The sequence below is a fragment of the Haloferax sp. ATCC BAA-644 genome, from assembly GCF_000336975.1.
In the GTDB taxonomy this organism is placed as follows: Archaea; Halobacteriota; Halobacteria; order Halobacteriales; family Haloferacaceae; genus Haloferax; species Haloferax volcanii.
Genome location: NZ_AOLF01000038.1, coordinates 110,001 through 164,510 on the forward strand (window position 1 = coordinate 110,001; position 54,510 = coordinate 164,510).

The window sequence follows — 54,510 nt, forward strand, 5'->3', positions numbered from 1 at the left end:
AAACCGTGAGTAACGGCCCGCGGCCGTTCGTCGAGAAGGCGGCCGAGGTCGGCATCGAGGGCTTCGTCGTTCCCGACCTGCCGGCCGAGGAGGCCGACCCGCTCCGCGAGGCCTGCGACGAGTTCGGCCTCGACCTCGTCTTCATCGTCGCGCCGACGACCCGCGGCGACCGCCTCGACCGCATCATGGAACGGGTCTCGGGCTACGTCTACGTGCAGGCGCGCCTCGGCACGACGGGCGCGCAGTCGAGCGTCTCCGACCAGACCGGCTCGTCGCTCGAACGACTCACCGACTACGACGTGCCCAAGGCGGTCGGCTTCGGCATCAGTAGCGGCGACCACGCCGAGCGCATCGTCGCCAGCGGCGCGGACGGCATCATCGTCGGCAGCGCGCTCGTGGACATCGTTGCCGAAGGACACGACAACGGCGACGACGCCGAAACGGTCGCGGACCGACTCGAAACGCTCGCCCGCGAACTCAAAGACGGTGCGGTAGCGGGCGCGTCGCAACGCCCACCGCATCCGGAACGCACATAACTGCTCTGCCACCCTTTCTCATACATGAACACAGATATCGGACTCTCCGCACGACTCGACCGCATCTCCACAGACGGGCGATACCTCATCGTCCCGATGGACCACGGCATCACCCTCGGCCCGGTCACGGGCCTCGTCGATATCGAATCCACCATCGACGGCATCACGCGCGGCGGCGCCGACGCCGTCCTCACGCACAAGGGGACCGCGCCGCGCGTCCACCCGAACAAAAACGGCAAAGGCTACATCGTCCACGTAAACGGCTCGACGGACATCGGCCCGGACGAAAACGACAAGCGACTCACCGGCACCGTCGAAGACGCCCTCCGCGTCGGTGCCGACGCCGTCTCCTTCCATATCAACGTCGGCTCGGACTACGAACCCGACCAGATGACGCAGCTCGCTGACCTCTGTTCTCGCGCCGCCGACTTCGGCGTGCCCGTTCTCGCGATGTCCTACGCCCGCGGCCCCGGCATCGACGAACAGGACCCCGAGGCGCTCGCCCACGCCGTCCGCCTCGCCGAGGAGGTCGGTGCCGACGTGGTGAAGACGGCATACAGCGGCGACGCGGAGTCCTTCGGTCGCGTCGTCGAGGCCACGCGCCTGCCGGTCGTCATCGCCGGCGGCAGTCGCGGCACCGACCGCGAGACGGTTGAGATGGTCCGCGGCACGATGGACGCCGGCGCGGCCGGCGTCTCCATGGGTCGCTCCATCTTCCAGCACGAGAACCCCGAGGCCATCACCCGCGCCGTCAGCGCCGTCATACACGACGACGCAGACGTGGACACCGCGCTCGAACGCGCCGGGCTCGGCATCGAGGCGTAACGCGGCTCGCGATTCCGGCGTTCCGACGGGGTTCTGTTTTCCCGACATCGCTGGCCTACAACTAGATACCCGTCGAGCGCGAACGTTACCCATGCGCATCACCGTGTGGGGGTTCGCGGTCGAGGTAGACGACCGCCGTATCGACTGTGCTGCCGACTCGCTCCGAAATCAACTCGTCGAGTACGAACGCGGGGAGCGCCGCGAGTTCGACGTGGACGTGCGATTTCCCGACTCCTTTACCGGCGACGTGATGCGCGTTATGGCGTCGATTCCGTACGGCGAGACCCGAACGTACGGCGAGGTTGCGGCCGAACTCGACAGCCACGCGGTCGCCGTCGGACAGGCCTGCGGACGGAACCCGGTCCCGCTCGTCGTCCCGTGCCACCGCGTCGTCGGCGCGGACTCCCTCGGCGGCTTCTCCGCGGCCGGCGGCGTCGACCTGAAGCGCGCGCTTCTCGACCGCGAGCGCGGCGCGGTCCAGACGGGACTGGGCCGATTTGACTAATTTCATATCGCCGTAATCGGTTTATCGACTGTCGGACCGGCCGGGCGCTGTCGTGGTCGGTGGGGTGCGAGCGCCGTGCGCGCACCCGAGAATCGGTTTCTCCGGTTCTGACGCTCCGTTCTCGGAACCGCGTTCGTGACGCGGTTCAGTTGTCTGGCCGATCGTTGTCGGATTCCGCGGATAGAGCGAGAGAACGACGTTCGACCGACCGCAACCCCCGTCTTCCAGCCTCGAACCCCGGAGTTCTACACCCGAGACGGAATTCCACGCGGTCGATTTCAGCGACCTCCTCGGTACGGGTGTGTCGGTGCTGACGAATCGCCTCCGTCGTCGCTCTCGTGTGTCGGCGGTTGATTCGGTGTGGCCGCTGTGTTCTATTTTCGTGGATTGACGAACTCGATGACAGAAACACCGATGACGACGCACTCACGAGCCACGTTCGAGACGACTACCCCGTCGGTCGCAGGCGCATCTCCGAGTCGCGGCCCAACCGACGGCGACTCGATGAGAGTTTTGGGTGACTGAGCGAGGTGAGTCTCTCGTTCGACTCGCCTCGGTGGTTGGAAGCGTCGTCCAACCGCCGATTTTCTCCCGAACCTCCAATAAATCGTATCGTGCGATATGAAATTTGGACGGGGCGCTCAAGCGTTCCGTCGTCGTCCGTTCGCTATCCGCTCGCCGTCCGTTGGTTCATTCGCCACGTTCAAGCCCGCCCACCGAGTGAAGTCGATAATGACACGAAGCGTCTGGCTCAAAGCCGACGACGCGGTCGGCGACTGGGAGACGCGGAAGCGACGCATCACGGCCGGACTGGAAGCCGGCGTCGACTGGGTCCTCGTCGACGAGGCCGACGTCGAGAAGGTGCGCGAACTCGGTGACGTCAACGTCGCCGCGTTCCGGACCGACGCGGACGTCCATGTGATGGAAGCAGAGGAAGACGACGCCGAGCCCCCGGCGCTCGCCGACGCCTACATCGTCGGCAAGGACGGCGAGGGCGACGCGACCGTCGAACTCCCCTCGGACTTCTCCGGGTCCGCCGACCTGACGACGCTCCGCCGCGGCGACGACCTCGCAAACGGCTCGTACGTCCGCATCCTGAGCAACGACTACGAGGCGTTCGCCGAGGAGGCCGCCCGCGACGGCGATTACACCATCGTCATCGGCGAGGACTGGACCATCATCCCGCTGGAGAACCTCATCGCCCGCATCGGCGAGGAGACCGACCTCATCGCGGGCGTCACGACCGCCGAGGAGGCCAAGACCGCCTTCGAGACGCTCGAACTCGGCTCCGACGGCGTCCTCCTCGACAGCGACGACCCCGACGAGATTCGAAAGACCGTCGAGGTCCGCGAGGAGGCCGAACGCGAGTCGCTCGACCTCGTCTGGGCCGAGGTCACGGAGGTCGAACGCACGGGCATGGCCGACCGCGTCTGCGTCGATACGGGCACGATTATGGACCACGACGAGGGGATGCTCGTCGGTTCGATGGCCCGCGGCCTGTTCTTCGTCCACGCCGAGACGGCGAAGTCTCCGTACGTCGCGTCTCGGCCGTTCAGAGTCAACGCGGGCGCGGTCCACGCCTACGCGCGGACCCCCGACGGCGGCACGGTCTACCTCTCCGAACTCGAAAGCGGCGACGAGGTACAGCTCATCGACACGAACGGCAACACCCGCGAGGCCATCGTCGGGCGCGTAAAAATCGAAAAGCGGCCGATGTTCCGCATCTCCGCGGACTACGAGGGCGACCGCGTCACGACGCTCCTCCAGAACGCCGAGACAATCAAGGTCCACACCCGCGAGGGCCGGACCGCGGTCACCGACCTCGAACCCGGCGACGAGATGCTCATCTACTACGAAGACACGGCGCGCCACTTCGGTGAGGCTGTCGAAGAGAGCATCATCGAGAAGTAACGGACGGAAACCGTTTTTTCGAACTCGAACGCAGCGTCGGGCGCAGCGGCGGGCGTTCGTCGACGCTCTCTATCCTTCGACCGTGTACCATTCGAGCTCCGTCGCACACCACGGACAGAAGTCGAGGTTCCGGTCGAGTTCGCCGCCGCAGACCGGGCAGGTCGGCTCGCCGTTCGCGTTGCGGCCGCGCGGGCGGCTTCCGACGCGGTAGGCGTCGAGCGCGCTCAGAAACAGCAGTCCGAGGACGGGGAACAGCACCTCTCTGGGAAGCGAGTCCACCGTCACGGTCGCCGGGTCGGTGAACGTCGAGAGCAACACGAGTCCCGCGCCGACGACGAAGGTGAACCACGCGATTGCGCGTCGCCACTCGCGGAGGTAGACGTGGCCCGCCCCGGCGATTCCGAGCGAGGCACCAACCACGCCGACGAGGGCGGCGACGAACGCACGACGACGAGCATCGGGCATCGTTCGTTGGCGTCGTCGTCCGCGCTCTTAAACGTCTGGATTGTCGGACAGTCAGCAACTCACTACCGAATCCCCCGGTGGCGTCTGAAATTCTCGAATTCGAGTTGTCTGACCTCAGTCGGTCGTCGTCGCGTCTTCCGAGAGTTCGGAGCGCTCCGACGCCGCGGCCGCCTCGGTCCCGTCGAGCGGCTCGTGTTCGACGGCGAACTCGCGGTTCGCGCCGTCGGCCGACGCCTCGACCGACGACACCCGGTACAGACGGATGCGGCGCTCCTGTTTCGTCACGACCGGGAAGTCGTAGTGTTCGGCGTCGTGACCGGGGCGCTCGTCGCGGCCGGCGACGAACTCGCGGTGGGCGTCGAGTCGGCGTTCGACCTCCGCGCGCGAGCGTTCCGGGAGGTCGTCGAGTCGGCGTTCGAATCCCGAGACGAGGTCGGCGTCGAGGTCGTAGCCGACGGAGTCCCGGCCGGCGAGCATGGCCGCGAGCGTCGTGGTCCCGGTGCCGACGAAGGGGTCGAAGACGGTGTCGCCGTAGACCGAGTACATCCGAATCAGGCGCAGCGGCAGTTCGACGGGGAACGCCGCCGAGCGCTCTCTGGCCCCCGAATCGAGGCGCTGGTCGGTCCCGCCGAACTCCCAGAGGTCGGAGAACCAGCGGTTGCGCTCCTCCCAGAAGAAGGCGCTCTCGTAGCGCCGGTCGTCGCCCGGCGGGAACGACCGCGGGTCGCCCTTCCGAACCACCAGCACGTACTCGTGTTCGAGGGTGACGTAGGCGTTCGTCGGGAGCGTCCCCGACCCCATGAACTTCGTCAGGCGGTTCGTCGGCTTCCGCCAGACGGCGTCCGGCAGCGGCGTCAGTCCGCGCTCGCTGAGCGCCGTGAGCACGCGGGCGTGGTTGGGGTACTGGCGAAACGACCCGTCGAGGCTCCGGGTCGCGTCACCGACGTTCACGCAGGCGACCCCGCCGGGCGCGAGCACGCGGGCCACCTCGTCCCAGACGGCGTCGAGTTGCTCGTGCATCGCCTCGAAGGCGGCGTCGCCGTCGCCCGCGTCGAGCGCCGCGTCTACGGCGTCGTCGCGCGCCGAAAAGAGGTCGTCCCACATCTCTATCATGGGGTAGGGCGGCGACGTGACGACGAGGTTCACGCTCTCGTCGGCGAGTCCGGTGTCGGCGGCGTCGCCCACCGTGAGGGCGTGCGTCGTGCGCATCGTACGGACGTATTTCCCCCGAAACAAAACCCTTCGCCTCGGCGCGGGGACGGTCGCCGCGGTGCCGTCGGCTCGTGCGGTTCGATTCTGCCGTGACCTGTCGCGCCGAGCGCCGCCGCTGGCGGGCGAATAAGCGAAAATCGAGACGCTTCGTCCGGGTCGAACCGCGGTTCGGCGCGGGGATCCGACTCGGTCCTCAGACGAGGCCGAGGTTTTCCTCGGCTTCGAGGAGTTCGTGGTAGCGGTTGCGGATGGTGACCTCGGAGATGTCGGCCACGTCGCTGACGGCGGCCTGCGTCGTCTTCTCGTTGGTGAGGAGGGCGGCGGCGTAGACGGCGGCGGCGGCGAGGCCGACCGGCGACTTACCCGAGTGGACGCCCTTCTCCTTGGCGTTCTTCAAGAGTTGGCGCGCGCGCATCTTCGACTCGTCGGAGAGGCCGAGCTCGCTGGCGAACCGCGGGACGTACTGCTCGGGGTCGGCGGGCTTGACTTCGAGCGAGAGTTCGCGGGCGATGTAGCGGTAGGTGCGGGCGACCTCGCTCTTCTCGACGCGCGAGACCTCCGCGATTTCGTCGAGCGAGCGCGGGACGCCGGCCATGCGGGCGGCGGCGTAGGTACACGACGTGGCGACGCCCTCGATGGAACGACCCGGCAGCAGGTCGTCGTCGAGCGCGCGGCGGTAGATGACCGAGGCGGTTTCGCGGACGTTCTCGGGGAGGCCGAGCGCCGAGGCCATGCGGTCGATTTCGCCGAGCGCCTGCTTGAGGTTTCGCTCCTTGGAGTCGCGGGTGCGGAACCGCTCGTTCCACTTGCGGAGCCGCTGCATCTTCTGGCGCTGGCGCGCGCCGAGGGAGTTGCCGTACGCGTCGCGGTCGCGCCAGTCGATGTTGGTCGACAGCCCCTTGTCGTGCATCGTGTTGGTCGTCGGCGCGCCGACGCGGGATTTCTCGTCTTTCTCGCGGGCGTCGAACGCGCGCCACTCGGGGCCGCGGTCGACGGAGTCCGCGGTCACGACGAGGCCGCAGTCGTTACAGACGGTCTCGCCGTGTTCGTCGTCGGTGACGACGTGACCGCCGCACTCGGGGCACTGCAGCGTGTCGCCCTTCGTCTCTTCCTGTTCGGTCTCGGCCTCCTGTCGGCCGTTCTGCGTGTTTCGTTCCTGCTCCTGTGCGCCGGGGTTTCGGGTCCAGATTCGTTCACTCATGGATACGACGGCGGGTGCTCCGGGAATGGGTGGTTAGAGGCGGCTAGAACCCGGATGCTGTCCGTAACACCAGCAACCGCAGACGACCGCATAAATGGTTTGGTATCGCTTTCGGCAAGCGGCGGCGTTCACCCGTGCGAGGCCATCACACGAGTGATTGAGGTTCGTGAGGGATTCGGGACCTCGCCGGCGACTCATCGGTGACGCCCCGTCGGCGTCCCGGCGGCCGACGACGCGACACATACTTTTCACGAAGGGGCGTTGCTACGACTACACATGGCTGCGACCCCCCGCGTCGTCTCGCTCGCGCCGAGCGCGACGGCCATCCTCACCGCCGCCGGTCTCGACGCCCACGTCGTCGGGGCGACCGTTCACTCGTCGACCGACAAGCCGGTCGTCGGCGGCTGGCTGAACCCCGATTTCGACCGGGTCGACGACCTCGACGCCGACGCCATCTGCACCTGCGACGACCTCCAGTCGGACGTCGCGGCGGCGGCCCGCGAGCGCGGCTACGACGTGGTTCACGTCGCGCCCGCGACGCTCGACGAGGTGCTCGACTCGTTTCCCGTCGTCTGCGACGCCGCGGGCGACGCCGGCGCGGGGGCGGCGCTCGCCGACGACTGCCGCGACCACCTCGCCCGCGTTGCCGACGCGGTCGCCGGCCGCGACCGCTCGGTCGTCTACTGCGAGGAGTGGGCCGACCCGCCGATGGCCGCGGGCAACTGGGTTCCCGACCTCGTCCGCGCCGCCGGCGGGTCCGCCCCGCTCGTCGCGCCCGGCGAGCGGTCCGCCGAAGTCGACCCCGAGACCGTCGCGGCCGCCGACCCCGACCACGTTGTTCTCCACCCCTGCGGGAAGGGCGAACGCGGCGACCCCGACGCGTTCGAGGCCCGCGGGTGGAATCTCGACGCCGCGGTCCACGCCGTCGACGACTCGCTTCTCAATCAGCCGAGCCCCGCCGTCGTCTCGGGCGTCGACCGCCTCGCGCGGCTGTTGCATCCCGACGCCGACCTCCCCGAGCCGCGGGCGGCCCCGTCCGAGACTGCGACCACGACGGCGACCCCGACCGAATCCGACGAAGGGAAATAACCGGGCGACGCGCTATCGACATGGACATCGCGGTCGGAAGCGGCAACCCGGTGAAGCGGCGCGCGGTCGAACGAACCTGCCCCGACGCCTCCGTGGCGGCGGTCGCCGTCGACTCGGGCGTCTCCGAACAGCCGACGGGCCACGACGAGACCATCGCGGGCGCGGTCACCCGCGCGGAACGAGCCCTCGACGCGGGCGACTACGACTTCGGCGTCGGCATCGAGGGCGGCGTGGCGGCCTTCTCGGCCGGCGACGGCACAGACGAGACCGACCTGTACCTCGTGATGTGGGCGGCCGTGACCGACGGCGAGCGCGTCGGTCGCGCGGCGGGGCCGAGCCTCGCGCTCCCCGCCAGCATCGCGGACCGCATCGACGCGGGCGCGGAGCTCGGCCCGGTGATGGACGACGTGCTCGGCACCGACGATATCGCGAAAAACGAGGGCGCGGCGGGCGTGTTCACCGGCGGCCGACTCACCCGCACCGACGCGCTCGAATCGGCCGTGACGGGCGCGTTCGCACCGTTCCGGTGTGAACTGTACTGAGTCGGACTGAGCCGACTGCGCACGTCACTCCGAGTCGGCGAGTTCGTGTTCGCGGTCGCGCACCTCGGCGCTCTCTTCGACCGCGGTCGTCAGCGAGACGTTGAGCGACAGCATCGAGCCGACGCCGCCGACGATGGTGACGGCGTTTTTCACCGCGTGGTCGAGGACCGCCGCGGCGAGCGCGGCCGCGGGCGTGACCGGCGCGAGCGCGGCCATGAACACCGTGAAGGCGATTTCGTAGAGGCCGACGCCGCCGGGCGAGAGCGGAAGCACCTTCGCGAGGTTGCCGACGCTCACGGCGAAAAACGAGACGCCGACGAGCACGACGGGGTCGATGTCGACGCCGAGCGCGAGCAGGACGACGACCGCGGTCACCACGTCGACGGTCCAGATGGCGAGGCTCGTCAGGCCGACGCGGCCGAAGGCGGCGCGGTTGCCGGCGACCGCCTGCAAGTCGGAGACGAACTGCTCGATGACGCCCGCGACGAGGTCGACGTAGGAGTCCGACGAGAACCGGCCGACGAACGCCCGGACGACGTTCCGGTCCGCGCGGGCCGACAGCGCGATGCCGAGGACGCCGAGGATGGCGACGACGCCGACGCCGGTGGCGACGTAGGCGACGGTGCGCACGTCGTCGGCCGACACGTCGACCGAGCCGCCGCTCACGCCGGTCGCGAGCACGGTGGCGATGTCGTCGAGGCCGCCGGTCGCCGCGAGTCCGACGAGGACGACGCCCGCGAGCCCCGCGATGGTGAGCAGGTCGAAGACGCGCTCGACCGCCAGCGACGCGAAGCCCGAGGGATACGGGATGTTCCGCCGCGCCTTCACGACGTAGGCGCGGACGGCGTCGCCCGCGCGAGCGGGGAACACGAGGTTCCCGGTCTGACTGATGAATATCGCCCCCGTGAGGAAGCCCGCCTTCTCGCGGTAGCCGAGTTCGCCGAGGATGTCGCGGTAGCGAATCCCCCGGAGCGGCCACGAGACGACGTAGATAATCGCGGCGGCTGCGACGAGCGCGGGGTCGGCATCGCCGAGCACCGAGATGACCTCCGAGGGGTCGATGTAGAGCGTCATCAGCGCGAGCGCGAAGACGGTCAAAAGCAGGCCGGCGACGATGGTCACCCGGCGGGTGATGCGCGGCCGGACCGTGAGCTGCCACCACGTCCGGAGAATCTGGCTTCCCATCCCGAGGACGTCGCGGACGAGGTCGACTTTCGTGTCGCCTTTCGGCTCCCAATCGACGGGGAACTCAGCGACTCGGAAGCCCGCGCGCTGGGCGCGAACGAGCATCTCCGTGTCCCAAAACCAGTGGTCGTCTTCCACGTCGTCGCGGAGCGCCTCGAACGTCTCGCGGCTGAAGGCCTTGAAGCCGCACTGGTGGTCCCGGAGGTCGGAGCGGAGGAACAGGCGGACGAGACCGTTGTAGACGCGGCTCGGCACGCCGCGTTTCGGCGGGCGGTCGGCGACGCGGTCGGGCATCCAGCGCGACCCGGTCGCGGCGTCGTACTCGCCGGAGCGGACGCGCTCGACCAGCTCTTCGAGGTGGCGCATGTCCGTAGCGAGGTCCGTGTCGAAGTAGACGAGCGTGCCGCCGCGGGCGGCCTCGAAGGCGCGTTCGAGCGCGCCGCCGCGGCCGAGCCGAGCGTCGCTGTGGTAGTGGCGAATCCGGTCGTCCTCGGCGGCCAGCCGGTCGGCTATCGCCGGCGTCTCGTCGTCGCAGCCGTCTTCGGCCACGATGACCTCGAAGGCGTCGGCGGGGAGGAACGATTCGAGCGTCTCGACGGTGACGCGGACTGTGTTCTCGATGGTCCGCGCCTCGTTGTAGGCGGGGAGGACAACGCTCACTTCGACGCCGGCCGCGGTCGCGGCGGCCGGGCGTCGTTCTGTCGGGCGACCCATTGTCGTCGTATGGCCGCTATCCGCGTATGAATTTTCTGTCTTGGAACAGGTACGGTCCGCTTAGACGGATAGTTCGGAGCGCTCGGGCGTTCGACGGCGTGCCGGTCTCCCCGAATGTCTCCCCGTTGATGTGTCCGCGTCGCGTGGCTGTTAGGCGACTGTACCTGCGACGGCGCGGTGGGGCCTCCCCGAGGGCTCGTTTTTGGGGAAAATCGCAAGACGGCGACGTGTTAAGCTCCCGTACCAAACCCCTGATAGGCGTCTCGTCTCTCTGTGTAGGTATGAGCACGACCGCCTCCGCCGCCGCGGTCGAGGGCGAAGCCCCCGACACCAAACCCAGCCTCTCGGAGAAACAGCGCCGCATCCTCGACTACCTCCGCTCGAACGCCGGCGCGAAGACGTACTTCAAATCCCGCCTCATCGCCGACGACCTCGACCTCTCCGCGAAGGAGGTCGGCGCGAACATGCGTCCCATCCTCGACGGCGACTTCGACGTGAGCGTCGAGAAGTGGGGCTACTCCTCCGGCACGACATGGAAGGTGACCGTCTGAGCCCCCGCTGACGCTTCACTCTGACCCCGCCGCACGCCGTCTCCGGCGTGCACCCCGGCGCGACCTCTCTCGCGCCACCCCACCCGGAACGCCGTCGTCTCCCACCCCACGTCGTTCCACCCCCGTTTTTTCGGGTTTCCTCGCGTCCCAGCGCCGCCGCTGAATGTTCCGGTTCCGAATCGACGGAGCAGCGCCGTCACCGACTCCCGACCCGGTCAGGGGTCGAAGCGGATGAGTTCGGCCGCGTCGTCAGCGAACGCCGCGGCGTCGGAGCCGAAGGAGTCGGCGTAGCGAATCAGCAGCGTGATAACCGTCTCAGGGTTGCGGACCGCGTAGCCGTCCGCACGCGAGAGGAGGCCCACGGCGTCGAGTTCCTTCGCGTAGGTGCTCACCGTCGCCCGCGAGACGCCCAGTCGGGCGGCGAGTTCGCTTCCCGTCGCCGCGGGGTCGCGAAGCAGGTGGACGAGCATCCCGCGCGGCGTGTCGCGGCGCAGGTAGCCGAGGGCGACCTGCTCGAACTCCGAGAACCGGTCCGCGGGGAAAAACCGCTTGTAGTCGCCGTCGCGGCTGACTTCGAGGGTGTCGTCGTCGACGAGGTTCCGGAGGTGGTACTGCGTCTCACCGGTTCCTAACTGGAGGTCGTCGCGGACCTTCGAGAAGTGCGCGCCGGGCGTCGACGCGACGTAGCCGACGATGGCGTCCCGCGCGTCGCTCGACCCCGACGAGTCGTCGTCGCCGTCGTCGCCGCCCCCGAGGCCCACGAGCGGCGTGGCGGCCCCGAGCGCGGCGAACCGACGGAGGGTCGCGCGCTTATCTTCGTCTACCCGGCGGTTCGACATCTACCACCACATACGAGACGGCGCGAAGAAAAGGGCTTCGGCGTGTACACCCGTCCGAATCCGGGACGGTCCGGCGACGCGACTATTCGAGGTCCTTCTCGAAGGACATCTCGCTTTCGTCGTCGTCGCCCTCGTCGGCGGCCGGTTGGCCGTTGCCCGCGGAGTTCGCGTCCGCCGAGCCGTCGGTCGCGGCCGCGTCCCCTGCGCCCTCGCTTTCCGCGACGACCTCGTCGGACGACTTGATTGGCTGCTCGTCCTTGTCGGCCTCGGCGATGACCTCGTCGGGCGACTTGATGTCGTTGACCTCCGCGCCGGCCTTGATCGCCTCGGCCTCCTGTTCGAGCTGTTCGACGTTCATCTCCGCGGCCTGGTCTATCTGGCCGAGAATCTCCTCGATGTCGTCGAGGCCGATGAGCTCGCGGGTCTCCTCGTCGAACTGCTTGCTGGAGAGGCCCTCCATGTCCTGTACGTCGGAGCCGGTGAGCTGTTTGCCGTAGCGGCCGACGAGCGAGGTGAGCTCCTGCGGGAGGACGAACGTCGTCGACTCGCCCTGTCCGATGCGTTCGAGCGTCTCCATGCCTTTGTCGATGATGGCGCGCTCGCCCATCGACTCGGCGGACTTCGCGCGGAGCACCGTCGAGATGGCGTCACCCTGCGCTTCGAGAATCTGCGACTGCTTTTCACCCTGCGCGCGGATGATGTTCGACTGCTTTTCACCCTCGGCCTGCTCGACGGCGGAGCGACGCTCACCCTGCGCTTCGAGAATCATGGCGCGGCGGCGGCGCTCGGCGGAGGTCTGTTGCTCCATCGCCTGCTGCACGTCGGCGCTGGGGTTGACCTCGCGGACCTCGACGGACTCCACGCGGACGCCCCACTCGTCGGTCGGCTCGTCGAGCTCCTTGCGGATGCGGGCGTTGATTTCCTGGCGCTTGTTGAGCGTGTCGTCGAGTTCCATGTCACCGAGGACCGCCCGGAGCGTCGTCTGGGCGAGGTTGGAGACGGCGCGCTTGTAGTCGTCGACTTCGAGGAACGCCTTCTTCGCGTCCATCACCTTGATGTAGACGACCGCGTCGGCCGTGACCGGCGAGTTGTCGCGCGTGATGGCTTCCTGCCGGGGCACGTCGAGCGTCTGGGTCCGCATGTCGAACGCGTAGGTCCGAGAGACGAACGGCGGGATGAAGTTGATACCCGGTTCGAGGAGCCGTCGGAACTCCCCGAACACCGTGAGCGCCTTCTTCTCGTAGGCGTCCACGATTTCGACCATCTGGTACACCGTCACGATGGCGAGGACGAGCACGAGGAGGCCGACGACGACGCCTCCGATACCCAGCCCCGCTTGGAGGGCAAGTAGGTCCATACGCCCGCCTTGGGTTGGCAGAATGATAAGTATTCGTGTGAGACGGGCGTCACGTCGGACGGTTTCGGGGATGACGGGCGTCAGATGGCGGTTCGGGTCGGTGGCGGTTCGGGCCGACCGCGGCGTCGTGGCCGGCGGTCAGACGCCTTCCGTGCCCTCGCGTTCGAGTTCTTCTTCGTCTCGCTCCGCGGACTCCTCGTGCCGCCGCGCCCGTTCGCGGGCGAGTTCGCGGTCGATTTCGTCCTCACCGGGACCGACGCCCTCGACGGTCACGACGTTGCCGCCGCCGGGGTCAACGACGATGACCTCGGTTCCCTCCTCCAGTTCGCCGTGGACCGACCGGGCGGCGTAGTAGGGGTTGAAGCCGCCCTCGTCGAGTTTGACCTCGCCGCTGGTCGGCGTGACGCGCTCCGTGACGCGCCCCGTCTTGCCCGTCAAGGCGTCCGAGTCGCTCGTCTTCCCTTCTCCCTTCCCGCCGTAGATATCGAGCTCTCGGTAGCCGTAGAGCGCGAGCGCGCCGAAGACGAAGACGAGCAGGCCGAGAACGATTGGGCCTGCGAGCGGCGGGATAAAGAGGCCGACCAGTCCCGCCGCGAGGAGGGCGACGCCGAGGACGACGAAGTGCGCACCGGGGGCGATGGCCTCCGCGAGCGACAGGCCGAGCCCCGCGAGCACGAGCAACAGCGGGAGCGTCTCGGGACTGACGAGACCGGTCTGTAACGGGAGCGGCGGGTATGCCATACCGGGTCTAGGGCCGTCGCCCGATTAAGGATTGAGGGTCGAACGCGGCGCGCGTTCGACGCGCCGGATTCGGCCGCGCTCAGTCGTCGCCGTTCGGGTCGGTCGAGACGGCGTCGTCGTGGACGAACGCCACGGTGTCCTCGTTGGTCGGCTGGACGAGGACGGTCCCCGTGGTCGCGTTCGTCGGCACGGTGAAGACGGTCCAGACGTGCGCGTCATCGCCGGGGGCGAACAGCCCGCCGTTGTCGAAGCCGGTCGCGTTCGACAGCGGTTGGTGCCCGTATCTGACGCCGTCCGATTCGAACACGAGCGCCGACTGCGACAGGGTTCCGGGCGAGTCGCCGGTGGCCGTCGCGTTGAAGCCGACGACGACGAACCGCTCTCCCTCCGGCGGGGCGTACGTCTGATTGCCGACCTGAAGCGTGTCGGTCGTTCGGGCGTTCCACCGGGCGACCACGTCGGCCGAGTCGGCGCTCGCACTCGACAGGGCGGAGACGGAGACGCCGTGGTCGCCCCCGGAACCGCCGCCGCTCGACCCGCCGAGCCCGTCCAGCATCGGCCCGAGCACGGCGACGGAGCCGAGCGCGAGGACGAGCAAGAGGACGGCGACGACGACGACGCGAACGCTCGGCGGCGACCCGGATTTCAGGTCGTCGACCGACGACGGGAGCCTGTCGCGGAGCGAGCCCGCCGAGGAATCGCCGTCACCGCTGTTGCCGTTGTTGCCGTTGTTGCCGCCGTTGCCGCCGTCGCTACCGTTATCGCCGTCACCACCACCGGCGTCGCCACGGCCGTCGATGAGTCCGGCGAGTCGCTCGCGGACGGCGGCTATCGGGAGCGACGCTAACGCGTCTTTCACGGGTTCGGGCAGGTCGAACGGCAGGCCGAACTCGACCTCGGCGGTCTCGAACACGTCGCCGTCGGTGTACTGCTTGACGGTCTGTTCGAGGCCCTCGTCGGCGACGGTCTCGCCGAGTTCGTCGCGGTCGAACAGCGTCACGTCGTGGTTCGTGGCGAACCCGCGGACCGCGTCAGCGAACTCGCCTTGCGTGGCGACGACGACGGTGTCGACGCCGCGCTTTTTCGCGTGCGCGACGAAGCCCTTGATGTGCTCGGTTTCGACGGTCGTCTCGACGGTCGGGAGCACGAGCATGAGTCCCTTCGTGCCGTCGCCGCGCTGGCCCTGCACGAGGTATCTCCCCTCGCCGCGGGGCTGGGCGTTCGTCTGCCAGTTCCGCTGCGTCCAGAGGTCCGAGAGAAAGCGGACGAACTTCGTCGGTTCGAGTTCGACGAGTCTCGTCACTGTTCGCGTCCCTCCGGGCCGTCGGGGGCGGGTTGTCGGTCGTGTCCGCGTCGTCGGTCGTGTGTCATCTTGTCGTCTGGGTGTTCGTCGGCGTCGCAGCCGCCGTAGCCGCCGTGCGGCCAGTTCGGTGCGCAGCACGCGACGGCCGGGAGGGATATCGTCGCCACCGCGGGTGATTCCGTCGCGGGTGCGGGCGGCGCGACCACCGGCGTCGGAACCCGGCGTGCCGCGGAGCGCACCGGCGCGGCGACCAACACGGAGGTGTGCGGACTGCGCGACGCACCTCGGCTGGGCCGGGGAGTTGGCGGTGGTTCCCCTCGGGGTCACATAAATCAACAGTCCCGATTATCAAAACGGAAAGTCGGACGGTCGAAGCCGGCTCTCACAGTGGGTCGCGGTCTGCGTCCGGCGGGTCGCTCAGAACGCGCCCGGGTACACGGTGACGACGATGAGTCCGACCGCGAGAAGGACGCCGAGCAGGACGAACACGATGTTCTCCGCCCGCGGCGACCCGGGTTCGATGGGGAGCTGTTCGAACTCGGGCTCGTCGTCGATGATGCCGTCGGGGCCGACATCGTCGACGCCGAAGCGCCACTCGCCGTCGCCATCGCCGTCACCGTCGCGGTCGTCGTCGGCCTCGGGAGAGGGTACGCGGGACATCGATTCGTGCGTAGGCGTCGCGGCGGGAAAGGGCTACCGCACTCCTACCGGCTGTCGCGGTCGTGGTTGATGACGTCGCCCTCGTAGACGATGCCGCGCTCGGCGTGGAGCGTGACGGTCGCGCCCTGCGCGATGGTCTTCGGCAGCGGCGCGCCCGAGACCATCGGGATGTCGAGTTCGCGCGCGACGAGCGCCGGGTAGCCGGTCATGCCCGCGCGGGCGTCGACGATGCCGGCGAGCTTGTCGGCGTCGCCGTTGAACTCGCCGTCGAACTCGGACGACAGCGCGAGAACCGCGCCCTCGGGGATATCCGTGAGGTCGCCGTCCTCGGTGCGGTAGAGGGGGCCGGCGACGCGACCGCCGACGATTTTCCGGCCCGTGGCGACGGGCTCGGCGGCGACGTGGACCTTGAGCATGTTCGTCGTGTTCGTCCCTTCGAGCTCCGTCATCATGCCGGAGAGGACGACGATGGTGTCGCCGGACTCCGCGACGCCGGCGTCGAGCGCGGCGGTGACGGCGTCGTCCATGACGCCCTCGACGCTCGGGCTGTAATCGGCGTACTGCGCCGAGACGCCCCACGAGACGGCGAGTTGGCGGCGCGTCCGGTCGTTCGGCGTGACGGCGACGACGGGGACGCCGGGGCGGAACTTCGCGGTCTTCCGGGCGGTGTAGCCGGACTCGGAGACGGCGACGACGGCCGCGGCGTTCACGTCGCGGGCGAGGTAGCGCGCCGAGCGGGCCAGCGCCTCCGTGCGGGAGCCCTCGTCGGCGGTCGGGACGCGCTGTTCTTGGCTCTCGTCGTACTCGGGGCTTTCCTCGACTTCCTCGACGATGCGGGACATCGTCTCGACGACGCGGACGGGGTGGTCACCGACGGCGGTCTCGCCGGAGAGCATCACGGCGTCGGTGCCGTCGAGGACGGCGTTGGCCACGTCGGACGCCTCCGCACGAGTCGGGCGGCGCGAGCGGACCATCGAGTCGAGCATCTCGGTCGCGGTGATGACCGGCACGCCCGCGGCCTGCGCTTTGCGGATGGTGCGCTTCTGGATGATGGGCACCTCTTCGAGGGGACATTCGACGCCGAGGTCGCCGCGGGCGACCATCACGCCGTGGGCCGCCTGGATGATCTCGTCGAGGTTTTCGACCGCGCCGGCGCGCTCGATTTTGGCGATGATGGGAATCTCCGCGCCGAGGGTTTCGAGGGTGTCGCTGATGGTGTAGACGTCCTCCGCGTCGCGGATGAACGAGGCGGCGACGTAGTCGACTTCCTTCTCGGCGGCGAGCTTCAGGTTCTCGTAGTCGGAGTCGGTGATGAGGTCGATGTCGAGGTCGACGCCGGGGACGTTCACGCCCTTGCGCGAGCTGAGCTCCCCGCCGGAGACGATGGTCGCGTGGACCGAATCGTCCTCGACGTACTCGACGGTGGCCTCGATGCGGCCGTCGTCGAGGAGGATGGTGTCGCCGGACTCAGCGGCGGTGATGGAGTACGACAGGCCGACGGCCTCGGGCGTGGCCTCGTCGCCCTCGTAGAAGCGGACCTCGCTTCCGGTTTCGAGGTAGATGTCCTCGTCGATGTCGGCGGTTCGGACTTCGGGGCCTTGCAGGTCGAGCATGGCCGCGAGCGGTTCGTCGGTCGCGTCGTCGACGGCGCGGATGCTGTCGATGACGTCGGACCGGTGTTCGACGTTGCCGTGGCTCGCGTTCATCCGGGCGACGCTCATGCCGGCGTCGGCGAGCCCGCGAATCGTCTCTCGGTCGAACGACGCGGGACCGAGGGTGCAGACGATTTTTGCGTTTCTCATGGCGTCGCCTACGAGTGACTGATAAAAAAGCCCGATGATGAACTCGGTGCCGAGTAACGGGTTCGCATACGTACTCTCTATAGTTCGCCCGTCGAACTGACCGCTCGGGCGTCCTCACGGAACTATAATGGTCGTTTGGTAAATTCCTCCGTCGTATCTGACGTATCCCGGGTCGCGGAACTCGTTTCTGTCCGTTCCCTTCCGGAGCGTCACGGGCTCGCCCCCGAGCGCCTGCCGGAACGCAGACTGTTGGTCCGGGGCGAGGTTCTGGTACGAGACGGCCCCCTCGCCCTGCGGGAGGTCGTCGACTCGGGTGACGCTCAGCCTTGCCGCCCCGCTTCCGCCGCCGAGACAGCCCGTCGAGAGGACGAGCGCCGCGGCGAGCAACACGCTGACTCGCATGGACGGCGCTCCAGCGTCGCCGCTCAAATCGGCTCCGGTCTCGGGGCGAGATTCGAGCGCCGAACGCCGGCTCAGTCGGAGACGGTCGTCCGGTAGATGTCGCCGTCGTACCGGACGTAGCCGGGCTCGACGAACTCGTTTTGCGCCGATTCGTTCGGTAGCGCCACCGGCTCGCCGGTCGAGACGGCCTCCGCGAACGTCTCGCGCTGGTCGGGGTCGAGGTTGCCGAAGGCCACCGCGCCCTGTCCCTGCGGGAGTTCGTCCACGCGCTCGACGGTCAGGGTGCCCGCGCCGCCGCCCGTGACCGCGGCGACGACGCCCGCGAACACCGCGAGCGCGACGACGATTCCGACCGCTTCCCGTCTTCCGATTCGCATGGCCGACGCTCGGGGGTCGGCGCAGTTAGGCGCTGTGGTCCGCGTCTGACACGAGGACGGTATCGGCAGCGACACGGCGCGTCGAAAAAATCGGGTCGCGGTCGGTCGCGTATCGGGTCGGAGCGGCCGTCTACTGCACCTTCGTGCCGGGGACGGCGTCGCCGTGGGTCGTCAGGATGTCGGCCTCGTCGCCCGCGGCCAACAGCATCCCGTTGGACTCGACGCCGAACAGTTCGGCCTTTTCGAGGTTAGCGACGATGATGACCTTCGAGCCGGAAAGCGAGTCGAGGTCGTGAAGCTGCTTGATGCCGGCGACGATTTGGCGCTCTTCGACGCCGATGTCGACGGTGAGCTTGGCGAGTTTGTCCGCGCCGTCGATGCCCTCGGCGGCGACGATTTCGCCCACGCGGATGTCGAGTTCTTGGAACTCCTCGAAGCTGATGCGGTCGTCCGCGATGGGTTCGAAGTCGATGTCGGCGTCGGCGTCGGCGTCAGCGTCCATATCCTCCTCGGCGTCCCCGTCGGACTCGTCGCTTTCGGATTCCGTCTCGGCCACGCGCGCTTCGAGCTTCTCGTTGAGCTCCTCGACGCGCTCGTCTTCGATTTTCTCGAACAGCGCTTCGGGCTCACCGAAGGACGCCGGCGGGGCCTCGAAGGCGTCGTCGACGCCGGTGTCGGCCACCGAGCCGTCTTCACCGAGCTGCTCCCAGAGCGCCTGCATCTTGCCCGGCGCGACGGGGAAGAACAGCACGGCGATGGCCTTCGCGATTTGGACGCAGTCGCGGATGACCTGCGCCGCGGCCTCGGGGTCCTCGTCGGTGAGCTTCCACGGCTCGTTGCGCTGGATGTACTCGTTGCCGAACTGCGCGAGGCGGACGGCGGCGTTGCCGGACTCCCGGACCGAGTAGTCGTTGATGCCGGCTTCGAACTCGTCGATGGCCTCCTCGATTCGGCTCTCGACTTCTTCGGACACCGCAGCCTCGGGCGTCCCCTCGAAGTTGCGGTACGCGAAGAGCATCGACCGGTAGAGGAAGTTGCCGACCGTGCCGACGAGTTCGCTGTTCACGCGGTCTTTGAACTTCGACCACGAGAAGTCCACGTCCTGCTGGAAGCCGCCGTTGGTGGCGAGGTAGTACCGCAGCAGGTCGGGGTGGAAGCCCTCGTCGAGGTACTCGTCGGCCCAGACGGCGCGGTTGCGCGAGGTGGAAAAGCCCTTGCCGTTGAGCGTGATGAAGCCGGAGGCCATGACCGCGCGCGGTTCGACGTAGCCCGCGCCGCGGAGCATCGCCGGCCAGAACACGGTGTGGTGCTGGATGATGTCGCGGCCGATGATGTGGACGATGTCTCCCGCGTCCTTCCACGCGGCCTCCCAGTCGAAGGTGTCGGCGCCGACGCGCTCCGTGTACTGCTTGGTCGAGGAGACGTACTCGACGGGGGCGTCGACCCAGACGTACAGCACGAGGTCGTCGGCCTCGTCACGCCCAGACTCCGTCTGGTCTGCCTCCGAATCCTCGGCGGATTCGGAGACGCCGGGGTAGTCGATTCCCCAGTCCATGTCGCGGGTGATACACCAGTCCTGCAGTTCGCCCTCTATCCACTCGCGGGGCTGGTTCCGGGCGTTCGAGGTGCCTTCGAGGCGGTCGATGAACTCCTGAAGGTAGTCTTGGAGTTCGGAGACGGCGAAGAACTTGTGCTCGCGCTCGCGGTACTCCGCGGGGTTGCCGGTGAGCGTCGAGGTCGGGTCTTCGATTTCGCCGGGTTCGAGGTGGCGGCCGCAGCCCTCGTCGCACTCGTCGCCGCGGGCGTGCGCGCCGCAGTACGGGCACGCGCCCTCGACGAAGCGGTCGGGGAGCCACTGGTCCGCGTCGGGGTCGTAGGCGACCGGAATCTCCTTTTCGTAGACGTAGCCCTCGGCTTCGAGGGTGCGGACGATTTCCTGGGTCAGTTCGGTGTTCGTCTCGTCGTGGGTGTGGCCGTAGTTGTCGAACTCGATGTTGAAGCGGGGGAACGTCGCCTCGTACTTCTCGTGGTGGCGGAGCGCGAACTCCTCGGGCGTGACGCCCTCCTTCTCGGCGTTGACGGCGACGGGGGTGCCGTGCATGTCCGACCCGCTGACGAAGGCCGTCTGTTGGCCGAGTGTTCGCAGCGAGCGACTGTATATGTCGCCGCCGACGTACGTTCTGAGGTGGCCGATGTGGAGGTCGCCGTTCGCGTACGGCAGTCCACACGTCACCACCGCTGGGTTCTCCGTGGGGAAGTCCTCGTGACTCATATATCTCGTGTATCTCGGATGCGGGCCTAAAGCCCGCCGCTTCGGATGCGTCCGTCTGGCGGTGCGATTCTGCCCCGAGGTTCGCCGGGTCCGACCGTCGGATCACGTTACCGAGGCGACGGCCGAAGGCGGGTCCACCCGCGGCTAAAAGGGAGCGCGCATACGCATGTTGTCGGGGAGACCCGTCGCGGTCACACCGGTACTGAAGCCGAGCGGGCGTATAAATTGTTGGGACGCTCCGGAAACGCTCGGTGTGCTCGGGACACTTGGGGGCTCGCCCCTCGCCCCAATCAGAGGAACGCCAGCGCGGCCTCGATGCCGATGACGGTCACGACGAGTCGGCCGCAGGAGCCGACGAACGTCGCGGCCGCGAACTTGAGGTAGTCGTCTTCGAGGACCGAAAACGCGTAAATCGAGAGCGTGTCGGGAAAGCCCGGCACGCAGAGCGCGGCCGCGAGCCCGGCGAAGCCCCAGTTCTGTGCGATTTGGACGGCCTTGCGCTCGGTCCAGCCCATCACGTCGACGGGCAACCGTTCGAGCGCCCGCTCGACGTAGCCCGACTCCTTCGTCTGGCGGCCGATGTGGAACGCGAAGACGCTCCCGGCGGCCTTGCCCGCGCCGCTGACGAGGATGATGACCGCCAGCTTCGCGCCGTGGGAGAGGCCGAGGTCGAGCGGCGCGGCGAGGACAATTTCGCTCACGCCCGGGAGGGCGAAGGCGATGAGAAACGAGTAGGCGAAGATGATGACTAGCCCGACCCAGCCGGTGGCCGTCTCGACGAGCGACGAGAGCCACGAGAAGTCGGGGTACAGACTGAGCGTCAGGTCTGCGAGCGATGCGAACGCGGTGAGGGACACACGAGAGGGTCGAAGCCAGTTGGTTGTAAGTTTTCAGGTTCGGACCGCTCAGTTACGCGCCGGTCCCGACCGGAGGTCGTCGAGGTCCGAGAGGAACGACCGGAGCGACTCGCGGGAGACGTGCGGCATGCAGACGATGCGGAGTTCGCCGCTCGCGGTCCGCGAGATGCGCCAGCCGAGGTCGCGGAGCGAGTCGAACCGCTCGTCGGGGACGCTCGCGGCGACCAGCGGGAGTTCGGGTTCGACGGCGTCGTAGCCGCGGGCGCGGAGTTCGTCGTAGAGCCAGTCGGCGTTGGCCTGCTGGCGCTCGTAGGCGTCGCGGTAGCCGTCGGGCCAGAGTTCGCGCATCGCGGCGGCCGCGGAGGCGACGCCCGCGCCGCTTCGGGTCCCGGTGAGGCTCGCCTGCGACGCGGATTCGAGGTACGGCGTGTCGACCGCCAGCGAGTCCACGACCGACTTCTCGCGGAACAGGAGGCCGCCGGCGGGGACGACCGCCTGCCCGTACTTGTGGGGGTCGATGGTCATCGAGTCGACCGGCGCGTGGGCGAACGACCACTCGTGGTCGGTGAAGGGGAGGACGAAGCCGCCCCACGCGGCGTCGACGTGCATCAGCGCGTCGGCGTCGTGGGCGACCGCGGTCAACTCGGGAATCGGGTCGACGCGGCCGAACTCGGTCGTGCCCGCGACGCCGGCGACGAGGACGGTGTGGTCGTCGACCGCCTCGCGGACGGCCGCGACGTTCGCGCGGTAGTCGTCGTCGACGGGGACGATTCGGAGCTCCACGTCGAGCACGTCGGCGGCCTTCTGGAAGCTGAAGTGGATGCTCTCGGGGGCGACGACGTTCGGGTCGTCGTCGCGGGCGTGGTTCCGCGCGGCCCGGATGGCCTGGATGTTGGCCTCGGTCCCGCCGCTCGTCACGTAGCCGTGGGGGGCCGAGAGGCCGGTAATCTCGCCGAGGTACGAGAGTGCGTCTTCTTCGAGGGCGGCGACGGCCTGATAGGTCGCCGGGTCGCCGGGGTTGGTGGCAAAGAACCGCTCTGCGGCCTGCCGGGCGGCCGGGTGCGGTCGGGTGCACATCGAAGAGAGGACGCGGTCGAACTCCTGCGGTGCCGCGCGCTGCATGCATCCCACTATACCCACGCCCAGTATATCGGTTCCGCTCCGGTGCGCCGCGTCGCCCAGCCGACGGCCACCGCTACGGGGTCGAGAAAAAGCGGCACGCGGGTGGTCGGCCCTCGACGCTCGCCGGGGTCAGCGAACCGAGTCGAGGAGGAGCCGCTGTTCGACGCGCTTGACCTCGTGTTGCACGTCGCGGACGGCGTCGATGTTGGCCGAGATGGAGCTGACGCCCTTGTCGACGAGGAACTGGACCATCTTGGGCTTCGAGCCGGCCTGCCCGCAGATGCTCGTCTTCACGCCGACCTCGCGGCACGTCTCGATGGTGTCGCCGATGAGTTTGAGCACCGCCGGGTGCAGTTCGTCGTAGATGTCGGCGACGTGCTCGTTGTTGCGGTCCACCGCGAGGGTGTACTGCGTCAGGTCGTTCGTGCCGAAGGAGGCGAAGTCGATGCCGGCGTCGGCGAGTTCCTCGATGCAGAGCGCCGCCGCGGGCGTCTCTATCATGACGCCCCACTCGCGCTTTTCGGGGTCGATGCCGGCCTCGCGCATGTGCTCTTTCGCCCGCAGCACGTCCTCCGCGTCGTTGACGAGCGGGAACATGACTTCGAGGTTGTCGTAGCCCATGTCGAACAGGCGGCGGAACGCCTGCAGTTCGAGGCGGAAGACGCTCGGGTTGTCGAGGCCGCGACGGATGCCGCGGTAGCCGAGCATCGGGTTGTGCTCGCGCGGCTCGTTTTCGCCGCCCTCCAGCTGTCGGAACTCGTCCGTCGGCGCGTCGAGGGTGCGGACGCGGACCGGCCGCGGGTAGAACTCCTCTGCGGCCTCGCGGACGCCCGAGACGATTTCGTCCACGTAGGCGCGCTCGCCGTTCTGCTCGATGAACCGCTCGGGCGTCTTGCCGAGCGTGAGCACCATGTGCTCGATGCGGAGCAGGCCGACGCCGTCAGCGCCCGTCGCGGCGGCGCGCTCGGCCGCCTCGGGGATGGAGACGTTGACCTTGACCTCGGTCGCGGTCATCGGCTTGACGGGCGTCTTGGGGCGGGCCTCCTCGACGGGCTGGCGCTGTTTCTCCTCCGGCTCTTCGCCCTCGCGGACGGTTCCCTTGTCGCCGTCGATGGTGACGACCTCGCCGTCTTCGAGGGTCTTCGTCCCGTCGCCGGTGCCGACCACCGCGGGCACGCCGAGTTCGCGGGAGACGATGGCGGCGTGGGAGGTCATCCCGCCCTCGTCGGTGACGATGCCGGCGGCGCGCTTCATCGCGGGCACCATGTCCGGCATGGTCATCTCGGTGACGATGATGTCGCCTTCGGCCACTTGGTCGAGGTGGTCGAGTTTGGTGACGATGCGGGCGCGGCCGGAGGCGATGCCGGGGCTCGCGCCGAGGCCGCGGATGAGCACGTCGTCGCCGGTCGCGGTCGCCCGCGAACTCCCGCCGCTGTCGCCTTCGCTTTCGGTTTCCGCGCCGTCGTCGCCCTCCGCGATGGTCGTAATCGGGCGCGACTGGAGCATGTACACCTCGCCGTCGTAGACGGCCCACTCCACGTCCTGCGGCTTCTCGTAGTGGTCTTCGACCAGCTCACCGAGTTCGAGCAGGCGGGACACCTCGTCGTCGGTCAGGACGCGCTCGTGGCGGCGGCCGTTCGGCACGTCGCGCATGACGGTCTCGCCGCTTTCCTCGTCGCGGACGCACATCGTCTTCTTGTCCGCGATGGTCGCCGTTTCGACCTCGCCGGTCTCGCGGCTGACGACGTAGTTGTCGGGCGAGACGGTGCCGGAGACGACGGCTTCGCCCAGACCCCACGCGGCCTCGATGATAATCTCCTTCTTGCCGGTCGAGGGGTGGCGGGTGAACATCACGCCGGACTTCTCGGCGTCGACCATCTGCTGGACGACTACCGCGATGTCGACCTTGTCGTGGGGGAATCCCTTCCGGTTGCGGTAGTAGATGGCGCGCTCGGAGAACAGCGAGGCCCAACACTCCTTGACGCGGTCGAGGAGGTCCTCTTCGGTGACGTTCAGGAACGTCTCCTGTTGGCCCGCGAAGGAGGCGTCCGGCAGGTCCTCGGCCGTCGCGGACGACCGAACGGCGACGAAGGAGTCGCCCTCGCCGACGCTCCGGTAGGCGTCGAGAATCTCTTCCCGCACGTCGTCCGGCATCGGCGTCTCCATGATGAGGTCGTGCGCCGCCTCGTGGGCCGCCTGGAGCGCCGCGGAGTCCTCGTGGTCGACCTCGACCGCGGCGAACAGCTCGTCGTCGATGCCCGCGTCCTCGATGAACGCGCGGTACGTGCTCGCCGTCACGACGAATCCCGGCGGCACGGGAAGCCCCGCACCCGTGAGTTCACCCAGCGACGCGCCTTTCCCGCCGACCAGGTCGAGGTCGTCGGCCCGTACGTCGTCCAGCCAGACTACAGCCATGTGATGTTCGTATGGTCCCGCACCCCGATAAAGAAGTTTGCGAACGAAACAAGTATGAATGAAAACTCACTCGAAGCCGAGTATGAAATTGCGGCGACGGCGCGGAGACGCCCGGTTTTAGGACTCTCTGCGCTCCCGGCCGTGTTCCTCGCAGAGCACCTCGCCGGCATCGGGGTCGAGGTAGAACGGCGACCCGGCTTCGACCGGCGTCCCGCAGACGGCACAGCCGTCGTCGTGGCGGAGGAAGTACTTCTCCTCGTCGCGGCCCGTCTCCAGTCGTCCGGCGGCGACGGCCGGCCGGGTCAGTCCCTCGCCGATTTGGGTGCGCTCGGCGCTGTCGGCCTCCTCGAATCGAATCGGTCGCATACCGTCGCTTGTGCCCCCGGCGGCAAATCCCTACGGGCAGCGAGGGGTTCATAACCGCTCGTCACTTGGGTGCTAGCGTGCTTCCGGAGTGGGTCTTTCTGCTCCCGCCGTGGCTCGTCGTCGGCCTCGCGGCGGGCGCGGTCGCCTCCGTCGTCGTCGCCGGCGTGTTCGTCGTCGGCGGTCGTGTGTTCCCGGAGCGGCAGGTCTCCCGCGGCCCCCGCGTCGACGGAACGGGTCGCCGCCGCGTCGAAATCCGCGACTACCTCAGCTCCATCGACGAGCGGTTCGTCGAGGACCGCCCGGTCCGCGGCGAGACGGTGGCGTTCTTCCTCCCCGACCGCGGCGTCGCCATCACCTTCGACGCGCAGGCGTTCTTCCGCCTCGAACGCGCCGGCGTCTACGCCGTCCTCTGCGAACACGAGATGCCCGGCGGCCAGCTCGGGCGACGGCTCCCCTTCGACGTACCGGACGCCGAGCCCGAACTGGCCGACCTCGACGACCCGGTGTCGGCCGCGTTCGACCGCCTCGACCTCCCCGCGACCGCCTCCACTGAGGCCGTTCAGGACGCCTACCGCGCACGGGTGAAAGACGCGCATCCCGACCACGGCGGCGACCGAGAGCGGTTCCGCGAGCTACGGGAGGCGTACACGATGGCGCGAGAACACGCCGAGGGCTGAGCGGCGAGTTCGACGTTTCGACCTACCGACCGAAATCGGCCGGAGCTACGGCTCCGTCACTTCGAACAGCACGCCCGCGTCGCGGAGCGCGTCGGTCACGCGCCCGGCGGTGTCGGTGCTGGCGACGACCGCGGCGTCGAGGCCGCGGGCCGCGGCGTCGGCGGCGACCTCGCCCGGCGCGAACCACGTCCGCACGTCGACCGACGCGTGGCGGCAGGCGACGACGGCCTCGACGCCCGCGGCGACGACGATATCGGCGTCGTCGCACGCCGCCGCGAGCGCGTCCGAATCGACCGTGTCTGACTCGGCCAGTCGCGCCGGCGGCACTTGCAGCACGCGGACCGAACCGGGTTCCATCTCGATGACGCCCTCGAAGCCGGTGACGCTGGCCGCGTCGCCCGCCTCGGCGTCGGTGGTGGCGACGCCGATGGCCGGGCCGTCGTCGCCGGGCGTGGCGTGGAGCAGTCCCTCGCGGAGCGACAGCGTCACGGTGTCGCCGGCCGCCACGTCCTCGGTGACGATTGCGGCGTCCTCGTTGACGCTCTCCAGCACGTCGTCGGTGACGTGTTCGGCGAACCGCTGGAGGGCGCGAGCCTCCTGAAACAGCCAGTCGACCCCCTCTTTCGTCACGCGGTAGCGCGACCGGCCCTGCTTTTCGACGAGCCCGTCTTCGACGAGGTCGCGGATGTACTCGGAGACCGCCTGACTCGTCACCCCGACCGCCTCGGCGATTTCGCCCTGGCTCACCGCCGGCTGTCGGTCGGCTATCTCGGCGAGGATGCGAAACCGGGTCGCGGTGCGCTTGTCCTCCAGTGCGCCGCTCATGTGCCGAAGGTGGGACGCACCGACTAAAAAGGCCCCTGCTCCGACGGCGGCACCGCCCCCGGTCCCGACGCCCGCTCGGGACTTCGGCGCGCCCCGTTCCATCCGGTGATGATTTGTCTCCGCCGACCCTCCACTCGGCCGTGACCAGCGTCTCCGTCCGCGAGCGCGCCATCTGTCTCCCCGACGCCGACGCGCTCGTCCTCTCGGACCTCCACGTCGGCCGAGCCGACGCCTCGGCGGTCGATTTCCCGCTCGGCGAGGGGACCGACCTCGCGGCGCGCCTGCGAGCCTACTGCGCCGAGTTCGACCCCCGCGAAGTCGTCTTCGCCGGCGACGTGCTCCACCGGTTCGACCGCGTCTCGGAGCGCCACGTCGCGGCCCTCGAAACCCTCGCTGAGACCTGCGACGACGCCGGTGCCGACCCGGTGTTCGTCGCCGGCAACCACGACACGATGCTCGCGGCGGCCCGGTCGGGCGAGGTTCACGACGAGTACCGCCTCGCTGACGGGACGCTCGTCTGCCACGGCCACCGCGAACCCGACGGCGACGCCGAGCGCTACGTCGTCGGCCACGACCACCCGACGCTCGCCGTCGAGGGCCGCCGGCGGCCCTGCGTCCTCTACGGACCCGACGCCTACCGCGGCGGCGACGTGCTGATGTTGCCGGCCTTCACCCGTCTCGCCGCGGGCGTCGAAGTAAACGGGATGCGGACGGCCGACTTCGACTCGCCGCTGGTGCGCGAGGCGGGTCGCTTCCGGCCGCTCGTCCGCGACGCGGAGGCGGGCGAGACGCTCACGTTCCCGCCGCTGGGGAAGCTTCGACGGTTGCTCTGAGAGTCCGGGGCGGACGGGTCGAAAAACGACGTGAGGCGCGCGATTACGACAGGTCGTCGCGGACGGCGTCGGCCGCCGCTTTCCCGCTCCGCATCGCGCCCTGAGTCGACGACCACGCGGTGTAGTCGCCGGCGAGGTACGCCCGACCGGGGGCGTCGCGGGCGTCGGGCAGGGACTCGTGGACGCCCGGCGGCTGGGCGAACTGCGCGAAGGAGATGTAGTCGGTGTGGAGCAGTTCGAGGTCGTCGAAGTAGCGCTCGGGGTACCACGCTTCGAGCGTCCGGCGGGTCTTCTCGAACAGTTCCTCCTCGGATTCGTCCTGTGCGGCCGCGCCGAGGAACGTCGCGTTCAGGAGTTCTCTGCCCGGCGGGGCGTACTCCGGCGCGACCGTCGATAGCGGGACGACCGTGTTGGGGTCGGGGCTCGGCGCGTTGAGCATGATGCGCTTGCCCGCGTCGAGGCCGCTCCCGCTCGGGAGCGTGTAGTACTGGGTGACACAGCCGTGGGCCTCGGTCGGGATGGACCCGACGCCGGTCAGCCGGCGCGCCTCCTTGGGGTCGGTGGCGACGACGACCGCGTCGGCTTCGAGCGACTCGTTGCCCGTGGTGACGACCGCGCCGTCGCCGCGAGACTGGACCGATTCCACGCGCTCGCCGAGGCGGAACGTCGCGCCCTCGTCGCGGGCGGCGTCGGCGAGTTGCTCGGGAACCGCCCCCATCCCCGCCGCGGGGACCGCCGTGCTCCCCGTCGAGAGCATCTTGAAGGTGTACTCGAACACCCGCTTCGACGACGAGAGCGAGCGGTCGAGCGTGATGCCGCCGTAGAAGGGCGCGACGAAGTGCTCGATGTAGTCCTCGGAGAAGCCCCAGTCGCGGAGGTACGACCGGATGCTCCGGTCGGCCGAGGCGAAGATGTCCGCCTCGTCGCGGGTGCTCACGTCCTGTCTGAGCGCCAGCGTCCGGAGCTTGTCGCTCGTCGTCACCTCGGGGTTGCGGACGGACTCGAACAGGCTCCCGATGTCGCGGAGGGGGTCGGAGAGCACCGCGCGCCTGCTCGGTCGGCAGATGGTCGCGCCGGGCGTGAACCGCCGGAGGTCCAGCGCGTCGAGGTCGAGTTCCCGTCGGACCGCGGGGTAGTCGGTGAAGAGGACCTGAAACCCGCGGTCGAGCGTGAAGCCGTCTTTCGTCCGGGTGCGGACCCGCCCGCCGACGCCGTCGCGCCGCTCCACGACGGTCACGTCGGCCCCGTCGGCGGCGAGGTGTCGCGCGGCGACGAGGCCCGCGAGGCCCGCGCCGACGACCGCGATGTGGCTATCGTCCATACCCCGTCTCTCGGACGGGCGACACAAAGCCGCTACGGGTGGCGGCCATCGACCGACGGGAAGGGCTTAGTCCCTCCCCCCGTAAGCCCCGGCCATGCAGACGTCCGACAGCTTCTCCGGGCTGGTGTGCACCGAGACCGGCGACGAGTACGACGCGGACGCGACCGGCGCGAGCGACGCCGACGCGCCGCTCGACCCCACCTACGACCTCGACGCGGTCGAGTGGGACGCCGAGACGCTCGCCGGGCGCCCCTTCGACACGATGTGGCGCTATCGCGAACTGCTCCCCTTCGCGGAGCCGGTGACGGCCAACGAGGGCGCGACGCCGCTCGTTTCGGCCGACGCGCTCGGTGAAGAGGCGGAAGTCGGCTCGCTCCTCATCAAGGACGAGGGCCGCAACCCGACCGGAACGTTCCTCGACCGCGGCTTCTCGCTCGCCGTCACCGCCGCGCGCGAGGCCGACGCCGAGGTCGTCGCGCACGCCTCGCCCGGCAACGGCGCGCAGTCGGCGGCCTCCTACGCGGGCCTCATCGACGCCCGCTCCTACGGCTTCGTCCCCTCGCGGACGCCGTTCCCGAACAAGGCCATGGTGAACGTCCACGGCGGCCAGATGAAGGTCGTCGGCGGGCGCTACCCCGACGCGCTCTCGGCGCTCCACGAACAGCTCAAAAGCGACTGGCACACGCTCCAGGAGTTCGACAACCCCTACCGCCACGACGGCGCGAAAACCATCGCCTACGAGGTCGCAGAGCGCCTCGACTGGTCGGTCCCCGACTGGGTCGTCGTCCCCGTCTCGACCGGCGAACTCGCCTACGGCGTCTACAAGGGCTTTTCCGACCTCGTCGAACTCGGATTGGTCGAGTCGATGCCCAAGCTCGTCGCCGCGCAGTCGGTCGGCTGTTCGCCGGTCGCCACCGCCTGGGAGGCCGACAGCGACGCCCACGAGGCGTGGAACCAGCCGGACACCATCGTCGGCGAACTGGAGATTCCCGACCCGGCGGGCGGGTCGCTCGCGCTCCGCGCCGTCCGCGAGTCCGGCGGCGCGGCCGTCGCCGTCAGCGACGACGACGCGCTCGAATCCGCCGTCACCGCGGCCCAGACCGCCGGCGTCGAGGTCGGTCCCGCGGGCGGCGTCGCGCTCGCCGGCGCGTGGGTACTCGCGGACGAGTTCGACGAAGACGACACGGTCGTCGTCGTCAACACCGAGTCCGGGACGAAGAACGCCGACATCCTCCGCAGCCACCTGATGGGACAGGGCGTCTGAGCCCCGGTTCCGCGGACCTGCTAGGACAGGGCGTCTGAGCGCCCGATTCGGCCGACTGGTTCCCCGCTCGAACGCGCTCGTTACCTCCATCAGATTTTTACTTTAGACGCATCTAATCCGTGGTATGTTGAGCGACGTGATGGAGGACTATCTGAAGGCTATCTATACGCTCCAGATGGAGCAGGGACCGCCGGTTTCGACCTCCGACATCGCGGAGTATCTCGGGAAGACGCCGCCGACCGTGACGAGCATGGTCGGCAAGCTCGAAGAGCGCGGGCTGGTCGACCGCGAGAAGTACAAGGGCGTCGAGCTGACCACGGAGGGCGAGACGGTCGCGCTCGAAGTGCTCCGACACCACCGCCTCTTGGAGGCGTACCTCACCGAACACCTCGACTACTCGTGGAGCGAGGTCCACGACGAGGCCGACGCGCTCGAACACCACATCAGCGAGGAGTTCGAAAAGCGGGTCGCGGCCGCCCTCGGTGAGCCCGAGGTCGACCCCCACGGCGACCCCATCCCGAGCGCCGACCTCACGCCCCCGGACTCCTCGGGGCTGTCGGCGCTCTCCGACTGCGAGGTGGGCGACCGCCTCGTCGTCGCCCGCGTCAGCGACCGCGACCCCGCGGAGCTGGAGTATCTCTCCGAGGCGGGCGTCACGCCCGGCACGACCATCGAAGTGACCGATATCGCCCCCTTCGGGATGGTGACGGTCCTCGTCGGCGACGGCGGCCGCGAGCAGAGCCTCCCGGAGTCGGTGGCCCGAACGATTCGCGTCCGACCGCCCGACGAGCCGAGTAACGAGGAGGTGTCGCCCGCGTGACCGGCTGGTGGGAGATTCTCGTCGTCGCGCTCGTCTCCCAACTCGCGGTCCTGCCGGGCGAGAAGGTCCAGTTCATCATCGCGGGGCTGTCGACCCGCTTCGACCCGAAGGTCGTCGTCGCGGCCGCGGGCTCGGCGTTCGCAATCTGGACGGCGCTCGAAATCATGCTCGGACAGGCGCTCAAGACCGCGCTCCCGCCGGCCGCGCTCGACGCCATCACCGCCGTCCTGTTCGCCACGTTCGCGGTGTTGCTCTACCGCTCCGCGCCCGACGCGTCCGCGGGGAGCGAGGCCGCGACCACCGACGGCGGCGTCTCCGGCTTCGACGACGCGCCGACGGTGTTCGGCCGCGAGCTGTCGACGCAGGGATTCGGCGGTTTCCTCCCCATCTTCGCCATGATGGCCGCCGGCGAGTTCGGTGACAAGACCCAAATCGTGACCATCGGACTGGCCGTGCAGTACGGCGCGACCTCGGCCATCTGGGCGGGCGAGATGCTCGCTATCATCCCCGTGAGCATCGCCAACGCGTACTTCTTCCACCGCTTCTCGGGCCGGGTCGACACGCGCAAGGCGTACCTCGGCGCGGCCGGCCTGTTCGCCTTCTTCGCCGCCGACACCCTACTCGCTATGGCCACCGACTTCTCCGTCTGGGAGACGCTCGTCGGCATCGTCAGCGACGCCGTCCTCGCGCTGTTCTGACCGGGCGCGCGCTCGCGCTCCGCTCGCCGGTCACGACCTCCGCACCGTCGCTTCCGCGCCATTTTTCACGGTATCGCGCCCAAGAGAGAGCCATGTCTACCCTCCTCCCGTCTCTGGGTGCCGGGCTGGTGTTCGGGCTGGCGCTCGCCGCGCCGCCCGGCCCGATGAACGCCGTCATCGCCGAGGAGAGCGTCGTCCGCGGGTGGACCGCGGGCGCTCGCGCCGGCCTCGGCGCGATGAGCGCCGACGCGCTGTTTTTCCTCCTCGCGGCGCTCGGCCTCGTCGCGTTCGTCAAGCAGTTCCCGACGGTGCAGGCCGTCATGGTCGGTGCCGGCGGCGTCCTCATGCTCTACTTCGCCTACGGCGCGGTACAGGAGATGGACACCACGTTCCGCGAGGCCGCCGACCCCGACGAGGACAGCGCCGGCTTCACGAAGGCGTTCGTCCTCGCGCTGACGAACCCCTACCAGATTCTGTTCTGGCTCACCATCGGCGTCGGCCTCTTGGAGACCGGCACCGTCGACGTACTCGCCCACACGCCGTATCTCGGAGCGTCGCTGGCGAACCTCCTCATCGTGGAGACGGGAAGCCCGGCGCTCATCCTCGGCTTCTTCGGCGGCATCGCGGTCTGGGCGACCGGCTTCCCCGCGGCGCTCGTCGCGGCCGAACAGCGCGTCGACTCCTTCGCGCCGGCCGTCGCCGCCGTCAGCGCCGTCGTCCTCGGCGGCTTCGGCGTCGTCTTCATCTGGGACGCGGTGCGGTCGCTCGTGCTCTGACGCGCGGAAAAATGGGGCCTCGGCTCGCTACATATCGTCGACGATGTCGTCGGCAATCGTGTGCAGGTAGTTGCTGTGGTCGTCGCCGACCTGTCCCTCCACGTCGTGGTCGGTGTAGTTCGCGGGCGGCGTGTCGCCGTCTTCGAGACCCGTCTCGCCGAGGGCCTGGTCGAACTCGATGGCGTTGTACACCCACTGGAGCACGTCGTCGGCCTGGTTGTAGTAGTTGTGAACGTGACCGGTCCGGTCGCGGATGGCCTCGTAGGTGGCTCGTCCCTCCTCCTCGCCGGGGACCTCGTTGTCGGTCGCGGCCCCGAACGAGTGGACGGTCGCCACTTCGTGGCTCGGGTCGGTCCAGTCGCTTCGGCCGTCGAGGGTGCGGAGGGCGCTGAAGACCACCTGTGCGCCGAGCGAATGGCTGGCGAACCGGAGGGTCGCGTCCGGACAGGTCGCCTTGAGGTCGACGGCGAACTGTGCGAGCTTGCGGCCGTTCGCTTGGGCGATGTCCTGCGATTCGCCCCAGCCGTAGTCCAGGCCACCGCCCTTGTCGTTGTCCCACGTGTAGCCGACGACCGTGCCGCCGTAGCCGGCGGCGTCGAGTTCGGCGTCGGCCGTCGCTATCTTGTCGAGGGCGGCCGCTTCGGGGTCGTCGCCGTCCTTGTCCCAGCCGTGGACGAACACGGTCAGGTCTGCGGCGCACCCGGCGTCGACGCCGGGCACGTCGCCGGAGGTGTCGTAGCCGCGGGCGGTGTGACCGGACGCGAGCGAGCCGTCGTCGTCGAAGTGGTCGCGCGTCGAGGCGTAGGGGACCGACGCGGCGGCCGCGGGGCCGCTTCCGAGGGCCGTGAGTCCGGAGAGCGCTGCTGCTGTCGTCGCGAGAAACTGCCGTCTACGTGCCATGAGTTATCTACCCACCCGTCTGTGGGCATCTTTTCTGCGAGTCGAAACGTGATAAATCAAACTACGGTCTGCTACGTTGAGATATTGTCCCACCGGTCACCCGAAACCGGACGACTGCCCCGCGGTCGAGGTGACGGAACCGACGGCGTTCCGGCCGGCGAGACGAGAAACACTATGAACCGTGGTGGTCGATTCCCGCGTATGTTCGATAAATCGACGTGGATTAAGCTGCCCCGGAACGTGCTTCAGGGCCACGGCGTGCTCGACGACCTCTCGGCCGCGGTCGACGAGCTGTACCTCTCTGGCGACCCGTTTCTCGTCACCAGTCCGTCGCCCGACCGCATCGCCGGCGACCGGGTCCGCGACCAGTTCGACGGCATCACGTCTATCTCTCTCGACCGCGCGAGCTTCGAGTCGGTCGAGCGCGTCGTCGACGCGGCCCGCGAGGCCGACGCGGGCTACCTCATCGCCCTCGGCGGCGGCAAGCCAATCGACGTGGCGAAGATGGCCTCCGACCGCCTCGACTGCGGTTTCATCTCGGTCCCGACGGCGGCGAGCCACGACGGCATCGTCTCGGGTCGGTCGTCGATTCCCGAGGGCGACACCCGCCACTCGGTCGCCGCCGACCCGCCGCTCGCGGTCGTCGCAGACACGGAACTGCTCGCGGAGGCCCCGTGGGAGCTCACGACCGCCGGCTGCGCCGACATCATCTCGAACTACACCGCGGTCAAAGACTGGGAGCTGGCCCACCGCCTGAAGAACGTCGAGTACTCCGAGTACGCGGGCGCGCTCTCGCAGATGACCGCCGAGATGCTCGTCGGCAGCGCCGACTCCATCAAACCGGGCCTCGAAGAGTCCGCGTGGATAGTGACGAAGGCGCTCGTCTCCTCGGGCGTCGCCATGTCCATCGCCGGCTCCTCGCGCCCCGCGTCGGGCGCGGAGCACCTCTTTTCGCACCAGCTCGACCGCATCGCGCCCGGGAGCGCCCTCCACGGCCATCAGGTCGGCGTCGGCTCCATCATGACCGAGTACTTCCACAGCGGCGCGCGCGGCGAGTGGACCGACATCCGCGACGCCCTGTCGACGATGGGCGCGCCGACGACCGCGGACGAACTCGGCATCGACGACGAGACGATTATCGAGGCGCTCACGACCGCCCACGAGATTCGCGACCGCTACACGATTCTCGGCAACGGCGTGAGCGAGGAGGCGGCCATCGAGGCTGCGACCATCACCGGCGTCATCTAACCCGGTCGGTCGCACCGTGGGCGGAGGGTCCACCCCTCGAAGCCCGTCCGGAACCCGAAGACGGAATACGCCGTCTTCCCAACCACCGCCCATGGCAACTGCGAGCGCAGACAACCCCCTGAAGGAACACCCCGCGGCCGCGACCGCCGTCCTCTCGGTGGTCGGGTACGCCCTCGTCATCGGGACGTTCCTCGGCGTCGTCCCCGGGAGGGTCTTTCCCGACCTGTCGCTCCCACAGGTGAATCTCCTCTCGGACGCCATCGCCGTCGTGAACACGGTGAACGTCCTCGTCATCGCGGCGGGCTGGCGTTGGATTCGCCGCGACGAGGTCCGGAAGCACGCGGCCGCGATGGGCACGTCGTTCGGCCTCATCCTCGTCTTCCTCGTGATGTATCTCGCGAAAATCGGCGGCGGCGGCACCAAGGAGTTCGTCGGCCCCGCGTTCGCGTACTACCCGTATCTTGCGATGCTGGCGATTCACATCATCCTCTCTATCGTCTCGGTGCCGGTCGTCCTCTACGCGCTCATCCTCGGGATAACCCACTCCGAGCGCGAACTCCGGACCGAGACGCCCCACCGCAAAGTCGGCCGTATCGCGGCCGGCGCGTGGCTCGTGTCCCTCGCGCTCGGCGTCGTGACGTACCTGCTTCTCAACCACGTCTATAGCTGGGAGTACACGGTCACCGCCGTCGAGTCCGCGGGCGCGCTCCTCGCGCCCGTCGTCGGGGTCTGAGGCGCGTCGCCCCGGCGAACCGTTTCCCCGCGGCGCTCCGGTTCCCGGTCGCGTCGCGTCCTCGAAAACTGTGGATTTTTATTGCGCGACGTAGTGGCGGCGAATATGCGAGTCGCGCTCGTCTCGATGTACACGACGCACCACGAGGAGACGGGAGCGACCAGACGGCTCCGACGAACGGCCGAACTCCTCGCCGAGCGCGACCACGAGGTGACGGTGCTCTGTGCGAAGTGGTGGGACGGCGAGGTTGTCGAGTTCAAACAGGACGGGGTGACCTATCACCGCGTGACTGACACGCCCGCCGTCGGCGGCTTCGCCTCTCGCGTCCCCTTCGCCCTCCGCGAGGTCTCACCCGACGTGATTCAGGTCGCGAGCTACCCGCCGTCGCACGTCACGGCGGTCAGGACCGCGGCGCGGTTCCTCCGGACGCCGGTCGTCGCCGACTGGTGGACCCGCGACGACCGCGGCGGCTCGCGGGCCTACCGGCGGGCGGCGAAGTCCCCGAACGCCGTCTTGGTCCCCTCGGAGATGGTCCGCACGCAGGTTCGCGAACTCGGCGCGGCGGTCGATTCGACCCATCTCGTCCCCGAGCCCATCAACATGGACCTCGTCCGGAGCGCCGACGCCGATGAGCGCGCGGACGTGGTGTACGCCCGCGACCTCGACGAGCACGCGAACGTCGAGAGCTTCCTCCTCGCGCTCGCGGAACTCCGCGACAAGGACTGGTCCGCGGTCGTCATCGGCGACGGCCCCGAGCGCTCGACGGCCGAACAGACCGCCCGCGACCTCCGCATCGACGACCGCGTGGAGTTCCTCGGCGAACTCTCCGCGAACGAGGCGGTGCCAATCATGAAGGGCGCGCACGTCTTCGCGCAGACCGCGACGGTCGAGCCCTTCGCGACGAACCTGCTGTGGGCGCTCGCCTGCGGCTGTGTGTCTATCGTCGAGTATCAGGCGCGGTCGTCGGCCCACGAACTCGTCGAGGGGCGCGAGCGCGGGTCGCTCGTCACGAGTCCCCAAGAGCTGGCGGACGAAATCGTCGCCGCCCGCCGGTACGACCACGAGACGGTCGACGACGACTTCGCGCGCTACGACTTCCGGCGAGTCATCGAGCAGTACGAATCGGTCTACGAGGCCGAGCGCGACGACTACGGCTTCTTCTGAGTCGACCGCCGCGGCGGCTGTCGCGGTGGCGGCTGTCGTGACGGCGACCGAATTCGGGCGAGCGCGGCCGCTCGCGACTGGCAACAGTCGAGAGGAGTGACGACCGCGTCAGTCCTGGACGTCGTAGTCGCCGCCGTACTTCATGAAGAAGTACGCGAGGCCGAGCGTCGCGATCATCGCGAACGTCGTCGCAACGCCGAGGGACTTCGCGCTGTCGGGGACCTGCGGGCGGCTCGGGCCGCCGCCACCGCCGGTGCTGACGGTCGGCACGTCGCCGCCGACGGCGACCGCGCCGAGCATCCCGAGCGCCTCGTGGGGCACACAGTGGTACTTCGTGATGCCCGCGTCGCCCTCTTCGAAGGTGTACTCGTAGGTGCTTCCGGCCTCGGAGACGGCCGCGCCGGAGTCGAGCGACGCGCCCTCGCTCGCGACGACGTTGTGGCCGCCGCCTTCGCCGGTCCACTCCCACGTCACGGTCGTGCCGGTGTCTATCCAGACGCCCGCGGGGGAGAACGCGAGTGCGCCGCCGTTACCTTCTGCGCCCACTTCGATGGTGACCTCGCTTTGGCCGCGGAGGTCTTCGTACCCTCCGTCGATGCCGTCGAGGTGGCCGCCGAAGTCCGGTTCTTCCGTCTGCGCCGCGGCCGTGCCGGAAGTGGCGGCGACCGCCGCGCCGCCAGCGGCCGCCCCGAGGAACGCCCGCCGAGACATATCCACGTTGCCGTCGGTCATGTCCGCCGCTTGGTGTGGGCTTGTAGTGAATACTTTGGTTCTCGTCCGCCGGTCGGGGGTGTCGCGCCTCGATATAGGGGGGTGACCCCGCCTCGATATAGGGGGGTGACCCCGCGATGTCGGCCGCGCCGACGAGGGTCGCTTTCGGGCTCGTCTCCCGAGGGTCGCTTACAGCGTGTAGTCGAACTCGCCCGTCTCGCCCTCCAGGAAGGCCGTCAGGAGGTCGATGTAGGCGACCACGTCGTCCTCGTGGACGCTCTCGGTGACGGTGTGGAGGTAGCGCGTCGGCATCGAAATCGCGCCGACCGGCTTCGCGCCGTAGCTGTTCTGGAAACCGCCGGTGTCGGTGCCGCCCGCGGGGAGCAGTTCCATCTGGTAGGCGATGTCGTTGTCCTCGGCCACGCGCCGGAGGCGGCGGTGGACCTTCGGGTTGGCGATGGCGCTCGAATCCTTGAGCTTGATGCCCGCGCCCGCACCGAGTTTCGTGACGTGGTCGGCGGGGTCGAAGCCGGGCACGTCGTTGGCGACGGTGGTGTCGAGGCCGAGCGCGAGGTCGGGGTCGAGGTCGACGCCGAGCGCCTGCGCGCCGCGGAGGCCGACTTCCTCTTGGACCGTCGCGGCGAAGTGAATCGTCACCTCGGGGTTCTCGATGCGTTTGGCGGCCTCCAGCATGGCGAACAGGCAGACGCGGTCGTCGATGGCCTTCCCCGTCACGTGGTTCCCCATGCGGACGGTCGTCTGTTCCATCGTCACGAGGTCGCCGACGGAAACGGTCTCCTCGACGGTCTCGGCGGGCAGGCCGAGGTCGACGTACACGTCCTCGACCTTCGGCTCCTGCTGCTTCTGTTCTTCAGTCAGCGTGTGCGGGGGAACCGAGCCGATGACGCCCGTGAGGTCTTCGTCTTCCGCGTGGACGGTCACGCGCTGGGCCTTCAGGACGCGAGGGTCCCAGCCGCCGAGGGCGTCGAGTTGCAGGAAGCCCTCGTCGTTGACGTGGCGGACCATGAAGCCGATTTCGTCCATGTGGGCCGCGACGGCGACCTCGTAGTCGCTCTCGCCCTCGATGGTGCCGACGACGTTGCCCATCCCGTCGATGCGGACGGAATCGGTCGTCGCTTCGAGGTCCTCGCGGACGAGCGCGCGGATGCGGTCTTCGTAGCCGGGGACGCCGCTGGTCTCGGTAAGCTGCTTCAGGCGGTCGAAGTCGAACTCCATGCGAGTGCATGAATTGCCGGTGTAGATAAGTCCATCAGTCCCGGGCGACCGTGCCGGCACTCGATGGTCCGCCGCGCCGTCTCGGAAGAACTCTAAATATAGTCATTGTTTTTCCGGAACGCTTTTCCAGTTCTCTCCGAAGGTACACCGTATGTCCGATACCGAATCTCAGCTCCGCGAGCAGTTCATGGACGCGTTCGAAAACGCGGATTTCCCCGTGGAAAATCAGATGTCGCTCGTCCCCGCGCTCCCGAACGGTCCGGGCACGAAGTTCAAGACGGACGACGTGACCGTCACGGCGATGGAGCTGGCCGCCAAGCTCGGCAAGCATCAGGACTTCCCGTACGAGGACGCCGAGAGCCTCGTCGACGACATCATCGCCGGCCTCAAGGCCGAAGGCATGATCTGAGTTCGGTCGTCGCGTGACCGAGACGAAACGCGCGCTCTGGGACCGCTTCGTCGACCGCTTCGTCGACGCCGCGGACCCGATTTCACTGTTCGAGACGACCGCCGACGGGACCGTCGACACCATCGCGTACGGTCGCTCCGGCCGGCGGACGCTCCGCCGCGGCGAACGCATGGAGCGGCGGCTCCGCGAGGCCGGCGGCCGCGTCGTCACCGACTACGACCGCCGCGAGGGCCGCTACGAAGGGCTCGTCTACATGATGTACACCCTCGACGGCGACGAGGTCGTCCCCCGATACCTCGGCAAGTGCGGGAAGTTCGGCGCGTCCGGCACCGACCTCAACAGCAATCTGCGGAACGTCGACACCAACGACGGCAAACTCGCGCGCTGGGGGTACGGGAACTACTACCACTTCGGAGACCTCTCGTCGGCCGCCTTCCGCGACGACGGGCCGGGGAAGTACGACCGCTGGGTAGAGGCGCTGTTCGATTCGACCGACCCGCCGCGGCTCCGCGAACCGGTGTACTTCTGGGTCGAGCCGTGGGCGGTCGGCACGGAGGGGCCGTACCCCGACACGCGGCCGTACCTCGAAGAACTGGAGTACCAGCTCATCGGCATCGCCTTCGAACTGTACCCCGAGCGCCTGCTCAACACCGAGGGCGTGCCGACGAACCCCGAGGCCTACGCGAAGATGCGCGGCTGGACCGACCGCGAGGACACCCGTCTCTCTGACTTCTGACACCCAAACCGATTTCTCGTCGCCGGGGCAATTCGAGGTATGCGAACGTACGACATCGAGCGCTACCTGAACATCAGGAGCGCCTACGGCGCCTCGTTCTCCGCCGACGGCGAACGCCTGTCGTTCCTCATGGACACGACGGGCGTCCCGCAGGTCTGGACGGTCGATTCGCCCGGCGCGTGGCCCGAACAGCGGACGTTCTACGAGGAGCGCGTCACCTTCGCCTCGTGGTCGCCCGAGCGCCCCGAACTGGCTTTCGGCATGGACAAAGGCGGCAACGAGCGCGCCCAGCTGTTCCGGCTCGAACCCGACACCGGCGTCATCGAGAACCTGACCGAACACCCCGACGCCAAGCACCGTTGGGGCGGCTGGAGCCGCGACGGCGAGCGGTTCGCGTTCACCTCGAACCGCCGCGACAACGCCGTCTTCGACGTGTACGTGCAGGCCCGAAACGGGGCCGGAACCGACGCCGAACTCGTCCACGAGGGCGACGGCTGGCTCACCGTCGGCGGCTTCTCGCCCGACGACTCGAAGCTCATCGTCCAAGAAGCGTACTCGAACTTCGACCAGGACGTGTCCGTTCTCGACCTCGCCGCGGGCGAGCTGACCCACCTCACGCCGCATCAGGGAACCGTCCGCTTCCAGAGCCCCGAGTGGGGTCCCGACGGCGAGAACGTCTACATGGTGACCGACCGCGGGAGCGACACGCTGGAACTCGTCCGCTACGAACTCGCTTCCGGCGAGTTCACCACCGTCGAGACCGGCGGTGACCACGAACTGGACGGTCTCAGCATCGACCACGACTCGCGCCGACTCGTCTACTCGCGGAACGTCGAGGGCTACACCGAACTCACCTTCGGTGAACTCACCGCGCCCGACCGCATCGACGCGCTCCCCCAACCCGACCTGCCGAACGGCGTCGCCGGCGGCGTCTCCTTTTCGCCGGACGGCGAGCGCGCCGCGGTCACCGTCACCGCCAGCGCCGACACCGCGAACGTCTACGTGGTCGAGTTGGCCACGGGCGACGCCGAGCGGTGGACGCTCGCGGCGACGGCGGGCATCCCCCGCGATACGTTCGTCCCGCCCGAACTCGTCCGGTATCCGACGTTCGACGGCCGCGACATCCCGGCGTTCTTCACGCTCCCCGAGGAGTCGCCGGAGGGGGAGACGCCCGTCATCGTGGACATCCACGGCGGGCCGGAGTCCCAGCGCCGGCCGTCGTTCTCGGCGGTCAAGCAGTACTTCCTCTCGCGGGGATACGCCTACTTCGAGCCGAACGTCCGCGGGTCGGCGGGCTACGGGAAGGCCTACGGCCACCTCGACGACGTGGAAAAGCGGATGGACTCCGTCGCCGACATCGAGGCCGCCGTCGAGTGGCTTCACGACCACCCGGCGGTCGACCCGGAGAAAATCGTCGCCATGGGCGGCTCGTACGGCGGTTTCATGGTGCTCGCGGCGATGACCGAGTACCCCGACCTCTGGGCCGCCGGCGTCGACATCGTCGGCATCGCGAACTTCGTGACGTTCCTCGAAAACACGGGCGACTGGCGGCGCGAACTCCGCGAGGCGGAGTACGGCTCGCTCGAGGACGACCGCGAGTTCCTCGAATCCATCTCGCCCATCAACAACGTCGAGACGATTCGCGCGCCGCTTTTCGTCCTCCACGGCGAGAACGACCCGCGGGTGCCGGTCAGCGAGGCCCACCAACTCGTCGAGGAGGCGAGAGAACACGCCCACGTCCGCGAACTCATCTTCGACGACGAGGGTCACGGATTTACCAAACTAGAGAATCGAATCGAGGCGTACTCTCAGATAGCGGACTTCCTCGATGAGTACGTCTAACGACCTCTTCTCTCCGTTTATATTTTCACTTCTGACGCGTTCACCGACAAAATATCAAAACCAATAGTTAGAGACGAACGCTTATGACGCCAAATAATCACTTTTCGTTCGAAGATGGAAGGTTACAACCACGAGCCGACTCGTGACGACACCGACATTCTCGGTGCCCGAATCGGCGCACAGCTCATAGACACTTTTGTCGGCATCTTCCTCGCGTACATCGTATTCACGGTGTTTGGTGTTCTCGGAGGTGCGACTGGCGACGCAGGCGGAGCAGCCGCCGGACTGGGAATCGGTATATTTGGGAGTCTGCTTACCTTTGTCGGGTACTTTTTCCTGCTCGAAGGACTGTGGGACGGTCAGACCGTCGGGAAGCGACTGCTCGGTATCAAAGTCGTGAAAGAAGACGGGTCGACCTGTGACATCGGGTCGTCGTTCATGCGGAATATCCTTCGAATCATTGATGGGTTCTTCTACTACGTCGTCGGGTTCATCGTGATGGCGATTAGTGACAAGCGACAACGCGTCGGCGACCGACTCGCGGGAACGGTCGTCGTCCGCGAGCAGAACTGACGAAACGCCGGCGAACAGTATATCCTTATTTTCCGTTAGAGTCAAAGCGCGGGACATCGAATCCCCGTCTATGAGCGCGGACTCCGAACAGCGAACGATCCGGTGTCTCATCGCCAAGGTGGGACTGGACGGCCACGACCGCGGCGCACACGTCATCTCTCGCGCCTTCCGCGACGCGGGATTCGAAGTCATCTACTCGGGGTTGCATCGCGCCCCGGACGAAATCATCCAGGCGACGGTCCAAGAGGACGTTGACGTGCTGGGCATCTCCATCCTCTCCGGCGCGCACAACACGCTCGTCCCGAAGGTGATGGCGGGCCTCGAAGAGTACGGCGCGCTCGACGACACGCTCGTCATCGTCGGCGGCATCATCCCCGAAGAAGACCGACCCGGTCTCCTCGAAGAGGGCGTCGACGCCATCTTCGGCCCCGGCACGCCGATGCAGGAGACCATCGACTTCGTGAAGGAACACGCGCCCGAGCGACCGTGACGATGAGTCGGGCGGTCGAATCCGACCTCGTCGAGCGACTCCTCGACGGCGAGCACCGGGCGCTCGCGCGCGCCATCACGAAAATCGAGTCGCAGTCGCCGGGCTACCGCGACATCGTCTCGGAACTCCACGCGCACACGGGCGACGCGTCCGTCGTCGGTATCACGGGCAGTCCGGGTGCCGGCAAATCGACGCTCGTGGACAAACTGGCGAAGCACTACCGCGACCAGGGCGAGACGGTCGGCGTCATCGCCGTGGACCCCTCCTCGCCGTACACCGGCGGGGCCGTCCTCGGCGACCGCATCCGCATGGCCTCGAACGTCGGTGACATGGACGTGTTCTTCCGGTCGATGAGCGCCCGCGGCCAGCTCGGCGGCCTCTCGACCGCCACCGCGGACGCCGTGAAGGCGCTCGACGCCTTCGGGAAGGACCGAATCATCATCGAGACGGTCGGCGCGGGGCAAAACGAGGTGGACGTGGTGAAGACCGCGGACACGGTCGTCGTCCTCGTCCAACCCGGCAGCGGCGACGACGTGCAGATGCTCAAGGCGGGCATCCTCGAAATCGGCGACCTGTTCGTCGTCAACAAGGCCGACATGGAGGGCGCGTCGCGTACCGTCGCGGAACTCCAAGAGATGATTCACCTCCGCGACGACCCGCGGGCGAACCTCGATACGGGCCACCACGGGGCCGCGGCGTTCGACGACGCCGGCCACGGTGGCGACCACGGCGGGCACGCGGACGCGAGCGACGCCGAAAGCGACGCCGAGGATGACCCTTCCAACGCCGACGAACCCCTCGTCTGGACGCCGCAAGTCCTCGAAACCGTCGCCACGACCGGCGAGGGAATCGAGGAGCTGGTCGAGACGCTGGACGACCACCGCGACTACCTCGACGCCTCCGGCGAACTGGACGAGAAGGCTCGCAAACGCGCGGGCGAGGAGATTCGACAGCTCCTCCGAAGCGACGTGAACCGGCTCCTCGAAGCCGAACTCGACCGACGCGGCGGAGTCGAGGAGTTCGCTCAGGCCGTCGTCGAAAAGGAGACCGACCCCTACGCGGTCGCTGAAGACGTGCTCGAACCGCTCCGGGAGTGTCTGGACGACCGAGCCGACTGACGCCGGCCGAGGCCAAGACGACGTTTGCCCCGCCCACCATCCCGCCACGGGCGGGCGAATTAAGGTCACCGCGCGCCATCTACGTGACATGAAACTCCGACGAGCCATCGGACTGGCCGCCGCCGGCGTCGGCCTCACCGCCGCGGCCAACGCGGCCCTCTCGAAGCGCGTTGAACCCCTCGAACCGCCGCTGTCCGGGTCGCACGGGACGTATCGATGGCGCGGCATGGACGTGTCGTACGTCGAGGCCGGGAGCGAAGACGACCCGACGCTCGTTCTCCTCCACGGCATCAACGCCGCGGGGTCGTCCGGCGAGTTCCGCGAGGTGTTTTCGACGCTCGCCGAGGACTACCACGTCGTCGCGCCCGACCTCCCCGGGTTCGGCCTGTCGGACCGCCCGGCGCTGTACTACTCGCCCGCGCTCTACGAGGATTTCGTCGGCGACTTCCTCGCGGAGTACGACGACCCCGCGGTCATCGCCTCGTCGCTCACGGCCGCGTACACCGTCGCCGCCGCGGAGCGGGACGACGTGTCCGTCTCGCGGTTCGTCCTCGTCTGTCCCACGTCGCGCGGCGGCCCCGACCCGAAGGAGTGGCTCCGCGAACTCGTCCGCGCGCCGGTCGTCGGCGAGGCGCTGTTCAACGTCGTCGCCTCCCGGCCGTCGATTCGCTACTTCAACGCCGACCACGGCTACTACGACCCCGAGAAGGCGGGCGAGGAGTGGCAGGAGTACGAGTGGCGAACGGCTCATCAGGAGGGCGCGCGCTTCGCGCCGGCGTCGTTCATCTCCGGCTACCTCAACACCGATGTCGACCTCGGCGAGGCGCTGGCGGCGCTCGACGTGCCGACGACGCTCGTCTGGGGCCGCGAGAGCGACATCACGCCGCTGAAGCGGGGCCGCGACCTCGCGGACGCCGCGGACTGCACGCTCGTCGTCTTCGACGACGCGATGCTGCTCCCGCACGTCGAGTTCCCGAACGCCTTCGTCGACACCGTCCGCGACGCCCTCGACTGAGCGTCGCCGCGGCAATTCAATCACCGAACCGATGTTCGACTCCCTGTCGCTGTTCTCGCTGTTCCTGTACGGTGCCATCTCGCTCCTCGCGGCCGGGTTCTGGGCGTGGCTCCTCGGGTCGTACGTCTTCGGCTGGCGCTCGCCGCTGGAGGCCGCGGAGGCGCGCGACGAGTAAGTGGTCGCGCGGCGATGCGCCTACTCGCCCGCGGGCCGGAACACGACCAACCGCTCGTCGGTCGTCGCGTTCTCGCCCACGCCGACCGAGACGGTCGTGCCGAGGTCCACCTCGTCGGCGGGGAGGCCGCGGACGACGCCCGTGAGCTTGACGGGGCCGAACGACGCGACGGCCGTCACGTAGGGCGCTTCGTCTGCGAAGTTCGGCGCGGGGACGTGCACCTCGGTGAAGGTGCGTATCTCGCCCGTCGCCGGGAGCGGTTCCTCGGTCAACTCGGCCGCGCCGCAGTGCGGACAGGAGCGCCGCGGCGGGAGCGAGCCGTGGCCGTCGGGACACGCGAGGTAGTAGCCCTCGCCGTCCGCGATTGCGGCCAGCCACTCGTCGTAGCCGGTGTCGGTCATCGGTCCACCTCCAAGACGTGGACGACCGCGCTGGCGACGGTCCCGCCCGCGTTGTGGGTGACGCCGACGCGGGCATCGGGGACGGCGTCGCTGTTGCCGTGGTCGCCGCGCAGGAGCTTCGTCATCTCGACGACTTGGGCGGTCCCCGTCGCGCCGACGGGGTGGCCCTTCGCCTTGAGGCCGCCCGAGAGGTTCACCGGGAGGTCGCCGTCGCGAGTCGTCTCGCCGCGGGCGGCCGCGCCGACGCCCTCGCCGTGGTCGTAGAGGCCGAGGGATTCGAGCGCGAGCACCTCGGCGATGGTAAAGCAGTCGTGGACCTCGGCCACGTCCACGTCGTCGGGGCCGATGCCGGCGTCCGCGTAAGCGGCGTCGGCGGCCTTCGTCGCGGCGGGCGTCCGCGCGAGGTGGGGTCTGTCTTGGAGCGCCGCCTTATCGCCGCCCTGTCCCGACCCGGTGACGGAGACGGTCGCGTCGAGGCCGTGGCGCTCGGCGTAGTCGTCGCTGACGAGGACGACCGCGCTCGCGCCGTCGGTGATGGGACAGGCGTCGTAGAGGGAAAGCGGGTCTGCGACGACGGGGCTTTCGAGCGCGTCGTCGACCGTGATTTCGCGGTGGAACTGCGCGTAGTCGTTCTGCATCGCGTTGGCGTGGTTCTTCACCGCGATGTGCGCGAGGTCCTCGCTGTCGCCGCCGAAGGCGTCGAAGTACGCGCGGGCCATGAGCGCGTACGCGCCGGGGAACGTGACGCCCGCGCGGACCTCGAACAGTTCGTCCGCGGCGATGGCGAGCGACTGGGTCACCTCGGCGGTGCCGAGGTTGTTCATGCGCTCCATGCCGCCGGCGAGGACCACGTCGGCCGCGCCGCTCCGAATCGTCGCGACGGCCTGTCGGAAGGCGACGCCCGCGGAGGCACAGGCCTGTTCGTAGCGGGTCGCGGGGCAGTCGAGGCCGGCGGCCTCGGCCATGACCGGCCCCTGATGGCCCTGTTTCTCGGCGAGTTCCCCCATGAAGTTGCCGTAGAAGAGTTCCTCGTAGTCGTCGCGGGAGACGCCGGCGTCCTCGCGGGCGGCGAGGGCGGCCTCCGCGAACAGGTCGCGGCCGGTTCGCTCGGGGTGACTGCCGAACTTCGTCAGCCCGACCCCGGCGATTCGCACGTCGGTCATGGATGAACGTACGTGATAGATGGTCCTTGAACCTGCCGCTCGCCCGCGGGCGGCGTCGCGGTTCGGCGCTCGCTCACCCGCGCTCGCGGCCGCGACGCGACGAAGCGGGCGTCCCGCCGATGTCGGCCGATTTCTCCGCTCATCACCGCCGCGTTTTCGACCCATCGCAACGGTTACCACGGTCCCGCGAGACGGTCCACTATGAGTGACTGGATAGGCGACACGTTCACCAGCGAGGTCGGCTGGAACCACTTAGAGCGACTCGTCGACATCGGCAACCGGATGACCGGCTCGCCCGGCGAGCGCGAGGCGATGGAGGCGACGCGAGACGCCCTCGAACGCGTCGGCGCGCGGAACGCCCGCATCGACCCCTTCGAGATTCAGGGCTGGGAGCGCGGCGACAGCGCCGTCTACGCCGCCGACACCACCCAAGACTGCATCGCGCTCCCGCGCAGTCCAGCCGGCACCGCGAGCGGCGACCTGGTCGACCTCGGCTACGGTCTCCCCGAGGACTTCGACCGCGACCTCTCGGGGAAGGTCGTCGTCGTCTCCACGACGGTCCCCGACCACTACGACCGCTTCATCCACCGCCGCGAGAAGTACTACTACGCCGTCGAGGCCGGCGCGGCCGCGTTCGTCTTCGCCAACCACGTCCCCGGGCAACTCCCGCCCACGGGGAGCGTCGGCACCGCCGACGCGCCCATCGGTGACATCCCCGCGGTCGGCGTGAGCAAAGAGGTCGGCGCACGCCTCCGCCGCCGGTTCGACGGCGACGAAGTGACCGTCGACGTGACCTGCGAAGCGCCCGCGGCCGAAAGCGGGAACGTCCACGCCGAACTCGGCCCCGACACCGACGAGGAGGTGCTCGTCACGAGCCACCTCGACGCCCACGACATCGCCGAGGGCGCGATGGACAACGGCGCGGGCACCGCGATGGTGGTCGAAGTCGCCCGCGCGCTCGCCGCCCGCGAGGACGAACTCGACACGCGCGTCCGATTCGTCTGCTTCGGCGCGGAGGAAGTCGGCCTCGTCGGCTCCGAGCACGAGGCCGAACGCCTCGGCGACGCCCGAAGCGACGTGAAAGCAATCGTCAACAACGACGGCGTCGTCGCCGGGCGGACGCTCAAGCTCACCACCCACGGCTTCGACGAACTCGAAGCCGCCGCCGAGACCGTCGCCGAGCGGTTCGACCACGACGTTTCGACGCTGCCCGAACAGCTCCCGCACAGCGACCACTGGCCGTTCGTCGCCCACGGCGTCCCGGCGTACATGGTCGGCAGCGAAAAGGAGGGCCGCGGCCGCGGCTGGGGCCACACCCACGCCGACACCATCGAGAAACTGGAGTCGCGGACGCTCCGCGAGCAAGCGATTCTCCTGACCGAACTGACCGTCGAACTCGCCGACGCCGACCGCGAGATACCCCACGCAGACCCCGCCGACATCGCGGCCGCGCTCGAAGCCGAAGACCAAGCGGAAGGCATGAAAGTCACCGGCGACTGGCCGTTCTGAGGCGTCGACGACGCACAGCACCCGTCCGGCCCGCCCGACCGCCCGACCGCCCGGTCCGCGCCCGGCCCGCGCCGCCCACCACCGGACCGAACCACGAGGGCTTTTATTCGCCGCGGCGTAGCACGGGACGATGCTACGGGGGCTCGCCGCGGGTGGACGACGATGAAATTCGGTATCGTCGGTGACGACTCGGTCGCCACCGCCGTCAGAGCGGCCGGTGCGTCGGTCGAATCGGAGCCGGCCGACGCGGACGCCGTCGTCGCGGTCGGCGAGTCGGCGCTCTCGACGGTCGCGCTCGGCTCCGAGTGGGCGTGTCCGGTCGTCCCCGTCGACTGCGGTGCGCCGTGGGCCACGCCGCGGCGCGACCTCGGAGCCCGGCTGTCCGCGTTCGCCGCGGGCGACGGCCGGGTCGTCGACCATCCGACGCTCTCGCTCCGCGTCGGCGGCGACGCGGTGGGCCGCGCGCTCCTCGACGCGATGCTCGTCACGAGCGAGCCGGCGCACATCTCCGAGTACGGCGTCGCCCACGCGGAGGCGGCGGTCCCGTTTTCGTCCGACCCGCCCGACGAGTCGCACGCGGCGGCGCGCTGGACCTCGGTCGACGAGTTCCGCGCCGACGGCGTCGTCGTCGCCACACCGCTCGGAAGCTCCGGCTACGCGCGCGCCGCTGGCGGCGCGGTCGTCGGCCCGGCCGCCGGGCTCGCGGTCGTTCCCGTCTCGCCGTACGCGACCCAGACGAACTCGTGGGTGCTTCAACCCCCGGTCAGACTGTCGGTCGAACGCGACGACGCCCCCGTCTCGCTCGTCGCCGACGACGAGGTCATCCGGGAAGTCCCTCCGTCGGAGTCTGTGGTCGTCGACCGCGACGGAAGCGTCCCGATGCTGGTCGAGTGAGCGCCGCGTTCGACGCGACTGAGCCGTCGAGCCGCGGCGCTCGACGTGACGAAAATACGTGTTCCTCGTGCGCGGTGCGAAGCGCGACGCCGAAAAGCGAGCGTCGCGGGCTTAGACGATGAGGCTCCAGTAGTCCGAGACGAGGAAGAAGAGACTCTGGAACCCGGCGTACAGGAGCACGAGCCCCGCGGCGACGAGCGAGCCGTTCGGGCGTTCGAGCGGTTTGTCGGTGCGGGCTTCGACCTTGCGCGCTTCGAACTCGAAGAAGTCGGTGACGAACATCCCGACGACCAGCACGGACAGCACCATGCCGCCGTGCGGCTCGACGACCAAGAAGAGGAACGAGGTCACCACGAGCGCGCCCGAAGTGATCGTGTGCGGGAGATACCGGGAGATGGCCTCCTCACCACCCTCCTCGGCCTGCCGGACGTGCGACCGATGGCCGAGAAAACGCGTCGCGAAGTTCGCAAGCACGAGCGCGAGCGCCACGTGCGGGACGACCGGTTCGACCGCCGCCAACTGGTCGAGCGGGACGAGGAACTGTAATGGGTGCATACAGGACCGTCGGGGCGAGACTCATTAGAGTTTTTCCAATCCGACGCGGGAGACCGCGCCGAACGCGACCGCTATTCTGAGGGACTTTTCAGCGACGCGAATCGAAATGAGAGGAGCAGAGACGGCGTCGTGTCGGCTTACTGCGCGTTGCGGCGCTCTTGGAGCGCGTCCATGATCTGGTGACCCGCCGGGATGAGCACCCAGAAGGTGAGCGCGCCGAGGAGTGCGAACCAGAGGAACACGTCCATCAGGGTGACGCCGATGATGTTGAACAGTCCCTCGGTCGCACCGGACTCCAGCGGTGCGATGAGCTGTTGGGTGCTCTCGAAGCTGGTCGTCCGGTACCACGACGCCAGCACCAGCCACGCGAGTCCGGAGCCGGTCAGGATACCCAGACCCTTGATGAATTCGTCAGCCATTGTTCGAATCTTCGCCGGAGTCCTCTTGAGACTTTCCCATTCCTTGGGCGCGAAAGCGAGTGCCGAGCGTGTAGACGACCGCGCCGAACGCGATGATGCTCAGCCCGACGACCGCGAGCGCCGTGCTGAGTAGCCCGTCTGCGACGCCGATGCCGAGCGCGCCGAGCGCGCCGGCGACGACCGCGCGGAGGGCGCTCACTTGTAGCGTCGCGGCGTCGAGGAAGACGAAGCCGAGGACCACGCCCACGACGGCGATGAGCGTCGAAAAAACGGTAATCGTCTTGTAGAGCCGCATGGGAACGACGATGTCGCGCCGGCCGCGGCGTCCGCGCTGCGTCCCGTCGCTGTCGCCGGTTCGACCGGTTGCGTCGCTATCTGTCATCAGTGACGCTACGAAGGGACGGTTGGTAGTGGTTCCGCTCTATTTCGGCGGGCGAAGCCGGTAGTAGCGGCGGTTGAGGTTGTACATATACCCCTCACGCATCGTCTTCAACACCGCGTAGGTGATGGTCCCGAAGACGAACGGCAGCAGGAACGTCAGGTCGAACAGCAGGTCGACGTTCATGGGCATGAGGTTCTTGATGGCCAGTAGCGAGATGGTGAATGCGAACACCACGCCGAAGACGCCGACTGCGGACCAGAACGGCTGTTCGACGGGTCGCCGGGCCGAGCCCTTGTTGAGGAAGGGCACGATGGCGATGAAGCCGACGACGACGCCGTTGGCCAGCACGCCGTACGTGCGGTCAGCCATCAGCATCTGATCGCCCAGAATGGCGATTTCGGGGTTGAGCGGACCGAGTTTGAGCAGTCCGAACGACCAGTAGAGATACCAGTCGGGCAGGATGACCGCCGGCGTGCTCGATGGGTTCGCGGGGCCACCGATGTGCGGCGGCATCGTCGCCGAGAGGAACAGAATCATCCCGACGAAGAACGACGCGATAGAGAGGTTGCGGACGGTCTCGTGAGGCCACGTGGGGAACGCGAGCACGTCGCGTTCGACGTAGTCGGACTCCGTGCGGAGGTCCTGGTCTTCGCGACGTGCGCGCTCGAAGTACTCGTAGGTGAGCCGAGAGAGGCCGGTCTTGCGAGCCTTGCGCTCGCTCCACGTCGGCGTCTCGTCGTCCGGGGCCACGATGCCCGCGCCGTCGGATCGAATCTCCTCGTTTTCGGGTTCGTTGTCGCTCATAGTTGTCACCTCAGTGCGGCTCCGCGATGCCCTGCACCCACACGATACCGATGTGGATCGCGATGAGCGTCGTCACGACGAACGGGAGCAGGAACACGTGAATGATGTACATACGCTGTAGCGTCGACTGGCCCAGCGAGAAGCCACCGAACAGGAGCTGTGCGACCCACTCGCCGGCGAGCGGGACCGACAGCGCCATCTCGACGCCGATCTGCCCGGCCCAGAACGCGAGCTGGTCCCACGGCAGGAGGTATCCGGTGTACCCGAACACCATCGTCAGACTGATGAGGACGATGCCGAGGAGCCAGTTCAGCTCGCGGGGTTCCTTGTACGACCCCGTGAAGTAGACACGGAGCATGTGCAGGAACACGGCCGCGACCATGACCTGCGCCGCCCAGCGGTGGACGGAGCGGAGCATGAAGCCGAACTGCAGGTCGCGCATGATGAACTCGATACTGTTGTAGGCCGTGGTCGGGTCGCCGGTCGTCGCGGGGGAGTAGTAGAACCCGAGAAGGGCCCCGCTTATCGCCGCGACGACGTACGCGAGCGTCGAGAACAAGCCCAGTGTGTACAGGGGGTACCAGTACCAGAACTTGTTGTCGAGGTTGTACTGCTCGGTGTGGCTCTTCGGCATCTGGAGGTTGACTCGGTAGTAGAGCGTCTCCAGAAGCTCTAGATAATCGACGATGCGGAGTCGCTTATCCAGCCAGATGAGCGTGGTGAGGAAGGTGGCCTCGACCGGAGTGAGGTCCTTCTTTTTCATCCAGGCCTTGTGGTCGTAGTCGTCTTTGCGTTCGAGACTCATTGTTTATCGCTTGTAGTAGGGGTACACCGCGCGCTTGACCTGTTCCCACGCGTCATCGCTGCTGACGGTAACACCGTCGACGTCCTCCTCGCGGACGTAGAGGTCTTCCCACTTACGACGCCGCTTTTTGACGATCATCACGTCGGGGAGGAACTCCTTGCGGTACAGCGCGAGGATGAACGCGAGGTCCACGAAGATGACGGCGAGGATGCCGCCGAGGAACATGTTCCCCGTGTCGGTCAGTCCCCAGCCCGAGACGAAGCCGTACGTGAAGAGGAACACGAACACGACCTCGATGACCGTCAGAAGGACGATTGCGATGGCCGCGGCGGTGCTCTCTCGCGCCGGTTCGTACCGGTGAATGTCACCGTATGTGCTGCCGGTCGAAGACATTATTCGCCACCTCCGGTGTTACCCGTATTTGGGGACTCGCCGTATTTCAAGATGAAGAACGTGTAGATGATGGTGACGAGGATGCCGAGAATCGTCGCCGACCCGACCCAGTGGGCCTGAATCGGGACGCCGAGTTCGTGCAGTTCCTTCTCGCCGCCACCGCCGGTGCTGATAGTCGCCACGTCGTCGCCGACGGCGACCGCCCCGAGCATGCCGAGCGCCTCGTGCGGCACACAGTGGTACTTCGTGATGCCACCGTTCTCGAACGTGAACTCGTAGGTGCTCCCGGCCTCGGAGACGGACGCGCCGGAGTCGAGCGACGCACCCTCGCTCGCGACGACGTTGTGTCCGCCGCCTTCGCCGGTCCACTCCCACGTCACGGTCGTGCCGGGGTCGATCCAGATGCCAGCCGGTGCGAACGCCAGGTTCCCGCCGTTGCCGGACGCGCCGACCTCGATAGTGACCTCGCTTTGGCCGCGGAGGTCTTCGTACCCTCCGTCGATGCCGTCGAGATAGCCACCGAAGTCGGGCTGAACCTGCGCTCCACCGCCGCCTTCCTGCGCAGCAGCGGTCCCGGCGGCAGCGGTCGCGGCGGCTGTCGCACCGCCAGCCGTTCGGAGAAACTCCCGCCTTTTCATACGGTCGTTCGTCAGGATGGGACGCGCTTAAACCCACCGACTATGCCGTCACGGAGGTGGTTTACGAGGTGGGTTCGGGTCGGGGTCAACCCTCAGAACTGTGGGCGTCTCGCTCGGGAGGCTCGATCAACGGCGCGGCGGTTTCGTCCCCGTCGAACGCGGGCACGAACTCGGGACGCGACCCGCCTTCGAGACCCATGACGCGGAGCCTATCCCGGTACTCCTCGGCGCGGAAGCGGTCCGAGAGCCGGGCGTTGGCCACGACGACGAAGAGGAAAAAGCCGATGACGAGAAAGCCCAGGCCGGCCAGCGGCGCGATAATCGACTCGAGATCGGGGAGGACGAGCCACGCCCCGATGAGCGCGAACCCGCCGAGCAACTGGCCGAACGCGACGATTTGGAGCATCCGATTGCCGAAGTCGCCGGTCCCCTGTGCGACCTCGTCGGGTTCGGGGAGCCTGACGGTCTCGGGCGCGTCGTTTACCTCGAAGTCCTCCATCGAACAGAGTGCGACGGTCGGTTTCACGTCGCGGAGGACGGTTCCTTCGCCCTCGACGCTCCCGTCCGGGTAGACGACGGCGTAGCCCTCGTCGGAGTACGCGAGAATCCGGGGCTCGCCGCCTTCGGTCACGCGTTCGAGGACGGCGAACACCTCGCGAATCGCGACGCGGTAGCGGAGTTCCTGTTCGACGCGGTCGAGCAGCTCCTCGCCGACGATCCACGAGTCGGGGTCGAACGCGGCGTCCCACTCCTCGGGGGTCATCTTCGCCATGTCGGCCGGGCCGAAGTTCTCGAAGTCGTACTTGGCTTCGACCTCCTCGCGGAGGGCCGCGAGCTCCGCGTCGGACATCGCGGCGTCGGCGTCCGCGTCCGGTGACGAGCCGTCGTCGGCCGGGGCGGAAGACGAGTCTGACATCGGCCCGGAGTAGGGTCCACGCCGGTAAACGTGTTCCGACCCCGAACCGCGTCCGCCGCGAGCGACTCATCGCGCAACGCGCCGAAGCACGCCGTCCGGTTGGTCCGGTGCTCGAAAGTATGGTTCGAGACTCGAATCTGGGGCGTCGCGGCCGGCGTTCGGGGGCCGCCGCGTGGTCTAGCGCTCGAACGGGACGCCGCGCATCGGTCCCTTTAGGCCGGCCGGGTCCTAACGCCGTGCGATGGCAGACGAGACGACTTTCGCCACGCTCGCCGCGATCACCGTCACGGCCAGCTTTCCCTTCTACATTTACGGCGCGTGGATAATGATAGACGCCGAAACGGTGTCGTGGGACGTGCTCGTCTACCACCTCAAAATCATCTTCCCCGGCCTCGTGTTGAACACGGTCCCGGTCGTTACGTGGATGCTCCCGCGGCTCTTTCAGCAACTCAACGGCCTCAGCGCCCTGCACGCGATTCTCGGCCTGCAAGCCTACGCGATGCTCGTCTTCGCGCTCACGGGCATCGTCCGCATCTTCCAGGCCAAGTGGGAGGCCGACCTCTACCGCGACCCGGACCAAGACGTGTCGCTCGACGACCTCCACGAGAACATGGGCGCGTGGCGCGGCCGCCTCCGCGTCGGCGTCTTCGGCTACGTCGTCTTCTGGATTCTCGCGTGGGTGCTCGGCATCTATCGCTACCTGAGCGGCTACGTGTTCGGCTGATTACCACGCCTCGCCGCTGGCGAGGTCGACGTCGTGGTCGAGCTTCGACGACGGACAGATGTCTTCGAGCACGCACGCGTCGCAGTCGGGGTTG

The 54,510-nt window shown here is 68.3% G+C and carries 60 protein-coding genes (2 of these 60 running past the window's edge); 27 read left to right on the top strand and 33 right to left on the bottom strand.

What is annotated here, in order from left to right; genetic code table 11:
• The 4 genes from trpA to C458_RS17190 all read left to right on the top strand — a co-directional run.
• Positions 1-536, top strand: the 3' portion of a protein-coding gene (trpA, locus tag C458_RS17175; RefSeq protein WP_008577642.1) for a tryptophan synthase subunit alpha. It extends 343 nt beyond the left edge of the window; the window shows 536 of its 879 coding nt (coding positions 344-879); its start codon lies off the left edge, out of view; its stop codon occupies positions 534-536.
• Positions 537-560: 24 nt separating this feature from the next.
• On the top strand, positions 561-1,361 hold the full coding sequence (locus tag C458_RS17180) for a 2-amino-3,7-dideoxy-D-threo-hept-6-ulosonate synthase (protein ID WP_004064354.1): 801 nt from the start codon (positions 561-563) through the stop codon (positions 1,359-1,361).
• A gap of 91 nt (positions 1,362-1,452) precedes the next feature.
• Complete coding sequence (locus C458_RS17185) at positions 1,453-1,866, top strand: methylated-DNA--[protein]-cysteine S-methyltransferase (RefSeq protein ID WP_008577646.1); 414 nt, start codon at positions 1,453-1,455, stop codon at positions 1,864-1,866.
• Between the two features lie 732 nt (positions 1,867-2,598).
• Positions 2,599-3,777: a 3-dehydroquinate synthase II gene (locus tag C458_RS17190; RefSeq protein WP_008577648.1), complete on the top strand. Its 1,179-nt coding sequence runs from the start codon at positions 2,599-2,601 to the stop codon at positions 3,775-3,777.
• A 69-nt stretch (positions 3,778-3,846) separates the two neighbouring features.
• On the opposite strand, the gene C458_RS17195 is transcribed toward C458_RS17190, so the two are convergent.
• From C458_RS17195 to C458_RS17205, 3 genes are all read right to left on the bottom strand, one after another.
• Positions 3,847-4,242, bottom strand: a complete 396-nt coding sequence (locus tag C458_RS17195) for a hypothetical protein (RefSeq protein WP_004064351.1) — start codon at positions 4,240-4,242, stop codon at positions 3,847-3,849.
• A gap of 114 nt (positions 4,243-4,356) precedes the next feature.
• Complete coding sequence (locus C458_RS17200) at positions 4,357-5,451, bottom strand: site-specific DNA-methyltransferase (protein WP_008577651.1); 1,095 nt, start codon at positions 5,449-5,451, stop codon at positions 4,357-4,359.
• A gap of 196 nt (positions 5,452-5,647) precedes the next feature.
• Complete coding sequence (locus C458_RS17205; RefSeq protein ID WP_004044141.1) at positions 5,648-6,655, bottom strand: transcription initiation factor IIB family protein; 1,008 nt, start codon at positions 6,653-6,655, stop codon at positions 5,648-5,650.
• Positions 6,656-6,931: 276 nt separating this feature from the next.
• On the opposite strand from C458_RS17205, the gene C458_RS17210 reads away from it, so the two are divergent.
• A complete protein-coding gene (locus tag C458_RS17210) occupies positions 6,932-7,744 on the top strand; it encodes a helical backbone metal receptor (protein WP_008577655.1) in 813 nt (270 codons plus the stop codon).
• Positions 7,745-7,764: 20 nt separating this feature from the next.
• Positions 7,765-8,286 (top strand): inosine/xanthosine triphosphatase, encoded by a 522-nt coding sequence (gene yjjX / locus C458_RS17215; RefSeq protein WP_008577657.1) that lies wholly within the window; start codon positions 7,765-7,767, stop codon positions 8,284-8,286.
• Positions 8,287-8,310: 24 nt separating this feature from the next.
• Here the strand turns inward: yjjX and aglD are convergent, their stop codons facing one another.
• Positions 8,311-10,185, bottom strand: coding sequence for a flippase domain-containing glycosyltransferase AglD (gene aglD, locus C458_RS17220; protein ID WP_008577660.1), 1,875 nt, complete (start codon positions 10,183-10,185; stop codon positions 8,311-8,313).
• A 281-nt stretch (positions 10,186-10,466) separates the two neighbouring features.
• Between aglD and C458_RS17225 the strand changes: the two genes are divergently transcribed.
• Positions 10,467-10,736, top strand: coding sequence for a hypothetical protein (locus tag C458_RS17225; RefSeq protein WP_008577663.1), 270 nt, complete (start codon positions 10,467-10,469; stop codon positions 10,734-10,736).
• 215 nt (positions 10,737-10,951) lie between these two features.
• Here C458_RS17225 and C458_RS17230 read toward each other — a convergent pair whose 3' ends face one another.
• The 13 genes from C458_RS17230 to C458_RS17295 all read right to left on the bottom strand — a co-directional run bounded on the left by C458_RS17230 (position 10,952) and on the right by C458_RS17295 (position 25,249).
• Positions 10,952-11,575, bottom strand: a complete 624-nt coding sequence (locus C458_RS17230) for a MarR family transcriptional regulator (protein ID WP_008577665.1) — start codon at positions 11,573-11,575, stop codon at positions 10,952-10,954.
• A gap of 82 nt (positions 11,576-11,657) precedes the next feature.
• Positions 11,658-12,932, bottom strand: a complete 1,275-nt coding sequence (locus C458_RS17235; protein ID WP_008577667.1) for an SPFH domain-containing protein — start codon at positions 12,930-12,932, stop codon at positions 11,658-11,660.
• A gap of 138 nt (positions 12,933-13,070) precedes the next feature.
• Positions 13,071-13,673, bottom strand: coding sequence for an NfeD family protein (locus C458_RS17240; RefSeq protein WP_008577669.1), 603 nt, complete (start codon positions 13,671-13,673; stop codon positions 13,071-13,073).
• Positions 13,674-13,752: 79 nt separating this feature from the next.
• Entirely contained in the window at positions 13,753-14,976 is a 1,224-nt protein-coding gene (locus tag C458_RS17245; protein WP_008577672.1) for a restriction endonuclease, read from the bottom strand.
• Positions 14,977-15,393: 417 nt separating this feature from the next.
• The gene (locus C458_RS17255; RefSeq protein WP_008577675.1) at positions 15,394-15,636 is read right to left on the bottom strand and encodes a hypothetical protein; all 243 of its coding nucleotides are present in this window, start codon (positions 15,634-15,636) and stop codon (positions 15,394-15,396) included.
• A 44-nt stretch (positions 15,637-15,680) separates the two neighbouring features.
• Complete coding sequence (gene pyk / locus C458_RS17260; protein ID WP_008577677.1) at positions 15,681-17,438, bottom strand: pyruvate kinase; 1,758 nt, start codon at positions 17,436-17,438, stop codon at positions 15,681-15,683.
• A 114-nt stretch (positions 17,439-17,552) separates the two neighbouring features.
• Positions 17,553-17,840 carry a hypothetical protein gene (locus C458_RS17265; RefSeq protein WP_008577679.1) on the bottom strand — a complete coding sequence of 96 codons (288 nt, stop codon included), beginning with the start codon at positions 17,838-17,840 and terminating at the stop codon, positions 17,553-17,555.
• Between the two features lie 71 nt (positions 17,841-17,911).
• The gene (locus C458_RS17270; protein ID WP_008577681.1) at positions 17,912-18,217 is read right to left on the bottom strand and encodes a hypothetical protein; all 306 of its coding nucleotides are present in this window, start codon (positions 18,215-18,217) and stop codon (positions 17,912-17,914) included.
• 130 nt (positions 18,218-18,347) lie between these two features.
• Positions 18,348-20,489 carry a methionine--tRNA ligase gene (gene metG, locus C458_RS17275; RefSeq protein WP_008577682.1) on the bottom strand — a complete coding sequence of 714 codons (2,142 nt, stop codon included), beginning with the start codon at positions 20,487-20,489 and terminating at the stop codon, positions 18,348-18,350.
• A 290-nt stretch (positions 20,490-20,779) separates the two neighbouring features.
• Entirely contained in the window at positions 20,780-21,346 is a 567-nt protein-coding gene (locus C458_RS17280; RefSeq protein ID WP_004044126.1) for a YqaA family protein, read from the bottom strand.
• Between the two features lie 48 nt (positions 21,347-21,394).
• On the bottom strand, positions 21,395-22,468 hold the full coding sequence (mfnA, locus tag C458_RS17285) for a tyrosine decarboxylase MfnA (RefSeq protein ID WP_008577684.1): 1,074 nt from the start codon (positions 22,466-22,468) through the stop codon (positions 21,395-21,397).
• Between the two features lie 129 nt (positions 22,469-22,597).
• Positions 22,598-24,883 carry a phosphoenolpyruvate synthase gene (gene ppsA / locus C458_RS17290; RefSeq protein WP_008577686.1) on the bottom strand — a complete coding sequence of 762 codons (2,286 nt, stop codon included), beginning with the start codon at positions 24,881-24,883 and terminating at the stop codon, positions 22,598-22,600.
• Between the two features lie 117 nt (positions 24,884-25,000).
• Complete coding sequence (locus C458_RS17295; RefSeq protein WP_008577688.1) at positions 25,001-25,249, bottom strand: hypothetical protein; 249 nt, start codon at positions 25,247-25,249, stop codon at positions 25,001-25,003.
• A 77-nt stretch (positions 25,250-25,326) separates the two neighbouring features.
• Here C458_RS17295 and C458_RS17300 point away from each other — a divergent pair, with 77 nt between their 5' ends.
• Positions 25,327-25,926 carry a J domain-containing protein gene (locus tag C458_RS17300; RefSeq protein WP_008577690.1) on the top strand — a complete coding sequence of 200 codons (600 nt, stop codon included), beginning with the start codon at positions 25,327-25,329 and terminating at the stop codon, positions 25,924-25,926.
• A 45-nt stretch (positions 25,927-25,971) separates the two neighbouring features.
• Here the strand turns inward: C458_RS17300 and C458_RS17305 are convergent, their stop codons facing one another.
• Positions 25,972-26,751, bottom strand: a complete 780-nt coding sequence (locus tag C458_RS17305; protein WP_008577691.1) for a MarR family transcriptional regulator — start codon at positions 26,749-26,751, stop codon at positions 25,972-25,974.
• A 140-nt stretch (positions 26,752-26,891) separates the two neighbouring features.
• On the opposite strand from C458_RS17305, the gene C458_RS17310 reads away from it, so the two are divergent.
• Complete coding sequence (locus C458_RS17310) at positions 26,892-27,584, top strand: metallophosphoesterase (protein ID WP_008577694.1); 693 nt, start codon at positions 26,892-26,894, stop codon at positions 27,582-27,584.
• 43 nt (positions 27,585-27,627) lie between these two features.
• On the opposite strand, the gene C458_RS17315 is transcribed toward C458_RS17310, so the two are convergent.
• Positions 27,628-28,905 (bottom strand): NAD(P)/FAD-dependent oxidoreductase, encoded by a 1,278-nt coding sequence (locus tag C458_RS17315; RefSeq protein WP_008577695.1) that lies wholly within the window; start codon positions 28,903-28,905, stop codon positions 27,628-27,630.
• Between the two features lie 94 nt (positions 28,906-28,999).
• Here C458_RS17315 and C458_RS17320 point away from each other — a divergent pair, with 94 nt between their 5' ends.
• The 4 genes from C458_RS17320 (at position 29,000) to C458_RS17335 (ending at position 32,463) form a co-directional block, all read left to right on the top strand.
• On the top strand, positions 29,000-30,169 hold the full coding sequence (locus C458_RS17320; RefSeq protein WP_008577696.1) for a threonine synthase: 1,170 nt from the start codon (positions 29,000-29,002) through the stop codon (positions 30,167-30,169).
• Positions 30,170-30,293: 124 nt separating this feature from the next.
• Complete coding sequence (locus tag C458_RS17325) at positions 30,294-30,989, top strand: metal-dependent transcriptional regulator (RefSeq protein ID WP_008577699.1); 696 nt, start codon at positions 30,294-30,296, stop codon at positions 30,987-30,989.
• Positions 30,986-31,687, top strand: coding sequence for a TMEM165/GDT1 family protein (locus tag C458_RS17330; RefSeq protein ID WP_008577701.1), 702 nt, complete (start codon positions 30,986-30,988; stop codon positions 31,685-31,687). The genes C458_RS17325 and C458_RS17330 overlap by 4 nt, the downstream gene beginning before the upstream one ends.
• Positions 31,688-31,815: 128 nt before the next feature.
• A complete protein-coding gene (locus C458_RS17335) occupies positions 31,816-32,463 on the top strand; it encodes a LysE family translocator (RefSeq protein ID WP_008577703.1) in 648 nt (215 codons plus the stop codon).
• A gap of 27 nt (positions 32,464-32,490) precedes the next feature.
• Here C458_RS17335 and C458_RS17340 read toward each other — a convergent pair whose 3' ends face one another.
• Positions 32,491-33,363, bottom strand: coding sequence for an alpha/beta hydrolase (locus tag C458_RS17340; protein ID WP_008577705.1), 873 nt, complete (start codon positions 33,361-33,363; stop codon positions 32,491-32,493).
• Positions 33,364-33,564: 201 nt separating this feature from the next.
• On the opposite strand from C458_RS17340, the gene C458_RS17345 reads away from it, so the two are divergent.
• The 3 genes from C458_RS17345 to C458_RS17355 all read left to right on the top strand — a co-directional run bounded on the left by C458_RS17345 (position 33,565) and on the right by C458_RS17355 (position 36,508).
• Positions 33,565-34,611 carry an NAD(P)-dependent glycerol-1-phosphate dehydrogenase gene (locus C458_RS17345; RefSeq protein ID WP_004044114.1) on the top strand — a complete coding sequence of 349 codons (1,047 nt, stop codon included), beginning with the start codon at positions 33,565-33,567 and terminating at the stop codon, positions 34,609-34,611.
• 91 nt (positions 34,612-34,702) lie between these two features.
• On the top strand, positions 34,703-35,344 hold the full coding sequence (locus tag C458_RS17350) for a DUF420 domain-containing protein (protein WP_008577707.1): 642 nt from the start codon (positions 34,703-34,705) through the stop codon (positions 35,342-35,344).
• Between the two features lie 105 nt (positions 35,345-35,449).
• On the top strand, positions 35,450-36,508 hold the full coding sequence (locus tag C458_RS17355) for a glycosyltransferase family 4 protein (protein WP_008577710.1): 1,059 nt from the start codon (positions 35,450-35,452) through the stop codon (positions 36,506-36,508).
• A 108-nt stretch (positions 36,509-36,616) separates the two neighbouring features.
• On the opposite strand, the gene C458_RS17360 is transcribed toward C458_RS17355, so the two are convergent.
• Positions 36,617-37,240 (bottom strand): halocyanin domain-containing protein, encoded by a 624-nt coding sequence (locus tag C458_RS17360; RefSeq protein WP_004044111.1) that lies wholly within the window; start codon positions 37,238-37,240, stop codon positions 36,617-36,619.
• A 168-nt stretch (positions 37,241-37,408) separates the two neighbouring features.
• Positions 37,409-38,455, bottom strand: coding sequence for a M42 family metallopeptidase (locus C458_RS17365; protein ID WP_008577711.1), 1,047 nt, complete (start codon positions 38,453-38,455; stop codon positions 37,409-37,411).
• Positions 38,456-38,606: 151 nt separating this feature from the next.
• On the opposite strand from C458_RS17365, the gene C458_RS17370 reads away from it, so the two are divergent.
• The 8 genes from C458_RS17370 (at position 38,607) to C458_RS18610 (ending at position 44,813) form a co-directional block, all read left to right on the top strand.
• Positions 38,607-38,864: an MTH865 family protein gene (locus C458_RS17370; protein ID WP_004044109.1), complete on the top strand. Its 258-nt coding sequence runs from the start codon at positions 38,607-38,609 to the stop codon at positions 38,862-38,864.
• Positions 38,865-38,877: 13 nt separating this feature from the next.
• A complete protein-coding gene (locus C458_RS17375; protein WP_008577715.1) occupies positions 38,878-39,600 on the top strand; it encodes a hypothetical protein in 723 nt (240 codons plus the stop codon).
• A 39-nt stretch (positions 39,601-39,639) separates the two neighbouring features.
• Positions 39,640-41,442: a S9 family peptidase gene (locus C458_RS17380; RefSeq protein WP_008577716.1), complete on the top strand. Its 1,803-nt coding sequence runs from the start codon at positions 39,640-39,642 to the stop codon at positions 41,440-41,442.
• Positions 41,443-41,556: 114 nt separating this feature from the next.
• Positions 41,557-42,015, top strand: a complete 459-nt coding sequence (locus C458_RS17385) for an RDD family protein (protein WP_008577718.1) — start codon at positions 41,557-41,559, stop codon at positions 42,013-42,015.
• A 70-nt stretch (positions 42,016-42,085) separates the two neighbouring features.
• Complete coding sequence (locus C458_RS17390; protein ID WP_004044106.1) at positions 42,086-42,505, top strand: cobalamin B12-binding domain-containing protein; 420 nt, start codon at positions 42,086-42,088, stop codon at positions 42,503-42,505.
• 2 nt (positions 42,506-42,507) lie between these two features.
• A complete protein-coding gene (gene meaB / locus C458_RS17395) occupies positions 42,508-43,623 on the top strand; it encodes a methylmalonyl Co-A mutase-associated GTPase MeaB (RefSeq protein ID WP_008578346.1) in 1,116 nt (371 codons plus the stop codon).
• Between the two features lie 88 nt (positions 43,624-43,711).
• Entirely contained in the window at positions 43,712-44,638 is a 927-nt protein-coding gene (locus tag C458_RS17400) for an alpha/beta fold hydrolase (RefSeq protein ID WP_008577725.1), read from the top strand.
• Between the two features lie 31 nt (positions 44,639-44,669).
• The gene (locus C458_RS18610; RefSeq protein WP_008577728.1) at positions 44,670-44,813 is read left to right on the top strand and encodes a hypothetical protein; all 144 of its coding nucleotides are present in this window, start codon (positions 44,670-44,672) and stop codon (positions 44,811-44,813) included.
• A 20-nt stretch (positions 44,814-44,833) separates the two neighbouring features.
• Here the strand turns inward: C458_RS18610 and C458_RS17405 are convergent, their stop codons facing one another.
• Both C458_RS17405 and C458_RS17410 read right to left on the bottom strand, forming a co-directional pair.
• Positions 44,834-45,214, bottom strand: a complete 381-nt coding sequence (locus C458_RS17405) for a Zn-ribbon domain-containing OB-fold protein (protein ID WP_008577730.1) — start codon at positions 45,212-45,214, stop codon at positions 44,834-44,836.
• Positions 45,211-46,377, bottom strand: coding sequence for a thiolase domain-containing protein (locus tag C458_RS17410; RefSeq protein WP_008577732.1), 1,167 nt, complete (start codon positions 46,375-46,377; stop codon positions 45,211-45,213). The genes C458_RS17405 and C458_RS17410 overlap by 4 nt, the downstream gene beginning before the upstream one ends.
• A gap of 201 nt (positions 46,378-46,578) precedes the next feature.
• Between C458_RS17410 and C458_RS17415 the strand changes: the two genes are divergently transcribed.
• Positions 46,579-47,886, top strand: a complete 1,308-nt coding sequence (locus C458_RS17415) for a M28 family peptidase (protein ID WP_008577734.1) — start codon at positions 46,579-46,581, stop codon at positions 47,884-47,886.
• A gap of 162 nt (positions 47,887-48,048) precedes the next feature.
• Positions 48,049-48,780, top strand: coding sequence for an NAD(+)/NADH kinase (locus tag C458_RS17420; RefSeq protein WP_008577736.1), 732 nt, complete (start codon positions 48,049-48,051; stop codon positions 48,778-48,780).
• Positions 48,781-48,891: 111 nt separating this feature from the next.
• Here C458_RS17420 and C458_RS17425 read toward each other — a convergent pair whose 3' ends face one another.
• From C458_RS17425 to C458_RS17460, 8 genes are all read right to left on the bottom strand, one after another.
• Positions 48,892-49,335, bottom strand: a complete 444-nt coding sequence (locus tag C458_RS17425) for a hypothetical protein (RefSeq protein ID WP_008577737.1) — start codon at positions 49,333-49,335, stop codon at positions 48,892-48,894.
• Between the two features lie 137 nt (positions 49,336-49,472).
• Positions 49,473-49,754, bottom strand: a complete 282-nt coding sequence (locus C458_RS17430) for a hypothetical protein (protein WP_004044097.1) — start codon at positions 49,752-49,754, stop codon at positions 49,473-49,475.
• Positions 49,747-50,136, bottom strand: a complete 390-nt coding sequence (locus C458_RS17435) for a hypothetical protein (protein WP_008577738.1) — start codon at positions 50,134-50,136, stop codon at positions 49,747-49,749. The genes C458_RS17430 and C458_RS17435 overlap by 8 nt, the downstream gene beginning before the upstream one ends.
• A gap of 39 nt (positions 50,137-50,175) precedes the next feature.
• Positions 50,176-50,940: a cytochrome bc complex cytochrome b subunit gene (locus C458_RS17440; protein WP_004044095.1), complete on the bottom strand. Its 765-nt coding sequence runs from the start codon at positions 50,938-50,940 to the stop codon at positions 50,176-50,178.
• A gap of 10 nt (positions 50,941-50,950) precedes the next feature.
• Positions 50,951-51,745: a cytochrome bc complex cytochrome b subunit gene (locus C458_RS17445; RefSeq protein ID WP_004044094.1), complete on the bottom strand. Its 795-nt coding sequence runs from the start codon at positions 51,743-51,745 to the stop codon at positions 50,951-50,953.
• A 3-nt stretch (positions 51,746-51,748) separates the two neighbouring features.
• Positions 51,749-52,138, bottom strand: a complete 390-nt coding sequence (locus C458_RS17450; protein ID WP_004064315.1) for a hypothetical protein — start codon at positions 52,136-52,138, stop codon at positions 51,749-51,751.
• Entirely contained in the window at positions 52,138-52,776 is a 639-nt protein-coding gene (locus C458_RS17455; protein ID WP_006600548.1) for a halocyanin domain-containing protein, read from the bottom strand. The genes C458_RS17450 and C458_RS17455 overlap by 1 nt, the downstream gene beginning before the upstream one ends.
• Before the next feature lie 85 nt (positions 52,777-52,861).
• Positions 52,862-53,692, bottom strand: a complete 831-nt coding sequence (locus C458_RS17460; RefSeq protein ID WP_008577739.1) for a hypothetical protein — start codon at positions 53,690-53,692, stop codon at positions 52,862-52,864.
• Positions 53,693-53,933: 241 nt separating this feature from the next.
• Here C458_RS17460 and C458_RS17465 point away from each other — a divergent pair, with 241 nt between their 5' ends.
• Positions 53,934-54,416, top strand: a complete 483-nt coding sequence (locus tag C458_RS17465) for a hypothetical protein (RefSeq protein ID WP_008577740.1) — start codon at positions 53,934-53,936, stop codon at positions 54,414-54,416.
• On the opposite strand, the gene nth is transcribed toward C458_RS17465, so the two are convergent.
• A protein-coding gene (gene nth / locus C458_RS17470; RefSeq protein ID WP_008577742.1) for an endonuclease III crosses the window boundary here: on the bottom strand, positions 54,417-54,510 show its final stretch. It continues 590 nt past the right edge of the window; only the last 94 of its 684 coding nucleotides appear in the window; its start codon lies beyond the right edge, outside the window; it ends in the stop codon at positions 54,417-54,419.

Bases quoted from the DNA above. Each gene is read 5' to 3' on its own strand.
- C458_RS17180 (WP_004064354.1), top strand. From the start codon at position 561: ATGAACACAGATATCGGACTCTCCGCACGACTCGACCGCATCTCCACA.
- C458_RS17185 (WP_008577646.1), top strand. From the start codon at position 1,453: ATGCGCATCACCGTGTGGGGGTTCGCGGTCGAGGTAGACGACCGCCGT.
- C458_RS17190 (WP_008577648.1), top strand. From the start codon at position 2,599: ATGACACGAAGCGTCTGGCTCAAAGCCGACGACGCGGTCGGCGACTGG.
- C458_RS17195 (WP_004064351.1), bottom strand. From the start codon at position 4,242: ATGCCCGATGCTCGTCGTCGTGCGTTCGTCGCCGCCCTCGTCGGCGTG.
- C458_RS17200 (WP_008577651.1), bottom strand. From the start codon at position 5,451: ATGCGCACGACGCACGCCCTCACGGTGGGCGACGCCGCCGACACCGGA.
- C458_RS17205 (WP_004044141.1), bottom strand. From the start codon at position 6,655: ATGAGTGAACGAATCTGGACCCGAAACCCCGGCGCACAGGAGCAGGAA.
- C458_RS17210 (WP_008577655.1), top strand. From the start codon at position 6,932: ATGGCTGCGACCCCCCGCGTCGTCTCGCTCGCGCCGAGCGCGACGGCC.
- yjjX (WP_008577657.1), top strand. From the start codon at position 7,765: ATGGACATCGCGGTCGGAAGCGGCAACCCGGTGAAGCGGCGCGCGGTC.
- aglD (WP_008577660.1), bottom strand. From the start codon at position 10,185: ATGGGTCGCCCGACAGAACGACGCCCGGCCGCCGCGACCGCGGCCGGC.
- C458_RS17225 (WP_008577663.1), top strand. From the start codon at position 10,467: ATGAGCACGACCGCCTCCGCCGCCGCGGTCGAGGGCGAAGCCCCCGAC.
- C458_RS17230 (WP_008577665.1), bottom strand. From the start codon at position 11,575: ATGTCGAACCGCCGGGTAGACGAAGATAAGCGCGCGACCCTCCGTCGG.
- C458_RS17235 (WP_008577667.1), bottom strand. From the start codon at position 12,932: ATGGACCTACTTGCCCTCCAAGCGGGGCTGGGTATCGGAGGCGTCGTC.
- C458_RS17240 (WP_008577669.1), bottom strand. From the start codon at position 13,673: ATGGCATACCCGCCGCTCCCGTTACAGACCGGTCTCGTCAGTCCCGAG.
- C458_RS17255 (WP_008577675.1), bottom strand. From the start codon at position 15,636: ATGTCCCGCGTACCCTCTCCCGAGGCCGACGACGACCGCGACGGTGAC.
- pyk (WP_008577677.1), bottom strand. From the start codon at position 17,438: ATGAGAAACGCAAAAATCGTCTGCACCCTCGGTCCCGCGTCGTTCGAC.
- C458_RS17265 (WP_008577679.1), bottom strand. From the start codon at position 17,840: ATGCGAGTCAGCGTGTTGCTCGCCGCGGCGCTCGTCCTCTCGACGGGC.
- C458_RS17270 (WP_008577681.1), bottom strand. From the start codon at position 18,217: ATGCGAATCGGAAGACGGGAAGCGGTCGGAATCGTCGTCGCGCTCGCG.
- metG (WP_008577682.1), bottom strand. From the start codon at position 20,489: ATGAGTCACGAGGACTTCCCCACGGAGAACCCAGCGGTGGTGACGTGT.
- mfnA (WP_008577684.1), bottom strand. From the start codon at position 22,468: ATGCAGCGCGCGGCACCGCAGGAGTTCGACCGCGTCCTCTCTTCGATG.
- ppsA (WP_008577686.1), bottom strand. From the start codon at position 24,883: ATGGCTGTAGTCTGGCTGGACGACGTACGGGCCGACGACCTCGACCTG.
- C458_RS17295 (WP_008577688.1), bottom strand. From the start codon at position 25,249: ATGCGACCGATTCGATTCGAGGAGGCCGACAGCGCCGAGCGCACCCAA.
- C458_RS17305 (WP_008577691.1), bottom strand. From the start codon at position 26,751: ATGAGCGGCGCACTGGAGGACAAGCGCACCGCGACCCGGTTTCGCATC.
- C458_RS17315 (WP_008577695.1), bottom strand. From the start codon at position 28,905: ATGGACGATAGCCACATCGCGGTCGTCGGCGCGGGCCTCGCGGGCCTC.
- C458_RS17320 (WP_008577696.1), top strand. From the start codon at position 29,000: ATGCAGACGTCCGACAGCTTCTCCGGGCTGGTGTGCACCGAGACCGGC.
- C458_RS17325 (WP_008577699.1), top strand. From the start codon at position 30,294: ATGTTGAGCGACGTGATGGAGGACTATCTGAAGGCTATCTATACGCTC.
- C458_RS17340 (WP_008577705.1), bottom strand. From the start codon at position 33,363: ATGGCACGTAGACGGCAGTTTCTCGCGACGACAGCAGCAGCGCTCTCC.
- C458_RS17345 (WP_004044114.1), top strand. From the start codon at position 33,565: ATGTTCGATAAATCGACGTGGATTAAGCTGCCCCGGAACGTGCTTCAG.
- C458_RS17350 (WP_008577707.1), top strand. From the start codon at position 34,703: ATGGCAACTGCGAGCGCAGACAACCCCCTGAAGGAACACCCCGCGGCC.
- C458_RS17355 (WP_008577710.1), top strand. From the start codon at position 35,450: ATGCGAGTCGCGCTCGTCTCGATGTACACGACGCACCACGAGGAGACG.
- C458_RS17360 (WP_004044111.1), bottom strand. From the start codon at position 37,240: ATGACCGACGGCAACGTGGATATGTCTCGGCGGGCGTTCCTCGGGGCG.
- C458_RS17365 (WP_008577711.1), bottom strand. From the start codon at position 38,455: ATGGAGTTCGACTTCGACCGCCTGAAGCAGCTTACCGAGACCAGCGGC.
- C458_RS17370 (WP_004044109.1), top strand. From the start codon at position 38,607: ATGTCCGATACCGAATCTCAGCTCCGCGAGCAGTTCATGGACGCGTTC.
- C458_RS17380 (WP_008577716.1), top strand. From the start codon at position 39,640: ATGCGAACGTACGACATCGAGCGCTACCTGAACATCAGGAGCGCCTAC.
- C458_RS17385 (WP_008577718.1), top strand. From the start codon at position 41,557: ATGGAAGGTTACAACCACGAGCCGACTCGTGACGACACCGACATTCTC.
- C458_RS17390 (WP_004044106.1), top strand. From the start codon at position 42,086: ATGAGCGCGGACTCCGAACAGCGAACGATCCGGTGTCTCATCGCCAAG.
- meaB (WP_008578346.1), top strand. From the start codon at position 42,508: ATGAGTCGGGCGGTCGAATCCGACCTCGTCGAGCGACTCCTCGACGGC.
- C458_RS17400 (WP_008577725.1), top strand. From the start codon at position 43,712: ATGAAACTCCGACGAGCCATCGGACTGGCCGCCGCCGGCGTCGGCCTC.
- C458_RS18610 (WP_008577728.1), top strand. From the start codon at position 44,670: ATGTTCGACTCCCTGTCGCTGTTCTCGCTGTTCCTGTACGGTGCCATC.
- C458_RS17405 (WP_008577730.1), bottom strand. From the start codon at position 45,214: ATGACCGACACCGGCTACGACGAGTGGCTGGCCGCAATCGCGGACGGC.
- C458_RS17410 (WP_008577732.1), bottom strand. From the start codon at position 46,377: ATGACCGACGTGCGAATCGCCGGGGTCGGGCTGACGAAGTTCGGCAGT.
- C458_RS17415 (WP_008577734.1), top strand. From the start codon at position 46,579: ATGAGTGACTGGATAGGCGACACGTTCACCAGCGAGGTCGGCTGGAAC.
- C458_RS17420 (WP_008577736.1), top strand. From the start codon at position 48,049: ATGAAATTCGGTATCGTCGGTGACGACTCGGTCGCCACCGCCGTCAGA.
- C458_RS17425 (WP_008577737.1), bottom strand. From the start codon at position 49,335: ATGCACCCATTACAGTTCCTCGTCCCGCTCGACCAGTTGGCGGCGGTC.
- C458_RS17430 (WP_004044097.1), bottom strand. From the start codon at position 49,754: ATGGCTGACGAATTCATCAAGGGTCTGGGTATCCTGACCGGCTCCGGA.
- C458_RS17435 (WP_008577738.1), bottom strand. From the start codon at position 50,136: ATGACAGATAGCGACGCAACCGGTCGAACCGGCGACAGCGACGGGACG.
- C458_RS17440 (WP_004044095.1), bottom strand. From the start codon at position 50,940: ATGAGCGACAACGAACCCGAAAACGAGGAGATTCGATCCGACGGCGCG.
- C458_RS17445 (WP_004044094.1), bottom strand. From the start codon at position 51,745: ATGAGTCTCGAACGCAAAGACGACTACGACCACAAGGCCTGGATGAAA.
- C458_RS17450 (WP_004064315.1), bottom strand. From the start codon at position 52,138: ATGTCTTCGACCGGCAGCACATACGGTGACATTCACCGGTACGAACCG.
- C458_RS17455 (WP_006600548.1), bottom strand. From the start codon at position 52,776: ATGAAAAGGCGGGAGTTTCTCCGAACGGCTGGCGGTGCGACAGCCGCC.
- C458_RS17460 (WP_008577739.1), bottom strand. From the start codon at position 53,692: ATGTCAGACTCGTCTTCCGCCCCGGCCGACGACGGCTCGTCACCGGAC.
- C458_RS17465 (WP_008577740.1), top strand. From the start codon at position 53,934: ATGGCAGACGAGACGACTTTCGCCACGCTCGCCGCGATCACCGTCACG.